The sequence below is a fragment of the Candidatus Vicinibacter affinis genome, assembly GCA_016714365.1.
Taxonomy (GTDB): Bacteria; Bacteroidota; Bacteroidia; order Chitinophagales; family Saprospiraceae; genus Vicinibacter; species Vicinibacter affinis.
Map to the genome: position 1 here is coordinate 1 of JADJNH010000008.1, position 55,972 is coordinate 55,972.

Sequence of the window (55,972 nt, forward strand, 5' to 3'; positions counted from 1 at the left end):
AATTAGCAAAACACAAAAAAAGATTTCCATCCACAAAGCTTAAGTTTTGTACCGAAGAATTAAAGATTAAACCAACGAGTTGATTTTATGCATTTGAATCAAACCTCAAGATGTTGTTATTCAGATTGCGTACAAGATACGTAGGAGAGCAAAGAGATCAATTTCTTAAAAAGTCAGATGATTTTTAAGCATTATTTTGAGCTTATGAGGGATATGATAAAAAAAGGAAGCCAAAATTCTGACACTTATAGAAAAAAAGATATAATAAATTGGATAAATGAATATTCATGTTCCGTTGAAAGGCCAATTATTAGTTGACCACTACAGCAAGTATTGGACTATATTATTGATAATGGGTTTATGCCAAATAAATGAGTATAAATATGGATTCCAAGGGTAAGTTGTTTTTTGCATTATGTAAACTGAAAGATGAAATTGCAAAAGTAGTTGAGTATAATCCAAGCAAAATAGATTATTTAAAAAATCTTGAATAGAGATGGGTGGCAATTTTTTCCCACCAAATTACATACCCTATAAGGTTTTGTTCAAAAAAAGTAAATAAGATTGATAAAGAAACAGGAAAGAATGTTGCCGTTGGGATTCCATCAATAATGGACGTTGTAAATCATGGGAAGCAAAAAGAACTAGGGGTCTGTTTATTTTCTGGTAGTTTTTGCTAAAATGAAATGTTACCGTGTGAATAATATTAATAAATTTAAAACAAAAATGATTAACACAGAAAAGCATTGCTATAAGAAGGTGAAAGGAAATAAATGATAAAAACTCTGAAACAAAAGAACACTCTTAGGTGATGTTCTTCTTGTGGAAAGTATGAGAAACACTTAGAGAATGTGGGTGGGAAAATAAAGACATTGTTTCACTTTCAAAAAATTATTATAACAATGCAATGGATATCAGTTAAAGACAGGCTCCCGGAAGTTGGGCAATATATTTTGATTTGTAACTCAAATGCAGATGAAGACAATATAGTATGTGAGGCTGTTTATCTTGACAATTTTTTTTATATTAGTCAGATAAATGAAAGAGCAGAGCTTGTCACACATTGGATGAAATTACCTGAACCGCCAAAAGATTAAAATAATGGACGAAAGAGATCAGAATGTAAGAGGTAATGAAACATTAAGTTTTAATTACGAAACCGGAATATATGAGGCAACTTGTAGGTTAAGAATAAATACCCATAGGGCCGGACCTGGAAGGTTGCAGCAAATGTACACTAACTTATCAACCGGAAAACCTATTGGAAGGATGTCGAAATAGACAATTTTCAAGATTAAAGTAAAGCCACAACTTGACCAAAACGTAAAAAAGTAAAGGTATAGATTAAAAAATGTCCAGTTTATTTCACATAAAACAAGACAAAAAAATGGCTACTAACTTTTGCGGTATATACGAGGTACGCCTTAACGAAATTTTAAATTATAAACAAATGCTTGTAGGCGTATCTTGTATATACTCTATTATAAGCTGATTAAATTTTTGAGCGATGGAATGGATAACAACCAAACAAATACAAAGTTCTGATGGTAAAACGGAAAGTATACGATGTGAACTATGGCTAAACTTTTGAGCCAACACAATGGAATAAAAAAAAAGTCGCCTGTTTTGGAAATATATTTCTATGATAAAAAGTAGAAGGTGGTTGGTGGATTGACAATGCAAAAACAAAATGGTATGTGCATCCACCGCAAAAGCAATGTGAAATAAAATTCACTTATTTTCAAAGACAACCAATTGAAAAGTTTTATTCAAGTGAAAAGAAAATACCATATAATGATTTCACATTGGATTTTTGCAAGAAGAAAGCAATAGAAATATTTACAAGTAAACTAAATGACATCGTTTTGCAGTGCGGTGGAAAAATTTAATTTGCTTATAACGTTTGCAGCTAACCGAAGGCAGGATTTACCACAAACCGAACCACGAACTGCCCTTAGCCCCTTTTCTTGAGTAACCTTGTACAAGAAAGTGGTTTATAATCCAACCTCTCCTGATTACCTAACCCAGGGTCAACACTTTTGCACAGTCACTATCGGTCTTTGTTGCTTATAACGGTCGGGTATATGCTAGGTTGGGGATTTCGGAGACGAAATTTTCAATCGAAGCACAATGACCCCAATCTTGCATATACTTGTTATAGCCAAGTGCTTTTATTAATTAAACAATTAAAATAAATAATATATGAACTCAACAGACAAAGCAAGTCAAATGATAATTGACTTACAGGATAAAAACGTAAAACTAAGAATTGGTCTTGGAAAACTATTGCAGATTTGCAAGAATACAAAAATGAATGAAGAATCAGAAAGTTGGAATCATTTTATGGGACTTGCTCAACAAATGATGGATGAAACAGACCCAAATGGTAAATGGAACGGTATTCGTCTTTAGCATTGGCTATAACTGCTACGGCTATGAGCAGTAGCGGATTTGAAACACAAAACTTTAAATAACAGATAATTATGATAGTAGAACAAATGTTGAATAACGCACCGAAACCGCTATTGCACATAGCCGATGTTAGTGGCAGTGCTTTGTTCAATGCGGACTGTATGGATATTTACCTCTTATTCCTGATAAATCGGTTCAACTTATTTTGGCAGATTTGCCTTATGGAACGACTGGATGCAAGTGGGACAGTATAATACCATTTGAGCCACTTTGGGAGCAATACGAAAGGATTATTAAAGACGATGGGGCAATAGTATTGTTTGGCTCACAACCATTTACAAGTGCATTAATAATGAGCAACCCAAAACTTTTTAAATATGAGTGGGTGTGGGAGAAAAGCAAAACTTCAAACTACGTTCATTGCAAATACCAACCATTAAAAGCACACGAAAATATTTTGGTATTTTTCTAAATATCCATCTGCTCAAAACTCCGCTAAAAAAAATATGATTTACAACCCACAATTTACAATGGCAGAACCATACAATAAAGGAAAGGTTAGTAATTCAAATGGTGTTTTGACAGGTGGAAGAAAAGAAAGGGTTGAAGTAAAAAGTTTGGATGGTAAGCGATACCCACGAAGCGTTCAGTATTTTAGAACTGCTGAATGTGAAAATCAAGTTCATCCTACTCAAAAGCCACTTGCTTTATTAAAGTTTTTGGTTGCTACTTACTCAAATGAAGGAGAAATAGTGTTAGATAATGTAATGGGTAGCGGAACTTGTCCACTTGCAGCTAAAGAGTTGAACCGTTCTTTTATTGGAATTGAAAAAGAGGTAAAATATTATGATTTGGCAGTTGCTCGTGTGTTCGGGTAGCATTGCCACTAACTACTTATATGCACACCTTTAGTAAACATATACAACGTATTTTGTCGGATATGAACATATTAAAAAATTAAATCACAATTAAATAAATAAAATGAGTACAATAACTTTAGAATGCAATGTTACCGAGTTTGACATAATTCCTAAAAAAGAAAACGATGAAAATGTTTTTGCAATAAACAATAACTGTTTGATTATAAATCTTATGGATTCAAGAAAAGATAAAATTTTAACACAAACTGAAATCTCAAAAGAAGATGCTGTCGAACTTGCAAAATTAATTTTTCTAAAATACAATAATTAAAATGAGTATATTTAAAAAATCATTAATGGAGTTAAATGTTCTAAGAACAGAAGAGGGGTATATTGATTTGCCAAAAGAAATAATTTATAGATCAGGGGATCATATAATTATAAACGATAAAGAGTATGTAATTGAAATAGTGAAATACCATGTATATAATGGTAAAATATTTCAAATAACTTATATTCCTTTAAAAGATAATGCAACAACAAAAATAAATTAAAACAAGTGAAAAGCGGTAATCGAAAAAAGCAAATAAATAGACTTAATAAATTCGTTGAAAAATACAACGAAAAGCTGTATGATGCATTTTGTGATAATCATAAAACAGGTAATTATATGGATTGGAAATCAATTAAAATACAAAAGATAATAGATTTTGCCACTAAGAAGTTAAAGCATAAAAATAATAACGGATATCAAACATACTGGACAATATTTTGCAGATGGATAAAATTTAATAAATTATCTTATTCGCCAAATTAAACAACCCACATCACACCTGTCAGTTTAGACCTGACAGGAAAACTATAAGACATGAGAATATCCGGCTTCTACGCTAACCTCCAGGGAGAGATCATTGAGATAGTGGACCAACCACTCACAAAGTATAACAAACACGTTTGGCCCACAAGAGAACTTGCTGAGGGCGCAATGGCACTGGCTGAGTGGCTAAGATATTACCAATTGGAATTCCCAGGAAAAACAACTGAGGAAATTCTCAAATCCGAAAAGTGGCCAGAATTTTCAAAGAAGCATTTGGACCTATTCATTAAATCTCTACCGTTATTTATCTAAAAATATTTTTGCACAACCCATTGATATTAAATAAATTCTTAATATTTTTGCAGACACTCTTGACTATGAAAGCACTTAAAGAAACACTTTTGGTATGGCTGATTTTTTAGCATTATATACCTAATTGTTGTTTTGATTGTATGAAAATAGCTTTGACAATTCCGGGATTCTCGGCACATGGTGGAATAAATGTTATTTTGGAATGGGCAAACAGACTGTCGGAGTTCCATGAAGTAACATTGATAACTTCTAAGTTGGGTAAACATCAATGGTATCCACTAGATAAGGCTGTTAAGGTCACAACTGACATTTATTTAAAAAAATATGATTGCCTGATAATTTGCAGCCCACATCATTCATTTTTACTGGAAAGCAAACATCTTCCTGAGAAGTGTTTTGTCTTTATGCAGATGTTGGAGGACAAATTTAAGCCTCAAGACATTGCTTGGCAAAGAGCGTGTAAAGCATTTTACAATGCTAAGTACCCGATGTTTTATATATCGGAATGGAATTATGAAGAAATCAAAAGATCAAACGACCAGGATGTTTATTTAGGAAATGGAGTGAACTTTGATTTATTCCCTTTGGAGACTCCCGAAAAAGAAAATGTGATACTTGTTGAAGGGTGAGAGCCAAGCAATCCTACAAAAGACGTGGATTACGTGGGGCAAGAGTGGCAAAGGAACTCAAAAAATTGTATGGCTGTAAAGTTCTTGTTTATTCTCAATTGCCTTGCAAAGAGTACATGGAAGTCCCTGACGAATATCATGTTAAACCAAATTTGGAAACATTGAACAGTCTTTATCGGAGGGCCAAGATTTTCATCAAGGCTACAAAATGTGACGCAAGAAGCACCGCACCACTTGAGGCAGCAACAAAGCAATGTGTTGTAGTTCGTGGAATTGACAGAGGGGATGATGATTTAGACGTAAGCAATTGTTACAAAACAGATTACAATTTTCAGCACGTTTTAAATTCGGCTAAGTTCGCTTGTGAAAATTACTTGCATGGAATTTTGAAGGCTCAGGAATTGCAAAGAAATATAGTACAATTCGACTGGCCCTATTACATGGGAATTGTAAATGAAGAAATAAGCAAATAATTTAAAATCAATAAAAAATGGAACAGAAAATTAATGAAATCGAATTGAACGGCATTAAATATGTGCCAAAAGACAGCATTTTAAAACCTGAATTTACAGGCGACATTAAAATAGTTGTATTACAGCGTGGATGGGTTTATATTGGTAGGTTTGAAAGAACCGGTAATGATTGTAAACTTCATAATTCATACTGCATCAGAACATGGGGAACTACAAAGGATTGCAAGAACTTGTTAACGGAGCGACCTCAGCGACTAAATTAGACAAGTGCGAAGGCGTTGTAGAATTTGATTGGCTTACAGTAGTTCATACAATTACCGTAAATAAAGAATCATGGAAGCAAATCGGATAAATATTAATTTCGAAGATTCACAAAATACATACGGGGACGGGGACGGTTACGGTTACGGTTACGGGGACGGTTACGGTTACGGGGACGGGAACGGGAACGGTTACGGTTACGGTTACGGTTACGGGGACGGTTACGGGGACGGGGACGGGGACGGTTACGGGGACGGTTACGGGGACGGGGACGGGTATTAAAAGAAAATATAAATGAAAACTTTAATTTTAGGTTGTGGTTCCCATGTGAACACCAAAGAAAAGGACCACATATACTGTGATTTAAGACCTTATCAGAACGTGGATGTTGTTCATGACCTTGATGTTTACCCTTGGCCATTTGAAGATAATTCAATTTTGAATATTTCAGCAGTCCACCTGGTAGAGCATTTAAAAAACGGATTATTGCCGTTCATGGATGAATGTTGGCGAATTCTCATGCCTGGGGGAGCATTGTATATTGAAACACCTTGTGCAGGGATGGACCCTGATTTGGAGTTTGCAGACCCCACTCATGTGAGATGTTACCGACCGCACACATTTACAAATTATTTTCTTAGGTCTGAAATTGGAAAGCTGAATTACACAACAAGAGCCTGGAATATACTTCATTTATCAGTTCCGGAATCAGGCCCAAATAAGAATTGCATCATTGTTCACTGTAACGCAATTAAATGATTGGAATAGTTGCCATAATATACCAGGAAGAATATTGGAAGGAAACTGAACTCCTTTTGGCTCAGACAAACGACCCAGTTTATTTGGTTGACCGGAAAGGAGTTGGTTCAATGAGTGAGGCGTACAACACCGGGTTCAAAGAGGCAATGAAGGATAAGGAGTATGAATGGATTTGGTTTGTCTCCAATGTGACTTTTAAAATTAAAGATTGGCAGAATATAAAAAACCTTGCCAATACTTTGACTGACTATGCAGCTATCAACCCGGTTTATAATTCTGACCATGCCCATTTAAGGCCCGGACATTCTGAATTTTCAGTTTACGATATTCCATTTGTGGAGTTTACGGCCCCATTGGTTCGTGCCAGTGTATTCAAAGAAAACCCACTTGATGAAATGTTGCCTTATTGGGGACAAGACTTAGACTGGTCTTACAGGGTGAAACAAAACGGATGGAAACTGGCAGCCTGTTCAGAAATGGTTTTGGGTCATAGCTATATAAGGGAATCAGAACCCAACAAGATTACAGAGCAGAGGAAAAAATTAAGATTCCAAACTGATGCCGGAACCCATAAGAGACTGATTGAGAAATATGGACAAGATTGGAGAAAGATTATTTGGCCAAAAAATTAAAATATGCAACTTGACAAAACAGGAAGGGAACATGAGGTTAACTTTTGGAAAGGATTTGTAAAAACTCAAAGATTCTTAACCCAATGGGTCCCGGAAATTAAGACCGAGGAATTAGATATGGGAGTTTACAGATTTCTGAGAGATATGGATAATCCAAAAGTCTTAGATGTCGGCTCCGGAGTGGTTTCAATTCTTAACGGAACGGTAAAAGACCTTGACGCAGCAGACCCACTGGCAGAAGATTATAAGCAGATATTTGACTACGAGGCTCACAGACTTATTCCACCGCTACCATTTGCCGGGGAAGAAGTTGGACAAAACTTTTTTGAGCAATACGATGTGGTTCACATGAGTAATGCCATTGATCATTCAGTTGATCCTCATGCTGTTTTTAAGAATTTGATTGATGCGACAAAGAACGGAGGGTTCATTATAATCCAGGGTTTTGAGAATGAGGCAATCTTTGAAAATTACGAGGGATTTCATCAATGGAATATCACCCAGGATGGGGTTCATATTTACGCTGCAAGGAAGAATGAAAGACCAAGACAGTTAATTGATGAAAGGATTGAGCCATTTTCTATTCACAAAAATAAATTTGAACACAAATCTTGGTTTGTATGGATAGCACAAAAAGTAGTATAGACACCTTATTGGTTGATTGTGATGGAGTTCTTACGGATGGGAAAATGTACATGGACCACACCGGAGAAAAACCATTTAAGGCGTTTAACTCAAAGGACATCAGAGCCATCAGGGAGATTGTGGCAATGGGAATCAGGGTTATAATTGTAACTGCAGATGATGGCAGCATCAATGCCAAATATGCCGAGAAGGTGGGAGCTGAATTGATTCAATCCAGGGACAAAGGAAAGTTGCCTTTTGAAAGTTTTGGTAAATTCTGGGTGGTATGTGATGATGTCTGGGACCTACCAATGGCACTAAAGGCAGACAAAGTATTTTGTCCTACGAATGTTGATGCAAGTATTTTAAGACTTAGCCCAACCATAATTCAAAAACAAGGAGGTGAGGGCGTTATCGCTGAGGTGGTAAGATGGATTTAGTTTATGTCTTGGGATCGGGTTCAAGATGGGGGGATAACGAGCTGAGATATTCCCTGAGATCGGTTGAGAAGTATTTAACCGGCTATGACAAAATTTTCCTTGTTGGAAATAAGCCGGATTGGGTCAAAAACGTGACGCATATTCCGAAGCAAGATATACCATGCAAAGAGTGTTCGATTAAGGAAAAGATTTTAGCAGCCTGTTACGATCATAGACTCAGTGAGGACTTTTTATTTTTGAATGATGATCATATTTTTTTACAAAAAACAGAAACATATGAAATAAAATCGTATTTTTACGGCACACTAAGCGAATGGATTAACCGAAGATCACCGAAGGAAAGGTATTTCAGATGCCTTTCAAACGCCAAGGCAGAATTAGAGCGTTTCGGGTTGCCCACTTACCATTTTGATATACACGTTCCGATTGTTTATAACAAAACCCGTTTCATTCAGGCAATGGATACCTACAACTGGAATCTTACTGAGGGAATGGTAATAAAATCACTCTATGGGAACACCTTTTTTGAAAACCCTGTAGAGTATTTGGACTGCAAGATAAACGAAGGAATAAATTTGGAGCAAATCGAAAACAGGGTGAAAGGTAGATTTTGCTTTTCATTTGGCGACAAGGGGTTGAATATGCACTTAAAATACTTCCTGAATAAGAATTTTTTAGACCCATCGAAATATGAATGAGTTTATATTTTTTGCAATCGGTTTATTTTCGGGAATATTATTAGCGTGGTTTAAGAGTTGGTTGAAGGAATTTCTTGAAAAGATGGACGAATACGACCCTTGGAATCAATACTAAAATTTTATAAAATGGCACAGAGCAGAGTTAAAAAAGAAAAGGAGAAAAAAGAAGTAAAAGCCCAAGTATGGCTAACGGCAACACAGCGTAAGAAATTTGATCGAAACGCAAAGAGGGCCGGAATGAGTTTGACTGATTATTTTGTGGAAAGATGTTGTTAAACGGGAATTGTGATTTGATTTTTTCATTTACTCCCTGGTGTTATCATGACTACATCAGGGGAGGTTTTAAAGATTGAAAATTTGGAGAAATGAAAACGGCAACATTAATTAAAAGGACATTTTTGTTTTTTATTGCCACAGCATTACTATTGTTGTGCGAGAGGGGTTATAAAAATTACGCAACAAATAAAGCCGTAAATGAATTTGTAGAGACTTCGTTAGAAGTAATGCTTTTACTCGGTTTGTTTTATGGTGAATTTTACCAATGGTTTGAAACCCACACCGACCCAATAATAAAGAAGGTGCAGGATTTTTTTAATCGAAGAAATAATGGGTTATGATTGACGATTATACAAGGAAGAAAGTGTATAAATTACAGGAAAGGGTACAGAAACTTGAATCTGAAAATGAAATGCTTAAAAGGAAAATTGTTGACATAATGCACATTTTAGCGATGTTTTATTTCATGAAAACGTTTCAAATGAAACAGTTGCAAGGTTATCAAATTTAAAATTTTTTGAGTAATGGATGATTTTACCAAAGTGTTTATATTTGTTATGTTGTGGCTTAGTTTGATATTAATTATTGAGTTTGTAGTTGATTACTATTATAAAAAAGACAAATGACAGCAATACTATTAGGCTTATCCGTTGCGGTAATCGTAATTTATGCAGGAATCCTTATTGCGGCATTTAGCGGAGAGGATGAGCCAAATTAACCAAATTGTTGAACCCACCGAAATGGTATTAAAACGTCTAAACCAATGGAAACAATAGTCACAATAATAGTTATATCACTGTTTGCGCTCATCTTGAACGCATTCAAAGTAAACAGCGATCAATCCTCAATGCAGAGGCAACTGGAATCACAACACCAACAAATACAAGCACTCAAAGCAAGATTGGCAGCATTAGAGCCAAAGGATGAGATAGACCAATTCATGGACAAAATCAATAAAATATAAAATGAACATATCAGGTAAAATCCACAAGATATTTCCAGAAGAAAGGAAATCGGATAAATTCACAATGAGAAACTTTGTCCTTGACACTGGCGCAAGGTATGGCAACTTAGTCATTTTCCAATTGACAAACGACAAGTGTGGCCTTGCCGACAAAGTAAAGCCAGGGGATAATGTTGATGTCTCATTCGACATTGTGGGCAATGAATCAAAGGATAGGTTCTTTGTTAACCTAAACGCATTTAAGATTGAAAGGAACTAATCAGAGCCTAAAAGTATTTTAAACAAAATGCGCCCTAACATTCAGAAAAGGATTGATGAAGTGGTTTAAAAAGAAAACTTATTAAATGGCCAAGGAAAATATAATCAAAAAGTCAGATTTAATACCTGATAATAAGAACTTCAATAAAGGTTCTGAATTGGGACAGGAATTAATAAAAAAGTCCATTTCAAAATTCGGGGCAGGTCGATCAATTCTAATAGATAAGAATAACCGAATCATTGCAGGGAACAAAACAACTGAAAATTTTGAAGGTGAAGACGTTTTAGTAATCGAAACAACTGGAGAAAAACTAATAGCTGTAAAGAGAACGGACATAGACTTGGATACTCCTGAAGGCAGAGAAATGGCACTTGCTGACAATGCAACGGCAAAAGAGAATATTGTTTTTGATGCGGAATTGATAGAGGCAGAGGTTGGTGAGGCTGTTTGTGAGGAGTGGGGTATAAAAACTGCCATAAAATTAGAAGCCCAAGAAGATGATTTTGATGTACCGGAAGGTGGAATAGAGACAGATATTGTACTTGGGGATTTATTTGAGATTGGAGAGCATAGGTTGCTTTGTGGGGATAGTACCAACCCTGACCATATAGAAACACTTATGTGTGGCGTTTATCCTGACTTGATACACACCGACCCTCCTTATGGCATGAATGCTGTAAGTAAAAGCGGAGTATTAAAGGCGAGCTACGGAACAGATATAATGGGTGACGACAACCCTGATATTGCTAAGGATGCGTTTACTCTTATTTATTCATTATACCCAAATTCAAAGCAGATTTGGTGGGGGGCTAATTACTATTGTTCTGTATTACCTGATAGCGAATGTTGGCTTGTATGGGATAAAAACAATGGCGAATCAGACCAAACAGACTGCGAGTTGGCATGGGCAAACTTTAGAAGCGTAGTAAGACAATTCACTCAAGCAAGTGAAAAAACAAACAGAGTTCATCCAACACAAAAGCCAGTAAGCCTTGTTTCATGGATAATGAAGCGGTTTAAATTATCAAGCAACACTATTGCTGATTATTTTGGTGGAAGCGGAACTACTATGGTTGCCGCAGAACAAATGGGGAAACAGTCTTTTTTAATGGAGCATGATCCAAAATACTGCCAAATTATAGTTGACCGAATGTTAAAACTCGACCCTGCGTTAATAATTAAAAAGAACGGAGAAATATATAATGCCGAAGCCAAGTAAGCAAATAATAATTGATTCAATCATTAAAGGGATTGAAAAGGGCAAAGACCGAGGCTCTTTGTTGTCCACTATTGGCAAAAAATGGCAATTGAGTCAAAGGACATTTGATAGGTATTTAAAAACAGCAAACGAACAGCATACAGAGGCCCAACAAGCCATCAAAAGTAAATTGGTTGATATTGATACCCAGGCTGCTATTGATGCCCGTAAAAAGGAGATAGTGGCCATTGAAGAAAGGAAGGAACTTTTATCTAATATAGCAACTGGTAAAATAAAGGTAAAAAGGCCTTTTGTTATTGGTGGCAAGATTATGGAATACCCGGAAGAGCCGAGCCATAATGATAGAATAAAAGCATTAAGCGAGTTAAACAAAATAGAGGGAAGTTATCAGCCACAAAAAATAGAGGCCGAAATATCTGGAAGTGTTAAAACAGTGATTCAATTATTTGAAGATCAGCCACCATTGATTGAATGAGATTAGTAAAATTCGACCTTACAGGTGACAAAGCAAATAAAAAACAAATTGAGTTCATCCGTGCCGTATTTGATAAGCGAAGGATTGAAACAACATATGCCTATGGTGGGGCGGTAAGGGGTGGAAAGACCTTTGTAATTTTGTACTGCCTACATTTGTTGGCCCGAAATTACCCAAATTCAAAATGGGTGGTTGTGAGAGAAGACCTTCCTGCACTTAAGACCACCACAATTCCAAGTTTTAATAAATTAATTGATGCATCGAAGTACGGCAAATGGAATTATTCAGTACCGATAACTTATACCTACAACAACGGAAGCCAAATAATTTTCAAACCTGAGAGTATTACCAATGATCGGGATTTGAATTCATTCCTGGGGTTGGAATGCAACGGTTTGTTCCTGGAACAGGCAGAAGAATTGAGCGAAAGCATGTATGATATGGCACTGCAAAGAGCAGGATCGCACTACATCGACCCGATGCCGAAGCCTTATATTTTCATGTCATTTAATCCGAGTCAGACATGGACAAAAGAAAAGATTTACATTCCATTCAGAGAAGGAGGTTTAAATACAAAGGTTTATTATCAAGAGGCATTGCCTTCTGATAATCCTCATGTCACAAAAGAACAATGGGAGTCCTGGGACATGTTGCCCGAAGAAATGAAGGCCCGAATGATCCAGGGAGACTGGACAGATTTTGGAGGAAAGAATCTTTGGTTGTATTCATTCAGACCATCCCATCATTTGCAGGAAAATTTGCAGTTTGATGATTACCATCCGATTTACGAGGCATATGATTTTAACTATTCTCCGACTACTTGCCTATTGTATCAAGTGATTAGGGATAAGCAAACAGAAGGCGGTGGGATATTTTTCTTGAAGGAATTTTCGGTTGAAGGTGGAACAGAAAGGCTATGTAATGAGGTGAACAGATTTTTTGATAATGAGTTAAAAGGCTACAAAGGATTTTCATATGTCACTGGTGACGTATCAGGAACCCAAAGAGATACCAGGGGGAATTCTACGGACTACGAAATCATTCAGCGAGTGAGAAGAATTCCATTATCCAGATTTATTGACACAAGGTCTATGAACCCCAAAATGGATTTCTCAAGAGACATCTGCAATATAGCATTCCATAATGATTTGGTCTTTGTAGATCGGAAAAAATGCCCTATCTTAGCGAAAGAATTGAGCCTTGCAAAACCCAATGAGAACGGGAGGGGATTGTTTAAAAATCGCAAGGCATACAAGATGGACAGTTTCGATGCGATGAGATACGGAATTCATGCCGTGTGTAGTTCGGACAGTGATGTAGTTCAATTGGCGAGGGTAGTGTACGGGAGAGAAAAGTAAACACCTAAACAATGAGATACCTAATTTTGCTTTTGTTATTTTCTTGCGTTAAAGAGGATAAATCAATTCAAGTACAGGAACCAATACAGGCACTAAATGCGGTGCAATGTGATTCTGTTTATTATTTACCTGTTTATTCGGGTAGAATGATGAAGATTTTACCCAGGACAATTGTACCTTGGAATTATAAAGGGCAAAGATATTGGTTTGCAAAGGGATATGCATTTTCTATTGTTGACCCATTTAATTATCAGCAAGACAGCCTAAAGGAAAGGGTTGTGTTCTCTGACACAGTAATGATAAGTTATTCTGATACCTTCTATATCTGTAAGAAGTATTTTAAATGAAAATAGTACCTGAGAACACCCTAAATAAAGTTACCGAGCAAGTAGCACCGATTAAGAAGCAGAAAAGATTATTGGGTAAAATTATCCCTATGCCTGGACACAGAGTATTTCAATTGGACATATCAACTGGACAAGTTACCGAAGCAGAGTATGAGAATGACATCGAAATAACTCTTGGTAGGGTAATCAAGAAGATAAAACATCGGCCATACTGCATTTATCAGTCTGCTTTGAACTTGGAGAATGCAAAAAAGAAATTCCTAAAAATTATTAAGAGTGAATTGGAGAAAACTGTTTAAGAAGAAAAGAAGTGATTTAAAGTTCATCGGGAACATGGAAGGGCATAACTTTTATGTAGTGTTCAATCCTTCCGAGTTGACTTATACAAGATACTTTACTTATGTCCAGGCGGTGCAATTATCAGGGTTCAAATTATTGAAAGAGCATTTGGATATTTGTTTGGACCTGATTGATCAAAGCATATCAGAGGGGAACATTGCGAGAATTGCACACATTACAGATGCAATCAGAGGGTATCAGAACTTGTATCTGTCAAATGATTTGATGAAGGAGGTTGTGAATTGTTTTATTTTGATTGATGATGAACCATTAACAGAATTCAGCACTTCGCACACACAAACCAAATTAGCATTGTACGACAATAATTTGGAAATACGCTTTTTTTTTATCAATTTTGCAATGGATTTGCTGCGGAACTTGGTGAGTTTACCCGAACATATTCAGCCAGAGGAATACTTGAATTCAAAAGCAGTGAAGCTGAAGGAGACGGCCTTTTGGAGGGTCTTGAACCTGAAAAGTGGATTGGCGCACTCTACGACAAAATAATAGAGATTACAGAAGAAGTTAATGAACAGACAATACGTTCAGCGAAAGTATTGGGCGTGTCTGATCAAACATTGGAGGGAATGACATTGGGGCGGTATTTGGAATCTTTGATTATTCATAAAAAATTACAGAATGGCCGACAGCATATACGACCTGATAGCAACGATCAAATTTCAGTATGAGAATGAAGGGGCAAAAGAAGCGGCCAATGATTTGAATAAAATTGATCAGGGAGCTGCAAAGGTTTCTGGCACTTTGGGAACAGTGGGAAACACTGCCGAGAAGTCAGCGCAAAAAACATCATCGGCATTTAAAGAGGTTGGTAACGAAATTCGGGCAACTCAGAATAAAATTACTAAGGGTCCGACTGTCACAGGTGACCCAATGAAGGGATACACCGAGGCGGTAAAGAAGTCTTTACTTTCTCTCGATGCGGTTTATGAAATCAATAACCAAAAATTAGCTGAGAAGGATAAGAAGTTTTCCATATTCCGGGCAGAATTGCAGAAACAAGGATTGGGACTTTCTGAAAGAGAGATAAAAACTTACTACGAAAATGTTTTAGGTATTACCGAGAAATACAATTCAGAGATAGCCAAAGCAGACCAGGGCAATTTAAGTACAAAGCAAAGAGCTGTCGAACAATTAAAAGTTGGAGTTACCCAAAGAGTGAGCCAAATAACCGGAATAGACCCCGGAACTATTGGAGAGATCGGAAGCAAGTTGACTGGTGGAGCTGTTGGGGCTACTGCATTGGCTGCCGGAATAGCATTGGCTACGGTTAAACTTGCTGAATTCGCTGAGGAAGAAGATAAGGCAATAACAAATTTTGCCTCAATTATCGGATCAGTGAGACTATCTGAGACGCTTGTAGACGAACTTGATACATTAGCGACTCAAACCAAATTCACTGGTGACGAGTTGCAAGATGCAGCATTCACTTTACTTAAGTTTGGAGTTGCAGCGGAAGACGTACCGGACAAGATCAAAAGCCTTGGGGATGTTGCAGCAGCTACAGGGGTATCATTAGGAACGTTGGCAGACATTACCGGAAGAATTGATTTTAGAGGGTTTGCCAATCCAAGGGAGTTAAAAGTATTGGAGCAACAAGGAATCCCCATCTTTGAAAGTTTGGCAGCGGTTACCGGCAAGACAGTTCAGGAACTTAGGAAGCTAAAGAAAGTAAGTGACACCGATGTGAAGGCTGCATTTGCTCAAATGAGCCAAGAAGGTGGAAAGTTTGCCGGAGTGTTGGAGCAGCAAAGTCAATCATTGACATCTTACAGGAAAAGGTTAAGTGATGCATTCACGAACATAAAAGAATCAATCGGCCAGGCGTTTCTTCCGGCTGCAAAAGTCATTTACTCAAATCTGATTCCGGCACTCAACAAAGTTACTGAGATATTAACTCCATTGGTTAAAGTGTTTGGAGTAAGTTTAAAGAATCAATTTGAAATTATATTTGGCGCAATCAGTACCGGATGGAATTTGATCAGCTCAATAGTTGGCAATTTTGCAGGATTTGTCAATGATGTAACGAAACTTTTTGGACTTGATTTCTCCAAAATAGATTTCTCTGCATTGTTTACCGAGTTTTTGGCTACAATCAATGCAATTTCAAATGTGATAGATGATTTTTTCAAAAATGTAGGGACCGGAGGCAAGATAGTTTTCAAAGAGATTGTGAGGGTTTTTGAAACGGCATTGGGTAAAGTATTCCAAAATATACCGGGGCTGCAGTCAGTGGGTAATAAGTTATTGGGTTTGGCATTTGTGAAGCAGAATGAAATTAACGAGCTGCAGAAACAAAAGATTGACCTTCAAAAGGAGTTCAACAAGGAATATCAAAAATACCTTGACATGACTCAGAAGGAAAACGCCCAGAAGTTAGAGGAAGAAGAAATAGATAACGATGCATTAGCCAGACAAGCGAAATTCAGAGAAGAAAGGGCAAAGGCATTGCAGGAAGTAAAACAGATAACGGCAGAATTGAGAAAGCAGTATGAGGATGTGCAGTTGGATGGATTGTTTGACCCTAAGAAGATAATTGACCAAAGGGATGTTATCAATACTCAGAGGGCATTAATAGATCAGGCCCAAAAGATAGCCAATGCGGTAAATACAGCAACTCAATTAAGCAAGAAGTACAAAATACAGATACCTTTCACGGTTGATGTAGATTCTTTCTTTTTGCAAAATGAAATCCAAAAAGGTTTAGAGACGTTGCCTGATGCGTTGGTCATTCCAGAGATTCCCATCCTAATGTCCGGGGCTGTTTCTTTGGATGTGAATTTGGATAGGCAGAAGACTTTGGCAATGTTGGAAAAGGAGATTTCTTTTTTCAAAGACTTGCCCGATGCTGTAAAGAACAAAACAGTTGATGTACTTGTCAGCCTTGGGGTAAAGATCACTCCCGAAAGTGCAGAAAAAGCAAAGGCTGAATTGGATAAAATTATCAAAGATGTTACTGCATTGACAGACCCGACTCAATCTGTTGAATTAGCCAAAGCAATACAAGAGGGATTAAGTGAGGGAATAAGTGAGGGAGAGATAGCGAGGGTGCTGTCTGAGAAGTTTAATTTTTCAGAGAAGCAGATTGCAGCTCTAATTAAACAGTTTAAAGAAAATGCAGAGGGATATTTTAAAGAGGAAGATTCGTTTCTTAAAAAAGCATTTGATGGGATATTTGGATTTAAAAAGGATGGCACAAGTTTTCTTGGCAAAGCAGAAGAGGCGTTACTCAAAGACGCATTAAACTCCGCAGCGACACAAATCAGCGCATTCACAGACACATACATCCAAGGAGAACTTGACAAGACAGATTTCTTAATCAGTCAAACTGAATCAAGGATTGATAAATTAAAAGAAATTGCAGATCAAGGCAATTCCGAACAGCTCCAAATTGAGGAAGATAGGTTGGCAGAGTTGACCAAAAGGCGTGAGGCATTTGCTCAAAAGCAAAAGCAGATCGCAGCGGTTGAGATTGCAACTTCTCAGGCAGTTGCAGCAGCCAAATCAATACAGGGTTTAACATCAGCATTTGCAGCCGGTGGCCCTGCCGGAATTGTTACTGGTATTGCCTACTCAGTTGCATTGGCTGCCTCCATTGCGTCAATAATTGCAGGGGTGTCGAATGCGTTTGGTTCTATCCCTGGGTATAAGACAGGAACGGAATACATCCAAGGACCTGGAACGGAAACAAGTGATAGTATTTTAGTGAGGACTTCCAAAGGTGAGAGGATTGTAGATGCATCGAATAACAAGAAAATCGGAGAAACAAAAAACAAAGACTTGCCGAGGTTAGTCGAGAAAGGAAAAGAAGTGGAACGGTTGGTTAAGAATAGCGATTATCGGGAGATCATCAAGACAGGGTTAAAGGAAAGGTTGAGCAATTCCGAAAAGTCAAGTAATTCAGAGAAATTCGGAATTTCCGAAAAGTTGACAAATAATGTCTTGACAAATATGGACAAGTCCAAAATAGACAAGTCAGAAAAGGTACAAGTCAGCAAGGAAACGAGATCGGATTACGTCCGAATTGAGTTGGGTGGTCAAAGTATGTTGATCAGAGAGGACAAACTGAGGACAGCACTATCCAACACCGAGACAATAAAAGAAAAGGTTGAGAATACAAGGGAATTGGTAAGGGCCAATATGACCCATTTTAAAACCGATTTCGCCACCACAAAGACTGAGAAGATAAGAGAATCATTAGTCCCCATACTGACACCTGAGCGGTCCACATTGTTAAGGGTAATTCCATCGGATACCGAGACAAGGCAGCGAGAAGATGTCAATATCAAACTGGAATCTTTAGGTAACAAAATAGAATCAGGACTTAAGGAAATGGGCAAAAGAATTGCAGACATTCAGGTCATGGTAGATTTTAACGAGGATGGCATGATTGCGACTCAGCGAAGGAGAGAAAAGGACAGGATCAGAACCCAAAACATTAAACTTTGAACAAGATATTTATCAATAGTGTAGATTTTACCGAGTGGGTTATCGGTCTTGACGAATTCACCGTAACAGTTGAGCGTTCCGATTCGGGAGGGGTGGACCAATCAACATCGAACACCATCAGGATTATACGTGAAGGCTATGAGATATTTAAGGCGTTTTTCTTTGGTGAAATTTGTACTGCCCAGGATAAGATTTTAGAAGCGACAATAAAACTGGATTGCTGTGATACCGTTTTCACCTATGATATTTATTTCAAAGGGTGTGCATTTATTGATTACGTTTGCGAGGCGAGGGTATCAATGATCCAACGGTCAGCAGAGAAAGACGCATTTGAGAAACTCATAGGTAGTCCATTTTGGGCAGACAAATACAGTTATGTAAATGATGCGATCAATGCCGGAATGGTTCACAAATTGTCTTATGTGAAGGATGATGGGAACCGGGTAGGTTTGGGAGTTTACCTACTTTTATGGCCATTGTTGACAATTGTTAAGGCTATAGTAGGCGCCCTTGCCTGGTTGAATATCGTTGATGATGATGTCCTTGATTCATTTGATAGATTGGAGAATGACGCAGTTGGAGCCGGGGAATACAGGCCATGCCCAAACCTTGCTTATATTTTCAGGTGGCACTGCAATAATCTTGGGCTGACTTTCCAAAGTTCAATTCTAAATTCTGAGCCTTACAACAACCTGGTTCTGTATATGGCCCAAAATAAGGGCGGTATAAACTATGACAAGTATAATACCGATCACTGGGACGCATGGAACGCAGCGAATTTGAACCCGGTTGAATTATTGGAATCTTTAAAGCCTGTATTCAATGCTGAATGGATTATATCAGATGGCGTTTTATATTTTGAAAGAAAGGACATTATCGACTCATTGAGGGTTAATTTATTCAACATCCAAGACTCAGAGAAGGATGGGGATATTATCGACATTGGGGATGTCACAAATAAAGAACCCAATTTTGCTTATTGGGATGGCCGATATAAAGTAGATGCATCAGACAGCCAAAGTTCTCAAAACGTTCCGATGTATTCCGACATTGTGGAGTGGAACCCAACAAACATCAAGGCCAGAAAAGGTAAAAAGGAAGTTGTCGCAAATTTTGCACCAGCCAAGTTCACCAATGACATTAACGCCAATGGGTTTATGAAATTAATTTGGTACACTGCAGAACTTTTAGACTCATTCAACAACACAAGTAGAATGACCCATTCACTTGTGACTGGTCAAGATATTTGTTCTGAATTAAAACTTTTGATTGTAGATGAAAAGGAAGTGATCACTATTGATGGTTATAAATTTGTTGGAGTAAAGAGGCGCAAAATAAAGGACGGTCCGAATGGTGATGTTTATGAATACAATTGGGAAATGTGGTTCGATAAAGACCTTCCGGATCAGGAATTATATAAACGATTCCACTACATAGATGATCCTGAGAATCAGAAGAGCAGACCGATAAACTATGAAAGTATCACAATAAAACCAAGTGATTTTTGTACCTTTACAGAGAAATTGAACACCTACAAATTAAACATTTCGATTTCGCACAAAGATTTTGGGCAGGGTATTCCGGAAAAGTATGAGATAGACTTTTCTGAACAAACCGTTAAGTTTGAAAACATAAAATTTAAGTGTAGTTAATGGCCCTATATGTTGACACCACACCCCAATCAAGACAGATCAGCCCAGGCGGTATGTTTCGGGCGTGTTCTATATTTACCAGTGATGAAGTAATCCCGAATTCGACAAAGATTCATGTTGATATTGCTTTGTTTTTGGATACCGGGGAGCCTACTATTCCGGTACTTGAACCAAGATGGGAGTGCGAATTCCCAACATCAAACGGCACAACCGTTGAAATGTCTTTTGTGGGTTTGGTTTCCAAATATAAAAACCTTCAAGTAAGATTAACAAGACAGATCAATACAACCTATTTGGTTGAATTTGAATTCTTGGCAATTGCAGATACCGGGGATTATTTGGTCGCTCACGAATGGGCATCTGATATACTTTTAAAGGAATCAGCCAATGGAGGTTCTAACAACATTTACAACAACGGAAGTAAAAATATATTCATCAGGTCCTCAGTGATCTTTGATGAAATAATCACAGCCGAGGCGTTAATACCATGTACAGCGACTAAGTGGAATTCTGATGGTGAATATGGACTTACTCATACTTTGTATGTCGATGGAACAGAAGTAAACGGCTATATCTACAACAAGGACCTAAGAGTAGTTTTATTCGGTGGACCAAATATGTACACCTCAAGATACTTTGCAGGAATAATGAAGGTGTCAGGGGCCAATACAAGCGACCCACATTATGAAGCAACCAAATTACAATATGGATTAATTGGGTCAACTATTGAAACAGCGGAATTCTTCACTCCGAATGTGATTGACTTTGATAAACTTCAAAACGGAAAAGGATTAATTGAATATGCCGGAACTTATACCGAGGGAGAATTCACCATCGACTCAACCTATTTTGAGCCTGGGCAGCAGTATGTTATTTTTTGGGTTTACAAACAGTTTGATACATGGTATTCCCGAAAATCTGAGGTAATAAGCCAGATCATACCGGGACCAGTTCCAATAAAACCGGATATCACTTGCTCAATTATTGTAGACAATAATGAGACTCATGCGACTTGTTGCGTAAGAAATGCAGCCCCTTGTGTGAATTATGAATTCAAATCTGTACTTGATTATTCAGACTACAATACTCAATTAGGAACAGCAGGACTACCAGGTACTTTTTTTGATTACTTTGTAAGGTGCGACATTAAGTACAACACCACAAACGACTATACGACAGCTAAGAACATAAGCGAGTTGAACCCGACTTATGTATATAATAACACCGGTGGCAGCACATGGACCAGAGGGGTGCAAATGATGATTCCGGATAGTTTTGCAGGAGGGTCTTTATATTTGTTTTTCGATTGGATATTTAATATAAACGGAAATACGGACCATTGCATATTTCCAATGACCATTCATGTGGTGGATTATGATGATGCCGACTTTACTTTATTTAGTCATTCATCTTTGCCTGATGGGTATTGTTATGAAGACGGCAAACAACTTGCTTTATCAATAGTGGAGCCATCAGTTGACCATGTGAATTTATATTATTTAACAGCAAACGGCAAGATTTTAGAAGATCAGTCACCTTTGATTTTACCAACTACCGGAGGCGGCAATTTTGGATTTACGGTTGATTATACTCAACTTGAAGAAAATCAGGAATACTGTATCAAATTGGTGGCATATAAAGATAACACAATAACAGGCACTTGTGCATGTGAGACAATGGAGTTCAATGCTGTTGCAGATTGTGGTGGAAAATTCGTCACATGGGAGTTTGATATTCCTGGATGGGCCAATGTAGACATGGACTTCATCAACATAACATATCTTGATGCGTTCGGAATTATAAAACAGTACATTGTCAATGGTTCCACAAGCGGAAATTTCCAAACCCCAATAAAAGGATGGTTTAGGTTTGAAGTTGTTAGGACGGACGGATGTCACTACACCACATCATTTGATAACGGAGACGGACTGATCAGAAAAGAAGTTCCATTCTCATTCGGTAAGTGCCAGGAGGAAAAAGTAGAATTTGAACTTTGCGATGCAGTTACAGAAGAAACGGAAACAACACCATGCACTAATTTTCCTCAAATATCAATTGCCTGTTCATCCTTGGGTGTTGCTATACCAACATGGTCAGGCGAAGGAACAACAACATCAAGCGTGAAACAATATTCTTTTGATGGTTCAACCTGGTCAACATATACAGCACCTTTGGCAAGTCAAAAGGTTTTCTTTAGGTGGACATTAACATACAACGTGGGTGCCACTGGATGCGGTGACAAGGTGGTTTATTCTCATGCTGATTGTACAATTTGCGAACAAGCATAATGGAAAGATATATTTTATACTCCCCCGGAACAGTTGCCTGTGTTGACATTGACGGCAAGGCAAGAGAAATATGTTTGCCGGTTCAGAACAGATGTGTTTTAACCCCAACGGATAACATACTTGCAGACTGTGATAATACTTATGCATGTTCAAAGCAATGTGTTAAATATCCTTATCGAGTACCTTTTCAAATTGGGGATAAGATCATGTTCCAATTAATGTTCAGGGATCAGTATAATGCAGACCCAAAAGAACCGGTTGCAGGATGGGAGGATTTTGTTATTGCGACATTGCGAAAGATTGACGGGACAGAGATTACCGATATGGCTCAGTTTGCCTCAAGGTATTTTGTTTGCCACAATGGAGATAATTCATACCAGGTTATTGAGATTGATACCGGGATAGAAGGTTTTCCGGAATGTTTTGAGTTGGATTTTGTCGCTAAAAATGATTTAAACGAAACAACGGAAAGCGTCTGCACTCAGCAATTTTATGTACCTGATGAATGCCATGATATAATTTACTTTGAAGGAGTTTACTCAAAGAAAGATTGTGTTGGTAATTACTATGCAAAACCTACGTGTGTAGATGGGTTTAAGTTTATCAATAAATTAGGAATTGAAGCGAAGATAGTTGAACAGTTTCCGGAAGTTGAAAGGACATCAGGAAGGAACGGAAAATTATTGAGCAGCACCACACGAATGAATTATAAAATCATTCCTACAAAATTGATTCCGCAATTCATGGTGAACTATTTGAGCAAAATTATTTTTCAAGGAAGACAAATAAAAATTAACAATGAGACCGTAAAAATTAGTAACTTTGCAATGAACCCCGTAAGTGATTACAAAGGACTTTATAGATTAGAAATTACTTACAGCATAGAGTGTGCAACAGAGTGCTAAAACACTCAAATGATTCTAATAAAAAACAGAGCCGGTCTTGTGATTCCGATTAAACCGGATGTTTACGAAAGGAACAAAGAGAAATACGCAAAAGATGGTTGGAAAATTGCTGAACCAATGAGCGTCAAGAAACTTGGGAACAGACCAGTTGAAGTTAAAAAGAAGGACTAATCTAAGAGAGTGCAGCAGAGTTTTTTTAACTTTAAAAACTTTGTAAAGCATGAAATGTGCATCTTTAACTTGTGCCGGATCTTCAGTTGTGATCCCACAGAGATACTTAAACGATTGTGACGCTAACGAGATACAATCAGCGTGTTACACTGGACTTGCAATTGCACGTTGTGATTGGGTCCCAACTGATGTAACAGACACCGCAGAAATCGAAGCAGCAGTACTTGCAGGAAAGATAAAACTTTTACCAAAGGGTAAAATCGTTTTAGAGACTCCTTCTGATGTTGTTGAGGAAGATTACTCAGGATGTTTTGACCGTGTTGTAGTTAGAACCGAAAGGTTGGTAAATTACGAAACATGGTTGTTCAAAGCCGATCACAGTGATGAAGATTACTGGACTGAGGTTTGCGAGTTGTTCCAAAATCAGCGAGTGACTTTGATCTTAATCAAATCTGATGGTTACTTTACACTTGGAAACGAGTGGGCCGACTTCGTAAAAGGCGGTTACATTGGAACGGACCCAGATCATGCTCTTGGACTTGAAGCATCTTTGACTCAGAACTTCTCAGTTGACAGAGGGGATGCAAAAGGAAAAGCAAGATGGAAAGCTCAATTCCAATTAAATTACAATTGCGTATTACAGCATGTTACCGTTCCTGGTTTTGTTGACGCATTGGCAGACAGCGAAAGCGCATCATAATTAAAACTCAAAATTTAGCCGGGGCATAGTGATATGTCCCGGTATATTTTATGATTAAAGCGGAAGATGTACTAAGAGATTTTAATGATCTTGGCAAAGGTTATACTATGACCTTTGACCAGGAAAGGTATCTAAATAAATTTGATACCGAAAAATCAAAAATACCTGTAAAACATCAAGTTTATCTACAGGCAATCAACCACAACCAAAGGTTAAGCAAGATTGATTTATTGTCGAAGAAAAGACCTGGTGAACCTGAACACATCAAGGATTACCGGAATGAAAATATTCGACAAATTACTATTGAACCTATTCGTAAATTTTCAGTAGAATGTACTAATGTTTGGGTAGGCGGTGGATTTGAATTGAGGGATGTTCCAGAATATGTTTCGGAATGGTTGAAGTCAAGGCCATTTATGAACGATGGGATGAAACTTAGTTTGGATCAATGGGCCACAGAGGTTGTTTTGCCTTATTCATTTGTAGACCCAAATGGATTACTTTTTGCCGTTCCTGTTTTGGATGAAACCAAAAAAATAGGAAGGGTAGATAGTTATTTAATTCCATTCAACAAGGTAGTTTATAAACCTGAGTACATTGCATTTGAAGCCGGAAAAAGAGGCGAAGATGCATTCTATTATGCTGCCGACCTTGATAATTGGTATTCATTAGAACCATACAGAGAAGGTAATCAATTAAAATACCGTCTTGATGTAATTTATGTGCATGGTTTAAAAATGATGCCGTTCACCATGATGCCTGGGGTTATTTCAAGCAATCCAAAAGGTGAAAAATACAAAGAGTCTTATTTACAATCAGCGTATTCTCATGCTGATGAAGCATTATGTGCATACTCGGATGATCAGGCGGTGAGAGTTAAAGCAGCGCACCCAATACTTGTGATAGGGGATGTGGTTTGTTCTGCTCCTGGATGTATCAAAGGACAGGTTAAAACAGATGATGGTTGGGTAGAGTGTGAAAAGTGCAGCGGAACAGGACACCTTAGAAGTCCAGGACCAATGGAATATTGGAACAATACAAGAACTATTGTGGATGATAAGGCACAAAATAACCCTACTTATCTAAACCCTGATACTGCCGTTTTGGAATTTGTTTCTAAAACATGGGCCTATCACTTTGAATTAATGAAGAAATCTTTGGGAATTGATGCCCTGATTGATTTGAATGAGTCAGGCGAAGCGATGTTGCACAGGTTGGAACATCTTAAGACTCAGATTAGGGTCTGTCTTATAGGACTTGCAAATACAATGCAGGACCATTTATATATCGTAACCAAGTATTTCTACAACGGTGCCACAAACGAAGAATACCCAACTTATAATATTCCTTTAAGCATTGAGATAAAGAATCCTGAGATTATAAAGGAAAAAATTAAGACCTCTATCGGGGTTGAGAGGGTTACCAATGTGATTGATTATTATAATTTGGTTTACGCCAATGATCCGGTGATGAAAAAGCTCATGGCATTCATTGCCCGAAAATACCCACTGGCAACATATTCTAATGATGAGATAATCAAATTAAACTCTTTGCAATTGTATTCTGATTCAGAAGTAAAGCGGTCTTTTGCGGTCCTTGATGTTGCTTTAGAGGTTACTGAAGACAAAGACATTTCTGCAATGACCGACAAGATGTTATTTGATTTGATCAACCCTGTACTTTTAGCAAAATATCCAGATGCAATAATATTGGATGGACTTAATTGATATAATCCGAAAGCAATCGGAAAGCACTGAACTATTCTTAACTGATTTTGATCTCAAGAACCTGGAATCGGATTTTGAGATTTTTGACATTTTAAAGAAAGTGGTCAGGAAGATGTCAGTTAAAAGAGGGCGATTAGTTTACGATTACGAAACTCTTTTAGAGATAAATAAACTCCAAAAAAAGGTTGTTGAGTTACTATCAAAAGGGGAGTATTCAAAAAACATAATTGCACTTACTCAGAATTTTGCGAATATAGAGGATTTATCTTTGCAGTTCACAGCACTTTTGAACGATGTCGATTCTTATGATTTTTTGAAAAAACAAATTTCACCAATAAAGAAAGGATTTATTGAGGACATTTCTTCAAGCCTCGCAAGTCCTGATAGTATCAAGATCAATATAACCGGTGGAATAAGGAAAATCTTATTGAGGTCTGCAACATTTGGAAATACGGTTGATGAAGCAGAAGACCTTTTAAGGACTTATGTTTTGGCAGATGCAAAGAAAGGCGGTTTACTTACAAGATACGCCAGACAGATTGCACATGATTCTTTATTTCAATTTCAGGGATCAGTAGAGCAGAAGATCGGGGAGGAAATCGGAGTGAATGCATACTCTTATGTAGGTCCGCTTAAAACAACTTCAAGACCGCAATGTAAACGGTGGATAAACACATTCAAAGGAGTGATACCATTCGACAAATTGCAGGATGAAATTGAGTGGGCAAAAAACAACGGATCGGGATTGGGTGACCTAAGACTTACTGTGAATAATTTTGCACAAATCAGAGGCGGTCACAACTGCATTCACAGGGCAATTCCATTTGTGAATAATCCAAAAACGAAAAGTAAACTTGATAAAATTCAGGACAAAAGACAAAAAGTTTTAGACGAAGCAAACAGAGTTGCAAAGGACAGATTAAAAGAAAGGTCGCAAAAAATGTATGAAACATATTTTAAAAATTAATATATTTGCATTATGAACGAGTTGTTAAAAAGTCTCGGAATTGAGAACCCGAAAGATTTTATTCAGAAAATGACCATCAAGGATTTTAACAAAATAAAATCTGAATTAAAATCACAATCAAACACCTATTTAATAATTGACGGAATGACCCAGATGCGTGAGCGTCTTTCGCCATTTGAAATTTTAAACCGATGCCTTTCTGAGAATGGCAAGAGAAGGTATTTACTTCAAGGAATAGACTTTACAATTGAACCAAAATCAGAAGTCACTAAGATGGCCGCTCCCGAAGTAAAAGAGATGGCCGCTCCCGAAAAGAAAAAGAGAAACATTATTAAAACACAATAGATGGAGAAGATTAAAAAGTTTTTATCAGCAATCGGGTTTTCCGGTTCAATCACTGAGGACACTACCGAGGAAGAATTAAATGAAATGGCCCAAACTTATTTGGATGATCGGGCTGCAATTGCAACCAGTGGCGAAGGGGTGAAGAAAAAAATAGACGAGGCAAGGAAGGAAGGGCAAATAGTTGCACAAAAACAAATCAAAAAGAAGTGGAACAAAGAACTTGGTTTGGGAATGACTGCAGCTGAGGCCGAAGAAATGGAAATGGAAGAATTTTTGGGTAAAGCAAAAGAATTCGTGACTTCCGAAATTGACACGATCAAGAAAAATGCACCTGAAGAATACAAATCAAAAGTTGATGAACTTCAAAAAAAGTACAATGACCTGGTTGAAAAACACGGTTCCACAAAATCAGAATATGAGAATAAACTGAAAGAAGCGGAGCAGCGTTTTGAAATGAAAGAGAAGGAGAGAAAAACCGATTTAATTATCGGGAAGGCTCTTGGAGAAAAGAAATATATCGACCATGATGTTGCCAATGATTATTTCAGAGCTGCATTATCCAGAGATCAGGTGACGGTTGATGAAAACGGTTCAATCAAAAAAGCAGACGGTTCTTTTGTGATGAAAGAAGATGGAATCACACCAATCAAAACCCTTGCAGAATACCGTGATTTAAGACTTGCCAAATTAGTTGTCAACGGTGGCGCACCGGAAGGACAGCAGCAACAACAAGCAACCGGAGGTGCTGACGAAATGAAACAACGCCAGGAATCTCATAAGAGAATGTTAGAAAAAAATCCTGCATTAGCAGAAGCGTAAACACCCTTTTTTCATTTTGATGAGTTTAGGAATGTCCGGAGAAATTCGGGCATTTTTTTTTTGCATGAAAATATTATATAAATAATTAATGTCGTATATTTGCACTCAACACCTGGTGCAGCTCTGCACTCGAAAAAACACACTGGCGGTCTGACGCTAAATTCAGTAAATCTTTTTTCACCCTAAATATTAATAAAATGGCATCTGCATCAATAGATGGTTCATTAAGTAAATGTTGTTCCACATTGTTTTTGCAATTGGACGCACCGAATGGGCCTGCAAATCAAGTAAAAAACGAAGTCGCAAGACAGACCTTTATGAATGCTCTGAGGTCAGGCAGTAATACTGCCGGGCATGGTGAGTTGTTCAATACAATCAGAGGACATTGGGGAAAGCAAGACCCATATTCAGGCTCAAACGCTACGGTTAAAGCATGGGTAAACGTTCCGAATTGCATCGAAGCTACTGACATTGTATCTTCTTTGTGTGCATCTGGTGACGAACCGGCAGAAAGGAGAAAACAAATTGACGTAAAAATCGAAGATGGAGCAGAAAGAAAAGGACAATTCAGTCCTGATCTCATGGACTCTATCTGTAGAGAATCAGGAAATGAAATCCTTGCAGGGGAACTTGCAGGAGCTGCCTTAAACATTCTTAAGGAAAGAAACAAAAGAATGATGGTGAAAGCAGAAACACTTGCAGGAAATTATGCAAACGGTACTGATTCAAGGACCACACGAAGGACTGCTAAGATTTTAAATAATACTGGTGGACTTTCTGCTCAACCTTTTGGATTTACAACTATCACAAGAGAATTTGACCGTCAAAATATTATCGGTCAACCTATTTTGGTTGGAGGTTACAAATTACAGGATTACATGATCGCTACCAATGTAGCAGGATTTGGAGCGCAATCAGTAAACGCAAACAATGTAAATTATACTCTTGGCATAGAGTGGTATTTCGATCCTTCTGTTAATCCGGTATTGAATGACGCTAAATCTACAAGCGCAAAAGATTACGCATTAGCATGGGCGCCTGGTGCTATCCAATACATCGAGCATTACGATTTCTTCCAATATGCACATCAAGGAGCAGATTCAAGAAGAATAGTGCTTTCCATCGGTGGCGAAGATTTTGACTTCTTTGTAAAATGGGATGATTGTAATTCCGTGTACAAGTGGATTTTGAGAAAGAGATTCGATCTATTCTACTATCCAGATTCTCTTTACACTACTTGTGGTGCTGAGTGGAATCAAAAATTACTATTTGAACTCGGTTGTGGTGCATTGGACTGCACTTATGACGACAGCGAGTCTTAAGAATAACTTCTCTGTTCACTCTCTTAGGTTAGGGGGCCGGGGGATGCCCTGGTCCCTTTCCTTTTTAAATTAGTCAATGCCAACAAGAAAATATACTACTGGAATAACATTGTCAACAGGAGGGGATGCAAAGATTCGTTTCCAAATGTTTTCAAACACAGCGTCAAATGTTTTGACCTGGACTGTTAATTCTGGGGTTTTGCCTTCTGCAAATCAAGATGCTTATATCATAGTTTGCATGAATGGGCAAGAGTTATTACCAAGTCAATATACTATTACAGCGGACACCGCACCAAATGAATCTGAGATTGAAATAGATTCAGACAGCTATGTAGAGGGTGCAAATTGTACAGTAAGAGCATTTTATTTATGAGGATATTATTCTTTTTTTTAATTCCATTTTTTGCATTTGGGCAGTATCAAAACAGCCCGAATAAAATCGTTTTAGGAAATCAAACCACCGGAAAAGGATTGATTTATTACGGCAGTGGCGCACCGGCTTATACGCCAATAAACAATAAGAATTCATATCACTATGTAGACACCACAACTGATGTGTTTTGGTATTGGGATTTCACTTCGATGTTATGGGATACCGTGACTGTTTCCGGAGGTGGTGGCGGTGGAACAGATTCACAGGTTATAGATACGTTTACCTACTCAAGTGATACATTAAAATTATCCATGTCCGGGGATGGGCAAATGTATAAGTATATAATTATCCCTGGGAGTTCAGATGATCAAAATATAGATACCTTCTCGGTTGTATCAGATACGATAAGATTGAGTTTACAGAGTGACGGCCAAAAGTACAAGTATATTAATTTACTTCCGTATAAGGATAATACTGATACTCAGACAATTTACTGGAATAGTGGAACAGGAAATCTGACCATATTTGGAGGGAATACAATTTCTTTGGATGGTAGATATTTAACCACCGAGGCAGACGCAAGTATCACCAATGAGTTGCAAACTATTGATACATTTTCAATTGTTTCCGATTCAATCCGGCTTTCATTAACTCAGGACGGGCAAAAATATAAAGCATTATCATTATCCAGTTACCTTGATAACACAGACAGCCAATCCATAGATACCTTTTCAATTTCTTCAAATACATTACGCCTTAGTATTACAGGTGATGGACAGGCATATAAAACTGTAAACCTTTCTTCCTACCTGGACAATACTGATAGTCAGGCCATAGATACTTTTAGTTTTAGCTCGGACACTTTGCGAATATCTGTCTCTGGTGACGGTCAAAAATATAAAACCGTTTATATGCCGAGCGTTGCGGACACCGATGATCAGAATTTAAGTTTCGGAACTAAAACTGGCGTAACGATTCCGCTAAATATATCCGATGGTGCAGCGGTGAATTTGGATCAGGGAACAAACATTGAGATCACCAGGGATGCATCAAATTATATTACTTTCAAAGGAACTACGACAATTGATACATCGACTTATGCCAGTGACACCCTTAAATTGAGTCTTACAAATGATGGACAAGCAACCAAGAAAATATACATTCCTCAAACGGTTGACACTGACGACCAGACCCTTTCCAGGTCATTTGATACCATATTCATCAGCCAGGGGAATTATGTAATCCTTCCGGTGGATATCAATACGGATTTCCAAACTTTCGACACGGCTCAAATCAGCTCAGATACTTTGAGGTTGAGTTTAGAAAACGATATGGTCCCGGTTTATAAATTCAACTTAAAGCCGTATTTGGATAATACCGATGCTCAAGTAGTGGACACTTTCAATTACACTTTGGATACGTTAAGACTGAGTATTTTCGGAGACGGCCAGAAGTATAAAACTATTTATTTACCCAACGTTTCGGACACTGATGATCAATATGTAGACACTTTTGACATATCAGCAAACAGCTTAAGGGTGAGTTTACAAGGAGACGGACAAGCGTTGAAGACTGTTTCTCTTGCTTCGTATCTTGACAATACGGACTCCCAAGTAATAGATACATTTAACTACTCTTTGGATACTCTAAGATTAAGTATTTCAGGGGACGCTCAAAAGTATAAGACAATCTATTTGCCAAATATAACCGATACAGATGATCAGTATGTGGACACGTTGGATATTTCGGGGAATAATTTAAGAATCAGTTTACAAGGTGACAATCAGGCGTTGAAGACCGTTTCACTTTCGCCTTATCTCGATAATACCGATTCCCAAACCATTGATACGATGGATGTGTATGGAGGTGTCTTTTTAAGGACATCACTTTCCGGGGATGGACAGGCTGCAAAATTGGTTGACCTCACCAACTTTTATAATATAATTACGGTCCAAACAAAGTCAGGAAATATACTTCCATTAAGATCAAGTACAGCCGTTACTGACTTAAGCGTAACAGAAGGAGATAATATCACATTGACCAAGAACGGCACATATCAATTTACTATTGATTCAAGGCCAACAATAGATACATTCTCCTACTCATCCGACACATTGAGGGTTTCGATCAATGGAGATCAACAAAAATATAAAACTGTTTACATCCCTGCCGGAGCAGATGATCAAACATTGAGTATTTCCGCAGGGAAAGGAACGGTAAGCATTTCCGAAGGCAACAGCATTCAATTAGCAGACTCGAGCGCAACAAACGAAGGTACTTTAGGAGTAAGTGCCGGAGCAGCCAACACCTCGGTAATTACATCTAACACAAGCGGAGCCAATGGGGTTACTGTGCAGGCATCAGGAATTATTTCGATATCGGAGTCCACATCTTCCAACGGTGGAACAATTACACTTACTGCTGTTGAATCGGATGGCTCAAGCACCAATGAATTACAGACACTTTCCATATCAGGAGGGAAGGGTTCGATTACATTGTCTGCAGGAGGTGGAACGGTAACATTAAACGATTCCAGTTCGACAAACGAAATCCAAACCATCGACACTTTTGATATCAATTCCAATAATTTACTACTCTCAATTTCTTCCGATGGTCAAGCTCTCAAGACGGTTTCTCTTAGTCCTTATTTGGACAATACAGACGCTCAGCAGATTGATACATTTTCTTATTCGCTGGATACAATAAGGTTATCAATTGCCGGAGACGCACAGAAATATAAAACCATTTATGTGCCATCAATTTCTGATACAGATGATCAGAGCCTTTCTTTCGGAACAAAGTCAGGAGTTACTATCCCTTTGAATATTCAAGACGGCTCAGGGGTTAATTTTGACGAGGGTACAAATATAGAAATAACAAGGGATGCCAGTAATTACATAACATTCAAAGGCAAAACAACCTTAGACACCGTTTCGGTAGTTACAGACACAGCCAGAATATCCCTCACCAATGATGGCCAAGTTTATAAAACAATTCCGCTTTCCGAATACAGGCAGAAGGTTGATACATTTTCATTTTCTTCTGATACGATCCGGATTTCATTATCTGGGGACCAGGAAAGATATAAGGCTATTTACCTACCAAATGTTACAGATACCGATGATCAATATATTGACACATTTCGGGTTAACTCCGGCAATGTTGAATTAAGTCTTAATGGAGACGGCCGGGCAGTAAGTACCGTGGCTGTGACATCCATTGCCCCGGTGCAGGCAGTTAGTGCCGGAACAGGTATTTCGGTCAGTGGCACAAGCACCATCACCGTTACCAACACCGGGGACCTTAGCAATACCAATGAAATTCAGACAATAGACACTTTTGAAATTAATTCAAACACACTAAGAGCCAGTTTATCAAGTGACGGCCAGGCGTTTAAAACAGTTTCTTTGGCTGCTTATCTTGACAATACGGATTCTCAGGTGGTGGACACTTTTAATTATTCATCCGATACCTTGAGATTGAGTATTTCAGGTGATGGGCAAAAATATAAAACCATCTACCTTCCGAATGTAGCGGACACGGATGATCAAACACTTTCGATTACTGCCGGAAAAGGCACAATTTCGATATCAGAAGGAAACTCAATTCAGTTGGCAGATTCCTCAGCAACAAATGAGGCCTGGACCATTGACGGAGATGATGCAGACACCGAGGTTATTTCAAATCAAACAGTAAAATTCGAGGGGGCAGGAATTATAACCACCGATTATGTCCCGGCATCAGATAAGATAATTATTACCGGAACGGAGGTTGACGGATCAATAACCAATGAGATTCAAACCATTGATACCTTAACTCATTCAAGTGATACCCTAAGAATCAGTTTAAGTAGTGACGGCCAAAGATATAAAGCGGTCTATGTTCCGACAGGTGCAGACGACCAAACCATTGATACTTTCCAATTATCCGGAAACACTTTAAGATTAAGCCTTGAAGCAGACGGACAAGCATATAAGACCGTTGACTTAAGCAAGTATGTTGATACAACATTTGCGGTCAATGGAACAAGGATTTCAAATGATACTCTTTATTGGGGGTCGCAAAGTTCAAGCACTGACAATGGAAGTACATTAATCCATGACACATATATCTGGCAGGGTGGCAATGATATAACTTTCTTTAATAACAGTGACGGACCAGATAAGCCTTCATTGTATTTGTCAGCTGTAAATGATGTATGGATTGGTGCAAATTCCACAAGTACAGCAGGGACAGCAGGAGCAGCAGGCAAACCAAGTGTTTATTTAAGATACGGAAGCTCTGGTGCATATTCATTTGGTGTAAATAACGCATCAAATTTGAATGCATTGGGAGCCGGGGCGGTTAATTTTGGAACAAATGGTTCAGCAAGTGGGGCGAGTTCTAAAAATTTTAGTGATGATGGTGTTGCAAGTTCTACCCACTCAATAAATATGGGTCGAAGTGGCGAGGCAAAAACTGATTCTTACGCATGGAACTCAGGGGCCTTCGGTTCTGCAGCTAATTTCGCAGCCTTCAATACCGGCTATGATGGAGATGCAACCAATTATTATTCTGTAAACACCGCAAGGGTGGGTCTTGCGTCTGGTTATTCATCGGTTAATATGGGCCAATCAGGTGTTTCAAGTGGAGCCGATGCCAAGAATTTTGGAAATGGAGGACAAGCATCAGGAGATCATGCAATAGGATTTTCCAAATTTAATGTGACATCCGGAAATTATGGAATGAACGGTTCTTATTATACCGAATCTCATGCCTACGGACAATCAAGATGGGGTTATTTCGGTACAGACCACAATTCTCAAAGTGCCTCCGGGTGGGTGGCAGATAATATACTTTTCGCAATTGACAACGGAAAAGAGGACACTGTAAGAAGTTCAGCATTAACTGCAACAGCGAGGGGATGGTTTCAGCTTCGAGATATAGGAACAACTCAATCCAACATTTCAAGCGCATCACAAGCCCCTAAAGCAGCCTTGGAGGTTGTATCTACTGTTTCAGGATTTATTCCACCAGGGGGAACACTTACCCAAAGGAATACAATCTGGAATGAGGGATCACAGACGGGAAACTTTACAGCCACCTACACAAAGGGTTGGCAGTCAATTTCGGGGTCCAACATCATGGACCAAAATGGCCTTCAATTTCAAGTTATGAACGAATATGGGGGGACATCATTGTACGCATTGAGATACAATGGTTCGGGATATTATTGGCATCAAATATATTAAAATGAAATTAAAATTATTATTTGTATTTTTATTTATTGGCTGTTCACTTTATGGACAGAGAACCAAAATGAAATATTCAGAAATTACTGACACATTAAAATTTAATTCAAAAACTGCAACAGGTATTTATACAACAGGAGGCAGCGCAGATTCAAATAAATTACTTCATGCCGGAGTAATAAATTCTTTCGGAAAAGATACAGCATTTTTTTATCCTGAAAACTATGGTGCAATTGTTAATGACACTTTGGATGATCGGTCAGCGATACAATCCGCAATTGATGCAGCCTGTAATAAAGGAGGTGGGATAGTTTGGTTAGCGAAAGGAGAATACAGATTAAAATCTTCGGCATCAAGAGGGATATATCAATCAAGTTTGCACGTTTGTTCCAACGTGACATTAATGGGTCAGGGTTTTCAATGTGTAATTAAAACAACATTAACCACATCAGGAACTCATGTAATATCATTACAGCATGCAGGAAGTAATATCGTATTAAGGGATTTTCAAATAAAATCCGATTCATCCTATGCAACGGCAGGAATATTTTCAGAATATGGAGTCACGAATTTAACTATATCAAGGGTCAAAATTGATCGTGGTACTTGTTGGGGAATCAATTTAAAAGATTGCTCAAAAGGACTTATTGAGAATTGCGACATCCAAAACGGAGGGGCATGTCATGGAATAGAAGTTGGAAATTCAAACGGATATGTTGTGAGGAATTGTGAATTTTATTCCAACGTTACAAAGACATATCACCCATCAAGAGGGAACGGTATTGAATTTTATAATGATGATACAAGAGAGCCGAAATCTTACGGTAATCTAATTGAAGGCAATCACGTACACCATATTGGCGGTGGTATATCTATCTGGGGTGACTCGCTCACTTCAGTAATTGGAAATACAATTCACATGATTTCTGGTCATGGATTAGTTGTTACTACTTGGAAGGGGGCAGATACAATTCTAAATGTTGGAATTAAAATAATTGGTAACACAATCAAGGGAACAGGATATATTAATAATTCCTCAGTAGGAATGCTTATTGAAGCAACCAATAGAGATATATTAGTAGCTAACAATATGTTGGATTCCATCATATCACTTGATGCTGGTTATGGTGGAGGTGTTGGTATTCACAACTCAGCCGATGGAACAATCTTAGAAGGCAATATAGTACAACACGCATACATCAACGGAATTTCAAATGATGCAAATTATTGTGTCATTAATAATAATCGAGTATTTAATTGCTCAGTATTGACAGATAATGCATATCGAGGCATTTCAAATTCAGGAGATTGGTGTACGATTGTGGGCAATGTAGTTCATGATACAAGGTCCAATTCGAGAATGGATTTTTGCATTTATGTACCCGGAGATAATAATACAATAGTAGGAAATAATACAGCCGGAGGAAGTAACGGAAACATTTATGTCTCTGGAACTGGAAACATTCAAGGGAACAATAAAGAATAAGCTCATGAGTTTAAAACAAATCACAGATAGCCTCTTTGGAATGGAGGCCATGATAGGATGGTTAAGTTCGGGATTTTTGCTCATTGTGAATCTTGCCGTAAATTCAAAAGTGATTGATGGAATTACAGCATGGGCAGGAGCAGCATTTGCAATTGGCACTGGTTTTTTTGCAATGCTCAGAATGTATGAGTCCTGGAAAGAGGCAAAAGCAAAAAGAAAAATTGTTGAACATCAATTGGATGAAGAACATCAGTCGGATGATGAACACATTGGAATATGAGTAAATTATATTAATTTTGCATTACTATGATTGAGAAATACACCTGTATTGAATTTCCCTATTTTAAAATTATAGGAGACTGTAATGATGAAGGGTCGAGCGGTTTATTTCTCAATGGAATTCCGGGGATAACTCTTAAGAGAGCATCAGCAATTGCAGACGAAAATTATCTTTCCGGATTAGAATTAATTCGGGCAGACGAAAAGGAAAGTGTCGAGACTGTAATCAGGGATATTTTAATGGAAATATCGGACACCATAAACACCGGATTGATTCACTCAAGCAAGGATAAGAAAATAGTGTATCATGAAGATGCTGAATATGTGGCACCAGGAACAACCGGAATAAAAATAGTTTCAAATAATACTGATCCTTATTCCTCTACTTTGATTCATTACTTGGAGTTTTACTCTAAAACAGCCGGTGGAAATATCACTTATACCATAAAAGACGGAGAAGACACCACAACGATCACCCAGGCACTTTTAAAAGGGTACAATAAGATTCAAATAGATTACACCTGTCGAAATAATTTGGTTTATATAACCGCTGATTTTGGTGCTGAGGAATTGATCAAGGACAGTTTATCTTCATGCAAGTGTTACAATACTTGTGCAATAGTAAGTCCGGTGGATGGCAGCTATGAGGATGTTGATGATAATGTTTTGGGTTATCAGATTTCTTGCATTTGTGATGACGTGCCGTTAATTTGTCGATTTGCCGAGTACATAAAGAATGCGGTCAGATTCCAATTAGGAATCAAATTAATGACACGGTTGCTTGTTTCTGACAATGCCGTTCCAGTGGTTTACAAAGGCCAGGACCAGGCAAAATACTTGCTTAAATTGTGGTCCGGTGGAATTGATACGGTGACGGGCAAAATGATTCCTGGTGAATACTTTTTAGAGATCAAAAAAATAAGTAAAATGATTCGTAATTTTCTAAAATCAAACAGTTCGGTTTGTTTTGGTTGCGAGTCAAATTTTAAAATCGTTTCAAATTTACCCTAATGGCTTGTTGTACAGGAGGACCAAGGATCGGAGGGGCCGGACTGGTCACACAATCTAAAGGAAAGACAAGAGAACAGATACTTGAGGAATTGCGCCAAGCGCAGCAGCCTATCGAAGTGGACGGAGGTTATATTATTAAGATAGTTGGAACTTAAAGTCTTTGTAAACAAATTGGAAACTGCTGACGACTGTTTGAAGTCTGATGGCACTATCGAATTGGCATCTTTACAGCTGCTAAAAAAATCCATATTGGACAGAGTGTTCAATAAGGATGGTGGCGTTGCTACAGATGGAACACCATTAGGAGAATATAAATCTGTGAGTTACTTGGAGCGGAGAAATGTTAATAAGAATTTTACCAACATACTAAAAAATCTATACTACAACGGTGATATGTTTAATTCAATTGTCACCGGATTAAAAGGGGATCAGTTAGGACTTGGATTTAACAATAAAGATATAGCTGAGATTGCAAGACACCAGGAGAATTCAGAAAATCAGGTTGATAGAGATATATTTTATCCTACCATTGATGAAATTGAGTTGGTGCGAGAAGATTTAAGGCAGAACATTATCAATAAAATAAGGGAATGCTTCAAGACTTAAAGAACATAATCGACATCAAAGCACCATTCTTCAAGTTACTGACTGAATGGGGTCCAATTGATGCACACAAATCAATTTATGCATACTATATTAAGGATGTAACTGATTCTAATATTGATGTAGAGGAATTGGCCTGTGACTGTTTTGCAATTCGCAAAAAGAAAACAACGGTAATATATTTCCAGTACGATTCCAATTTGGAAATCGACAATTTGGAGAAACTTATTTTATATAACATTTGCGCCTTAAGTGGTGTACCCAAAAAAATATCACATGATACCGAAAAGATTTACAAGGAGTTAACCAAGCAAGATTTAAGGGATTGCGATTTAAAATTAATGGCTATCACTTTTGATTTTGTGGATGAAATACAGATTTGCGATTGTGAAATAGAAATATGTGTGAACTATGATATTTGATTGGATGAATTATATTACTATCCTGGCCTTATCCATTGTGTGTGTGGGTCTTGGTGTGGCAATGGATGATTGGATGAAGCCGGGAAAAATATTTAGTTTCTTGAGGTTTTGGACCTTTTGGGTTACAAAAGGAGATATGTTATTTTACAATGCCTTAAAAAATAACGATGTAGATTATGAGACTTGGGCCAATGGTATCAATGATGTGTATTGGAGACACGCCAAGAAAAGTTTCTTAATGATGGGTATGTTGTGCGTTTCATGTATCACTTATCGGATTGTTTTGTTGGCTGTTTTATTGCATACTTTTTATGTTTCTGAATGCGATTGGGTACTTAAAAATTACTTGATCGAAGGAGGGAAGACATTAATATTTTCAACGGGTTTAAGTTATTACATTCTTAGATTATTGCCATGAGTACAGTTTGTAAGTCACCATTTTTTGTAGGCTGTTTCGGACATTGTGATGTCCTTGACACCTCATTGAATGCGTTACAAACTGGGGATCATTTAATAAAATTCCAAAAGAAAGGACAAAATTTAAGCGTTCCAATTCCTTTAGAAAGTGGAGACGACATAGTAATTCCAAACGGATTATTTTCAGAAGATGGCCGTACTTTTTTCATGATTAAAAATCCTGATGAAAGTTGGTTATCAGTGGAACATGAGGGAAAAATTTACAACAAATTTTATATTGATATTAGTATCTTTGCAGAGGACTGTGAAGAGAACAGCGAAGGAGTCCCTTGTGATGCAACCCTAAATTTACAAGACTATATTTTTTGTGAACCTTCGGGTTGTGAAATATTTTCAAAGGTACTTGGTAATTATTATGATGTTACCGTACCGATCAGTGAACACAAAATTACAGCACCCTATATGGCTGTATTATATAAGGAGAGTGGAGAAGAAGTTTCGGTTGTTGTTGAGCGTCTTGGGACGTCAATGAGAATCGTATCTAATATTAATCTTTTAGATCACACCTTAATTATAAAATAATGGCAGCTAAAGAATTTTATCATGACATAGACCTCGTCAAAGTCTCGCAAATTATAAACGGAAGGGTTTATAATAGAACAACGGCAGAGAGAACAACTCTTGCAGGAACATTATCGACAACCCACAAGGGTTTGTTTGTCTGGGATACAGACCTTTCCAGTCTCTGGATATGGAACGGATCAGCATTTGTTAGCCCTGGGGCAGTAGCCGGAGCAATGACATTTAAGGGTGTTGTTGCTTACAACGCATCAGAACCCGGCTCACCTGCTACCGGAGATTACTATGTTTTCTCCACCGCAGGAACAAATACATGGGAGTCTTCCGATGTAGTTCAGATTGGAGACTCTGTTGTATGGGATGGCACAAACTGGAAATTTATTCAGGGCAATGTATTGGCAGCAAGCGAAACTGTTGCAGGAGTTATTGAAATTGCAACAACTGGCGAAACTAATACTGGTACAGATGATGTAAGGGCGGTTACTCCGTTAAAATTAGCAGGGTATGCAACCACTAAGGCTTTTGCTAAAACATACTACGCTGGCTCATTGTCATTGGTGGCGAATACTCCTTTGACAGTTTCACATTCACTTGCTTTGCAAAACAGGAATGCTTGTGTTGTTATGGTTTGGGATTCCACACATTCGGCTATAAGTGTTGATGTTGATTCGGTTGATGTGAATTCATTGACCATCACCTCGGCAGTAGCTTTGACTGGTGCGCAAATTTGTATAGTCGGATTTTAAGAATGGCTGACAAACTTCAAAACCCTTTAGATATAGTTGAATTAGCCGCTTCTCCGGGTTCACCGGGGAGCGGCTATAAGCGTATTTATGCTAAATCAGATGGACAGATTTATGCAAAAGATTCAAGCGGAAATGAAGTTTTATATACCACATCAGAATTTGACATCGTATATATAATTGATGGTGGCGGTTCAGTAATTACAACAGGGGTTAAGGGAGGATTATTTATTTCATTCCCATACAAAATAATTGAATGGACATTAGCCAGTATTGACCCTGCAACAACAAGCGGTTCAATAGTTTTGGACATCTGGACCGACACCCAGGCTAATTTTCCACCAACTGTAGGAGACACCATTACGGCAGCTGCCAAGCCTACAATCACGACATCGACTAAAGGGCAAAGTTCAACATTGACAGGGTGGACAGTTTCGCAAACGGCAGGGCGTTGGGTTTATTTTAATGTCGATTCTGTAACGAGTTTAAAAATGGTAGCGATAACTTTAAAATGTATTAGAACTTAAAAATATGGCAAGATATAGAATTTATAACGGTGCTATGCCGACAACGGCAAAGTTCGTGGCTGTTACAACGGGAACAGCTATTAAGACTTTACTGCAATTAAAACCATTCAATCAATGTAAGATTGTAGCGTGGGGTATTTCATTTGATGGGTCAGCGGCAGCCACACCAATTCCGGTGGAATTGTTAGAAACGGGAACTGTTTTTGCAACGGTCACGGCATCAGTAGATGCAGGTTGTGTAAAATTAAGCGGCTCAGATCAAGCGGTGGCATCGGTTGCAGGGTTAACAATGGGAACGGCAGCGACTGGATATACAGCTTCGGCAGAGGGAACTATCACAACTACAAGGCTATTCGATGCTCAATTAGTTGCCCCTACAAATCAATATATTTATCAATTCCCATTAGGACAAGAACCTGTTTTAGTTATTGGCAACGCTTGTAGAATTAGAACACATGCGGCGGCGGCGGTTAATGCGATAGCCTGGATCGAAATAGAAATCTAAAAATAAAAAATAATGAACGGACAAGCAACTTGCAAGGTGACTGAATTTGTATCAGGGAACATCTTTATAAGGCCAAACGCACTACTGCCAAAAGGATACATTACACATGGCCATAAGCATAAATTTGACCACACTACAATAGTTTTCCAGGGTTCGGTACGTGTGAAATTAACCGATGAAGACGGGAATGTAGTCGAAAAGGATTTTGTAGCCCCTTCTCATTTTTTAACAAAGGCCAATATTGAACACGAAATAACGGCTTTAGAAGATGATACTACTTATTGGTGCGTATTCTCTTTAAGAAATGCAGAAGGAGAAGTGGTTCAAGAATTTGACGGATGGCACGAATATTAAAATTTTAAGATATGTATAACGCAGAAATTATAGATAAAAAAATTGAAAACGGCAGACTTTCTGTCACAGTTTTATTTGAAAATGAAAAAGGGGAAAAGTTTAATGACACTTTTGAAACTACTCAATATCAGGACACTTCATGGATAGGTAAGCAAATCAAAAGAAAATTGAGCCATATCAATTCATTGCCAAATGTTTCTGAAAAAATAGAAGTTGGGCCGTTTAATGAAATTGTTATAGCTAAAACAGATAAAGAAATTTATTTAGAAAAGTCGGCACTCTATATAAAATATATGAGTGTTGCAAGAATGGGCCTTATTCAAAGCGATAGGAAAATTATATTAGACTTAAGGGATTGGCTAAGGGGTAATTTTAAAGATGAATATATACATTTGTTTTAATGGCATCACAAGGTCCAAATAGTGCGGGAACATTTGCTAATGATGGTGGGTCTGGTGGGTCATATACATGGTCAAATCTATCATTTGCGTCTACTTCAAATAATCAGTACGCAACTTGCACGGTTAATGCTTCCGGGGTTACTTATTTTTTAAAATGTACAAATTTTGGTTTTGCAATTCCTGGAGGTTCTACAATAGATGGAATATATGTTGGCGTTGAATGTTGGTCAGATAATTCGGGTGCTTCAGATTTATATGTGCAACTTGTTAAAGGTGGAACGATATCAGGGGATAATAAAGCATATTTCCCTGATATTACAATAGAATCGGTTGTGCCATACGGGGGCATATCTGATCTATGGGGATTATCTTTTACGGTTGCAGATATTAACAGCTCAACATTTGGCATAGCGTGGGCAGGACAAAACACCTCAATGAAATCAGGGGTTAATTATTATATAGATCATGTAACAATTACAGTTTATTACACAGGCGGAGGCGGCGGCGGCGTAGTTAGTAAAATATTCAAAACAAGACAAGCAATTAACCGAGCATCAACATATTAAAAAATGGCGAGACATGGTAGGAGCTTTCCAATAGGAAGAAGAGTAAAGACAGGATTCTGGATGTCAATTTATTTATCAGTATCTCAAAGTATAGCTAAAGCATGGGGATTTATAATAGGATAGGAGAAACAGGATATGCGTATCCGTAAAATATAACAAACACCTTAAAATATGAACACCTTAAAAAAAGTAATTGTAATTCTTGGGAACGTTTTAAATTTTATCGGCAAGGTTCCTGCCTTTTTACTCCCTTCCAGTTTGAAGGGTTACAGAACAGAGTTATTTAACATTTTGGCGGTTGCGGTTGTGGCATTGGAGCAATTCGATATCACAGGATTAGCAGACGCTATATGTGGACTGATTAATTGTGATGCAGACGCAATTAAAGGCATTTATGTCTTATTGATTGCAGCCATTAACATTAGCCTGAGGCGCAAAACAGACACCGCACCTCACACCAATTGATATTCTTTTTTCATGGGTTGGTTTTGTTTTGCCGGGGGTGGTTCCCCGGCTTTTAAAGATTTTACCGAGGCACACCAGTCACGGAATTACCCGACGAGTGGAGGGTTAAAATCCTCCATTTTTTAATCTAAAAGAATGAATACAAGCCAAAAGTTATATCATTTATTTGGTGATCCTTTCACCGCTGAATTTCAAAAAAAATACTTGCACGTTTGGGATGTTCCAACAAAATTAGAAGTGGGGATAATTCCTAAAAAGATTTATTGTCACGCCTCATTTGCGCCAGTTTTAGAAAAGTTTTTCAAGCTACTTATTGAAAGACAGCTCACGGACCATATCAAGACCTGGGACGGATGTTACAACCTTAGACCCATAAGAGGCTATGAAAAGCATTTTGATGCGCTTTATAAGGTCGGGAATCTTAATGATGCAATGAAGTACCTATCATGCCATTCGTGGGGTTCTGCGATAGATATCAATGCAGCCTGGAACCAATTAGGGAAAACATCAACTCAAAATGCTGAATTGGTGAAAGCCGGGAAAGAGGCTGGCATGATTTGGGGAGGTGATTTTAAGCGTGTTGATGCACAACATTTTGAAATGAAACTTTAATTTCATGACAATAAGAAAAAAGGATGCGGAGTTAATCGAGAATTTAATAGTTGAGCATCTTGAATTGATGCCGACTGTTCCCAATCGGACATTGGCGAGGATACTTTGTGAAAAATACCCTGAAACATTTTACAGCATTGAACAAGCCAGGACGTGTGTAAGGGCAAGGCGAGGTAAAAATGCATCGAGGCATAGAGAGGCAAGGCTAAGAGCCGGAAAGAAAATATACACCCAACTAATTGAACATTACCCTGAGCCTGAATTACACGAATTAGACCCATATCAGATTCCTAAAGGAAACACGAATATCGGGGTTATATCAGATCTGCATTTTCCAAAACAATGTAACGAAACGATTGATTTTGCCTTAAATGATTACGCACGAATTGGGGTTGATACTATAATTCTGAATGGTGATATTTTAGACAACCCGACATTCGGGAAATTTCCAGTTGATCCGAACTACCGATCAAAGGTCGGGCATTGGTTCGATCAGACGGAATACTTTTTAGAATCACTTCGGGAGGCGTTCCCGAATGCCTTAATACTATATGTCGAAGGCAATCATGATTCTTGGTATCGAAGATGGTTATGGCAACAAGCCAAGAACGTGGCAGCTGATCCTTATTTCTCATTGGAGGATAGGCTGCATCTCATAGATTATGGAATAAAATTCATTCCCGAAATCCAATTAATACAGTGCCATGATTACTTTATATTTCATGGTCATCAACACGCTAAAGGTGGGCAATTGGACACGGTTGCAAAAAGAATGGTCGCAAAGCTAAATTCAAACTGTATCATAGGACATATGCACTATGCTTCATCTTTTGCCCTTACTAATATAACAGGGGCAAATTGCGCCACTGTCCATGTATTAGGTGCAGCATCAACCAATAAGCCTTCATACATGCCATTTGGAGGCAAGTCCAGAAAAGGCTATCTGTATATGACCGCTAAAGATGGAGTTTGTGAAGTGTCTAACATCTGGAACGATAACGGAAGAAAGAGGGAGATCACAATATGAGCAAACCCAAAAGGAAGCGATTAACAAAGAATAGTCCGGTGAGGGTGTCACTGTCATTAAGAAAGTGGCAGTTAGACGCATTGGGAGGGCCTGAAAAGGTAAGGGAATATCTATATAACTACATTAATGCAGTCACTTATATAAACCACACTACCAATAATTAGCCACATTTAAACATACCCGATCAGGTATGATTTCTCATTCATCAAGTCAGAATGTACCCGATAAGGTGCAATATCTGATGCAAAATGAACATCACAATGTGCAATATATTATTTTATATCAATCATTTATATATTATAATATAAAAAATGTGAAGAATTGACAAAAATAATTGTCTAAAAATTTGGATAATGTGCAATATTGAACATATATTTGTACCATACTTATAAAGAAATGCAAGATAATAACAAACCAGACATAGCAAAAGAAATGGGGCTACTTACTTTAGTAGAGGCAGCAAAATATTTAGGAGTGTCAGAAGGCCACTTCAGACAACATATTTCGCCTAAACTCATAGGTGTAACCCCAGGCAAAACAAAGTATTTCACAAAAAAAGAGTTGATTAAATGGTTAGGCGCAAGAATTACAAAAGTAGCACAACAGGCGATAGTTTAACACGTAATTAACTGAACTTTAACTTATTATAAATTTATACTATACGAGAACGCTCGTATAGGGTGGCATCTTTTTGCCTAAAAGAAACAGAACAAGCGAGGCCGTGAGTGATGGTTTTATCATTCAAATCTACCTGAGGATGCGCCCGGTTGACAATATGGTTAGCCGGGTCCTTTTCGGATAGCAAAATGTCTTCATGATTCCTTGAAAGCAAGGAGGTTTTGATTTTCTATTAAAATGGTAAAGTTAGCCGGGTGAGATTCCCGGCATTTTTAAAACTCAATCAACTCATTTAAAATGAATAATCTTTTCAACCAAAAAGCAAATTTCCCAGAGGTAAAGATCGAAGGCGAAAATCAGGTAGTTTCTGCCAGGGACTTATATAATTTCTTGGAAGTATCTGAGGCATTTAGTGAATGGTTTGCGAGAATGAAAGGGTATGGATTCACGCAAAACGTTGATTATCAAAGTTTATCGGGAAAATCCGAAAAACTCGGAGGCCGACCATCAACGGATTATGCCTTAACTATTGAAACGGCCAAAGAGATCGCCATGATCCAGAGAACAGAGATAGGTAAAAAGGTCCGGGAATATTTCATCGAATGCGAAAGGCAACTGAAAATAAAAAAGATTTCTGATAGGATTTTGACCCCGGATGTCCTGATCAATTTGGCTACACAACTTAAGGGTGAAATGGCAAAAAACGAGGAACTGACCGAACAATTACAAATGTCCGAATCAGTAATCAAGGCCCAGGCTCCAAAAGTAAAATATGTGGATGAAGTATTGGCAGTGCCGAATACTTGGACCACAACCACAATTGCAAAGGAATTGGGTATGACAGCCCAACACCTAAATAAAATCCTTTGTGATCTTAAGATTCAATTTCCGCATGAAAAGCATTATGTCCTTTATGCCAAATATCAAAATAAAGACTTCACAAGGACCAGGACTGCCACCTTCATAGATGGCTCAGGAGTGACAAGATCAAGCCTCCTGATGTCTTGGACCGAGAAAGGAAGGATGTTCATTCATCAGACCATCCAAGAAATCAGAAATGACAGCTCTATTCCTCAAGAATCAAAATCTTAATCATGTTAATTGAACTCACATCTTCAGAAGCAATTACACTTCGTTTGGCCATCCATCATTCCATCATGGTAAACAATGAAATGCTCGACCTGTGCCTTGACTCAAGCGATTATCGCAAACACGAAATCGAAAAGTTGAGAACAATTCAAAACAAATTAAACGGTCTACCTGACTAAAAGATAGAGAGTGTGCCAGTAAACGTATTGGCCTTTTGATTTTCGGTTATACCACATGCTTCATGCCGGGTGGTCCTAAGCTGCCCGGCAAATTTAAAAAAAATGAGAATTGAAAACGATTTATTTATAAAGTGGTCCGTTGACGGCACACTTAGAGATATAGAATTTATTCATGAGTTGGGTTTTACTGCCCGAATTAAGATTGCCCCAGGCCGTTTTTCACAAATTAAAACTTTCACAATTATATGACAACTGCAACAATCTCCGAGCCTATTAAATTAAGAAAACCCGATGCCCCTCTTGACCACTATCACCACATTGAACAACTCCAAGTTGGAGAATGGTTTTACTCAGTTTGGTTTGTGTTTTCTTATACCATTGAAGAATGGGAGGATGATTTACCCGATGGAAGGTCAAGAGTTTGCCAGGTTTACGATTTTCCAAAAGAAGAAATTAAAATCAGAGCATTAATGGGATGTCATGAAGCTGAGGAAGAATTAAAACCAATGAAAGAAATTGACCAGGACAAATACCTTGAACTCATTGATGCAATTTATTCAGAATTAGACAACAATACAGAATTCTACATATGAGAAATCACGCAAAACTCAAAACAAATCCGGCTCCAATCATTCGATTTTACCTAAGCAAAATTCAATCTAAAAAGATTGATAAATGCGAATGGGAATTAATGGACAAGACCCGAATGAGGGAGATATTTGAAAATGCCATACCGGTTATAAAGGCATCAAACAAACCGGAAGACGCTGAACTGGTCCCAATTATTGAAGAAAAATTAAAACTACTAATATGACTAAGACTAAAACTCGGAATCTGATTTCTGCGACATGGGCCAAAAATCCCAAAATGTGGAATTGCCTTTTTGAACTCTCCGTTGTGAGGGGTCGACTAACGCTCGATGAATTTGAGCAAGTTGGCAACAAAACAAGGACAAAATCCCAGGAAGGACTGGGAAACATTAAAGTCTGCAGAATGAAATTCAAAGGCTCATTAAATTAAAAATCAAATCATGATAACGTACGAAGAGTTTTTAAAAGCAGTCGAAACTGTAAAAAAATACAAAGAGCAATGTGAAAACCACATTAAAGACGTTTGCGAAAAATCAAAAGGCATTGATAAGCTTTTGAAAATTGATAAAAATACAAGAATCTGGGATTTAGATTGCTCAACAAGACTTCTCAACTCATTGAGTGGTTATTTTAGATACACTAAAGGACTTGATCCAGTTGACCTTAAAGTGTTAGATTTTTCAAAAATATCAATGACTGAGATTTCAAAAATGCATCATTTTGGAAAAGGAACCTTAAAAGAGCTAAAAGAAATATGCTATTTGGCCGAAGTAGAGATGCAGCCATAAATTAAAATCAAATCAACTAAAAATGAAAACGCATTGGAAAAAATTAACCAATCCAAATTACATCGGGGCATACTCAATGCCGGAAGGCAAGGACTTGACTGTAGAAATTACGGACGTAAAAAGAGAAGTGGTGAAGGGTGAAGGGGGCAAGACAGATGAATGCACTGTCCTTTACTTAAAGGACTCAAAGCCAATGATCCTGAACGTCACCAATTCAAAGATGATTAGCAAGGTTCACAATACACCTTTCATTGAAGAATGGATCGGCAAGAAAATAACCCTGTATGTTTCTACCACTTCGTTAAAGGGTGAAAAGGTGGAGTGTCTGAGGGTTCGTGACATTCTGCCAACTGAGAAGAAAAAGCCCGAATTGACTCCTGGCCATACAAAATGGGCCGGAGCAAAGAAAGCAATCCAGGAAGGCAATTACACAGTGGACAAACTCAAGGAGGTATTTTTTATTTCACCTGAAAATGAAGAGGTTTTAAATGAAAAGGTTTAAGATTCGATGTTCTGCTATTGGTCAGATAATGAAAAACGGAACTGATAAAAAATCAATGGGGGAGGTTACCAGGAAGAAAGTTCAGGGGTGGATAAAAGAACAATTGTATGGAAGAACTGAAGAGATAGATAGTAAATTTTTAAGAAAAGGAATAGCCGTTGAACAGGCTGCAATTGATTACGTTTCGGATGTTTTGGAATACGGTTTTCTTTTAAAGAATGAAGAAAATCTGAGCAATGAATTTTTAACAGGAACGCCTGACATAATTCTCAATAATCTGATTCTTGATATTAAGTCTTCATGGAATTGTTTCACATTCCCATTATTTGAAGATGAAATAAAAAATCAAGATTACGTCTGGCAGGGCCAGGGGTACATGGCCTTAACCGGTGCGGAAACATTCAGGGTTATCTATGTCTTAATGGACACTCCAGAGGATGAGATTTTCAGAGAGGCCAGTTCTTTTTGTTGGAAAAACGACATTGAACTAAATGACGAAATTCTAAAGGAGTTCACCGAAAAAGCGACCTACAAAAACATTCCGCACGAACTCAGAACAAAAACATTTGAGTTCAAAAGGGATGAAGAAAAGATCAATTCAATCTATAAAAGGGTTGAAGAGTGCCGGGAATACATTCACAAATTAGGGTTTTAATATGCAATTCGTTTTAAACAACCAAACAGCAAAAGACAACTTTAAACAATGGGTTAATAACCTATTTATGAAGTATGCAGACACTGCCAAGAACTTCTATATTGATATAAAAGAGGGGAGCGAAATCAGGTCTGTAGAGCAAAATAAATACTATTGGTCGGTAGTGGTAGAAATTGCCCAGGCAATTATAAAGGAAACAGAAGGGCGTCAATTATCCAACGAGCTTACACATGAGAACCTAAAATATAATTTTGGAACTCAGGTCTTCAGTGAAGAAACATACTGGACTTGGATATATAATTCCAAAGTGATTACCGTTGACGAATTTAACTCTTTGCCATACATGGAGCGCAACAAATGCTTAAGAGTATTTATGATGCCATCCACGGCAAAAATGACCAAGAAGCAATTTAATCAATATGTCCAACTCATACAGGAATGGGCTGCATTTTTAGGGTACGAAATACCGGAACCAAAACAAAACTAAAAACTCAAAATAATGAACAAGTTAACATTTTTAGAAAGTAAAATAACAAAGGTGGTCCGGGAGACTATCGAAGGAACTAAGCCAAGAAAAGAGAAAAAATCACATCGTGGGATTAGGGTAGATTCAATAGTGATCGCAGCCGGATCAAGCAGGATAATAGTTAATCATGAACAGGACAATGAACAATGCCGAAAGTTTGAAGCATTCCCAACGGCCTCAAAATGGCTACAGGAGTATAAGAGGCTTTCTTTAATGCAATTGACATCAGAAAATTAGGATATGGCAGTCTGTGAGAGGCACGGATTATTTTATTCAGATTCCCAAATATGTGGCCAATGTTGGAGGGAGGACCAATCTGTTAGGACCAAGGAGCGCAAAGCAGAGAGGGTATTTAAAGGAAAAAGGTTCTCCAAGCCAACAACACAGAAGGGTATTGACAGACTTAAATTAAAAAGCAAATTGCAGTCTGCATGGTCGGCTTATATGAAAAAAGTTTATCGAGAAATGGGTATTCAACACTGTTTCATTACCGGCAAAACCACAACCCAAAAAGGTCTATTCTCATTGCACGTTTCGCACTATTACCCAAAGGGCCAAGTGTGGCAATTGTGGTGCGACCCATGTAATTCAGGTCTATCTGTGTACGATCAAAACATAAACAAACCTGAGAACGCAACCGCAATGCGAAGCAAGTTGGTTGAAATTTGGGGTAAGGAAAAAATGGAAGAATTAGACGCAAAAGAGAAATATTACCGAGAGAGAATTCAACAAGGTTTGGACACGAAACACCCGACAGATATTTGGATAATTGGAATGATTGAATTATTAAAACAAAAGTAAAACTCTTGGGAGGAGTTATAAAACCCAATATAAAAAAATGAATATTTTTGAAACAGAACCAATGGTGAAGGATATTAACCAAGTTCACACAACCACAGATTATTTTCTATTCAAATCAATAGAAGGTAATAGAAACAAAAACCTGCTCCATATTAACAGGTTGAAAAAATCAATGTCCGAAAATTATTTATTCACGATAATAATAGTGAATGAAAAGTATGAGATTATTGACGGGCAACACAGATTTGATGTGATTCAAGAATTAAAACTTCCATTAAATTATGTAGTATGTAAAGGGTATGGATTAAATGAGGTCCACATTTTAAACCAAAACTCAAAAACATGGAATGCGGATGATTATTTAGACGGATATTGCCGCTTGAAGTATCCACATTATTTAAAATACGCAGAGTTTAAAGAAAAATATGGCTTTGGGCACGTAGAATGTATGACTATTTTAAGCGGTTATACTTCACACAGAGGTGGTGACAGGGCAAAGACTTTTCATGAAGGAGCGTTTAAAATAAAAGATTATGGCAAGGCTTGTGAAATTGCGGAAAAAATTGAAATAATTGGCCAATATTACTTAGGGCATAAAAGAAGAAGTTTTGTTTTCTCCATGCTTGTATTGTTTAAGAGTAAAAATTTTGAATTTACAGAGTTAATCCAGAAGTTAAAACTACAGCCAACAGCAATGGTCGACTGCACGAATGTTCAACGGTACATTATGCTTATTGAGGAAATTTATAATTATAGAAGACGTGAAAAGGTTAATCTTAGATACTAAAATTATGGCAGTATGTCAGTCGGCTTGTTAGTCGACTGGCATCACTACTGATTTATGGTTAATGGCAATGATCAAATTATTAAAATCAAAATGAACATCGAGAAAGAAATACAAGAAATTAAAGGAGCGCAAAGCGAAATCGGGGCAATGATTAAAATTCTACTTAAGAAATTTTGCCCTGAATCGGACCTTTTGACGCCAAAGGAAATTACCAAAATGACTGGTTGGTCAAGGTCCAAAATAAACAGAATTGCCAAAGAAAGCGACATAATTGACAGGTCAATCAGGGGCACACATCGGAAGTACAGACGCTCGGAAATACTCAAATTAATTTAAAATTTAACTCAAAACTCAAATGACAAAATCCCCTGCATTTTTATTTTATCCTGGTGATTGGTTAGGCGGCACACTTGGAATGACTCTTGAAGAAAAAGGGGCATATATGGAGCTTCTGATATTGCAATTTAACAGAGGTCATATGACCTCACATATGATTGGTCAAGTGATTGGTCAAAATTGGGTCAACATAAAATGCAAATTTTCAATTGATAGTGATGGATTGTTTTATAATAAACGATTGGACATTGAGAAAGAAAAGCGCAAAATGTATGTGGAGTCGAGAAATAACAACAGATCAGGAGAAAATCAACATACTAAAAAAATAAAAAAACAAGCTCATAAGACCAAAGATATCAAAGGTCATATGACCTCACATATGGAAAATGAAAATGAAAATGAAAATATAAATGAATATGGAATTGAAAATAAAAATCAATTATCGAAAATCAAAAATTTTCAAATTCCAGAAATTTCAGAGTTGGTCGAATACTTTGAGTTGAGACATTCAACCGAAATCGAAGCAGCCAAGTTTTATAATTTCTACCAATCTAAAAACTGGATGGTGGGCAAATCAAAAATGAAAGACTGGAGGGCTGCAGCTAACGGATGGGTTTTGCGGAATAAGACAGATTTTAAAAACGGAGGACAAAAACTGGACAGAACAGACCAAAACAAAATGACCACAATTGCAGCATTGCACAAATTAAATCAAAAAATAGAATCGAATGAAGTTTGAACTTTGGAACGCTGAACCATTTTTGCGAGATATCCCAAAAGGGAACCGAGCAGAAGAAATTTTAAAGATTGTTCACAAATACTTGGATTATCGAAACATCGAACAGAGCGAAGGGCAAAAGATTGTCCTGGTTGAATTCATTTTAGAAGAAATAAAAAACTTGCCATTTTTAAAATCCTATGCAATTCGTTGGGCATTAAACCAGTTCACAGATTCCACAAACCACAATGTTAGTGCCGCCGTTGTGATGGCAATGATCAAGAAGGGATATTCGCACGAGGTTCACAAAGAAACTTTGAAAAAATGGGAACTTGAGGACCAAAAAAACAGACTTGCACCGCTAACTGAGGCGCAAAAAGAAGAATTAAACGCTAAAGCAAGGGCAGACGCATGGGCGGTATGCGTTGACCAGGTTGCGAACTCCAATGTTGACTTTGAAAACCCGAATTGGAGAAATGCGTCTTACTATCTGTCTAAAGAATTAGCCTACACGCTCACAGATGAGTTGAGGCGTGATTTTAACGCCTTAGCCATAGAAACTATCAAGAAAGAATTAAAAGCCGTCACAATTGATCTAAATGCGTCAAAAGATGAACGCTCAAGGGCAACTATTTTGTTTTCGGACATTATCAGTAACAATTTTGAAGACAAAGACCTTCAATCCAAAATTGATTCATTGAGGCGAAAAATGATTGTTAGGAATTATATTGAAACAAATTGTATATAATCTAAAAATAAAAAAAATGAAAAAACATTTAATGCTTGACATTGAAACTATGGGAAATCAAAGCTATTCTGCCATATTAAGTATAGCTGCCGTATATTTTGATATTAATACTGGTGAAACTTATGATGAGTTTTATAAATGTATTGATTTAAAATCTTGCTTAGATAAAGGGTTAGTTATTAATGCTGACACATTGGTTTGGTGGTTTGGGCAAAATGAGAGCGCAAAAAAGAGATAACCAAATCTGATAAATACAGCTTAGGAGAAGTATTAGATGACTTTTCTGAATTTTGCACAAAAGATTGTGAGATATGGGCAAGATCTCCAAGGTTTGATTGCGGCATTTTACAAAATGCGCATGACAGATTAGATATGCCAATCCTTTGGGATTTTAGAAAAGAAAGATGTGTCAGGACATTAGTCAGCTTTAATGAAAAAATAAAGGACTCTGTTTTAAGAAAAGGCGACGATCATAATCCATTACATGATTGCAAAAATCAAATTAAATATACTGTTGAGTGCTATAGGTCAATAACTGAATAACAATTTTGTTAGTTTATATTTATTTTATTATGAAAAAGAAACCAAAGGTTAAGCCAAAGCCTAAAACTAAAATGTAATTTAGGAGTAAGTGACGGATTTTATGTCCGTCACTTTAAAAAAAACAAGAAAAAGAAAAATTACATATTTGTCTAATATCAGGTGGGAAAGATAGCCAAGCAACCGCCATATTTTTAAAAAACCATGGGATTAAATCAACACATATATTTTGTGATACAGGCTGGGAAGATGAAACTACTTACGAGTTTTTAAAAGAGTTTGAGGAGAAATTAGGAAGTGAAATTATTACCTTAAAAGGTGAAAGAGCTTTTGTTGAATTAGCAAAACACAAAAAAAGATTTCCATCCACAAAAGCTAAGTTTTGTACCGAAGAATTAAAGATTAAACCAACTATTGATTTTATACTAAATCAAACTCAAGATGTTGTTATCTATCAAGGCATAAGATGGGAGGAGAGCAAAAATAGATCAACTTTTGAAAAGTCAGATGATTTCTTTAAGCATTATTTTGAGCCATATGGATATGATAAAAAAGGGAAGCCTAAATTATATACTTATCGGAAAAAAGATATAATAATGTGGCTTAAAGAATATCAATGCTCGGTTGAAAGGCCAATTATTAGTTGGAGTACACAGCAAGTATTTGACTACATTATTGATAATGGGTTTATGCCAAATAAATTATATAAATATGGATTCACAAGGGTAGGCTGTTTCCCTTGCATTATGTGTACTAAAGATGAAATTGCAAAAGTAGTTGAGTATAATCCAAGCAAAATAGATTATTTAAAAAATCTTGAAATAGAGATGGGTGGTAATTTTTTCCCACCAAATTACATACCTATAAGGTTTTGTTCAAAAAAAGTAAATAAGATTGATAAAGAAACAGGAAAGAATGTTGCCGTTGGGATTCCATCAATAATGGACGTTGTAAATTATGTGAAGCAAAAGAACTATGGGTCTGGTTTATTTTCTGGTAGTTTTTGCCAAAATGAAATGTTACCGTGTGAATAATATTAATAAATTTTAAAACAAAAAATGATTAACACAGAAAGCATTGCCATAAGAAGGCTAAAGGAAATAAATGATAAAAACTCTGAAACAAAAGAATACTCTTTAGGTGATGTTCTTCTTGTGGGAAAGTATGAGGAAACACTTAGAGAATGTGGGTGGGAAAATAAAGACATTGTTTCACTTTCAAAAAATTATTATAACAATGCAATGGATATCAGTTAAAGACAGGCTCCCGGAAGTTGGGCAATATATTTTGATTTGTAACTCAAATGCAGATGAAGACAATATAGTATGTGAGGCTGTTTATCTTGACAATTTTTTTTATATTAGTCAGATAAATGAAAGGGCAGAGCTTGTCACACACTGGGGTCCACTACCTGAACCGCCAAAAGATTAAAACAATGGACAAAATAGATCAGAATGTAAGAGGTAATGAAACATTAAGTTTTAATTACGAAACCGGAATATATGAGGCAACTTGTAGGTTAAGAATAAATACCCATAGGGCCGGACCTGGAAGGTTGCAGCAAATGTACACTAACTTATCAACCGGAAAAACCTATTGGAAGGATGTCGAAATAGACAATTTTCAAGATTAAAGTAAAGCCACAACTTGACCAAAACGTAAAAAAGTAAAGGTATAGATTAAAAAATGTCCAGTTTATTTCACATAAAACAAGACAAAAAAATGGCTACTAACTTTTTGCGTATATACGAGGTACGCCTTAACGAAATTTTAAATTATAAACAAATGCTTGTAGGCGTATCTTGTATATACTCTATTATAAGCTGATTAAATTTTTGAGCGATGGAATGGATAACAACCAAACAAATACAAAGTTCTGATGGTAAAACGGAAAGTATACGATGTGAACTATGGCTAAACTTTGAGCCAACACAATGGAATAAAAAAACAAAGTCGCCTGTTTTGGAAATATATTTC

74 protein-coding genes and 1 pseudogene (1 of these 75 cut by a window edge) are annotated in these 55,972 nt (G+C 37.4%); all 75 read left to right on the plus strand.

Annotated elements, in window-relative coordinates:
- The first annotated feature begins 902 nt into the window (after positions 1-902).
- Positions 903-1,097, plus strand: a complete 195-nt coding sequence (locus tag IPJ53_17920; GenBank protein MBK7800972.1) for a DUF551 domain-containing protein — start codon at positions 903-905, stop codon at positions 1,095-1,097.
- A 4-nt stretch (positions 1,098-1,101) separates the two neighbouring features.
- A complete protein-coding gene (locus tag IPJ53_17925) occupies positions 1,102-1,281 on the plus strand; it encodes a hypothetical protein (protein MBK7800973.1) in 180 nt (59 codons plus the stop codon).
- A 921-nt stretch (positions 1,282-2,202) separates the two neighbouring features.
- Complete coding sequence (locus tag IPJ53_17930; GenBank protein ID MBK7800974.1) at positions 2,203-2,412, plus strand: hypothetical protein; 210 nt, start codon at positions 2,203-2,205, stop codon at positions 2,410-2,412.
- An 86-nt stretch (positions 2,413-2,498) separates the two neighbouring features.
- Positions 2,499-3,290: pseudogene (locus IPJ53_17935) on the plus strand (site-specific DNA-methyltransferase).
- A gap of 103 nt (positions 3,291-3,393) precedes the next feature.
- Positions 3,394-3,603 (plus strand): hypothetical protein, encoded by a 210-nt coding sequence (locus IPJ53_17940; protein MBK7800975.1) that lies wholly within the window; start codon positions 3,394-3,396, stop codon positions 3,601-3,603.
- A 1-nt stretch (position 3,604) separates the two neighbouring features.
- The gene (locus IPJ53_17945) at positions 3,605-3,826 is read left to right on the plus strand and encodes a hypothetical protein (GenBank protein MBK7800976.1); all 222 of its coding nucleotides are present in this window, start codon (positions 3,605-3,607) and stop codon (positions 3,824-3,826) included.
- Between the two features lie 314 nt (positions 3,827-4,140).
- Positions 4,141-4,401, plus strand: coding sequence for a hypothetical protein (locus tag IPJ53_17950; protein MBK7800977.1), 261 nt, complete (start codon positions 4,141-4,143; stop codon positions 4,399-4,401).
- A 140-nt stretch (positions 4,402-4,541) separates the two neighbouring features.
- The gene (locus IPJ53_17955; GenBank protein ID MBK7800978.1) at positions 4,542-5,030 is read left to right on the plus strand and encodes a hypothetical protein; all 489 of its coding nucleotides are present in this window, start codon (positions 4,542-4,544) and stop codon (positions 5,028-5,030) included.
- Positions 5,031-5,074: 44 nt separating this feature from the next.
- Positions 5,075-5,503 carry a hypothetical protein gene (locus tag IPJ53_17960; GenBank protein MBK7800979.1) on the plus strand — a complete coding sequence of 143 codons (429 nt, stop codon included), beginning with the start codon at positions 5,075-5,077 and terminating at the stop codon, positions 5,501-5,503.
- Positions 5,504-5,520: 17 nt separating this feature from the next.
- Positions 5,521-5,766 (plus strand): hypothetical protein, encoded by a 246-nt coding sequence (locus IPJ53_17965; GenBank protein MBK7800980.1) that lies wholly within the window; start codon positions 5,521-5,523, stop codon positions 5,764-5,766.
- A 292-nt stretch (positions 5,767-6,058) separates the two neighbouring features.
- On the plus strand, positions 6,059-6,523 hold the full coding sequence (locus tag IPJ53_17970) for a methyltransferase domain-containing protein (protein MBK7800981.1): 465 nt from the start codon (positions 6,059-6,061) through the stop codon (positions 6,521-6,523).
- Positions 6,520-7,155 carry a hypothetical protein gene (locus IPJ53_17975; GenBank protein ID MBK7800982.1) on the plus strand — a complete coding sequence of 212 codons (636 nt, stop codon included), beginning with the start codon at positions 6,520-6,522 and terminating at the stop codon, positions 7,153-7,155. Before IPJ53_17970 ends, IPJ53_17975 begins: the two co-directional genes overlap by 4 nt.
- Before the next feature lie 3 nt (positions 7,156-7,158).
- On the plus strand, positions 7,159-7,800 hold the full coding sequence (locus tag IPJ53_17980) for a hypothetical protein (GenBank protein MBK7800983.1): 642 nt from the start codon (positions 7,159-7,161) through the stop codon (positions 7,798-7,800).
- Complete coding sequence (locus tag IPJ53_17985; GenBank protein MBK7800984.1) at positions 7,776-8,219, plus strand: hypothetical protein; 444 nt, start codon at positions 7,776-7,778, stop codon at positions 8,217-8,219. Before IPJ53_17980 ends, IPJ53_17985 begins: the two co-directional genes overlap by 25 nt.
- A complete protein-coding gene (locus IPJ53_17990; GenBank protein ID MBK7800985.1) occupies positions 8,210-8,917 on the plus strand; it encodes a hypothetical protein in 708 nt (235 codons plus the stop codon). Before IPJ53_17985 ends, IPJ53_17990 begins: the two co-directional genes overlap by 10 nt.
- 126 nt (positions 8,918-9,043) lie before the next feature.
- Positions 9,044-9,193, plus strand: a complete 150-nt coding sequence (locus tag IPJ53_17995) for a hypothetical protein (GenBank protein MBK7800986.1) — start codon at positions 9,044-9,046, stop codon at positions 9,191-9,193.
- A 763-nt stretch (positions 9,194-9,956) separates the two neighbouring features.
- Positions 9,957-10,157, plus strand: a complete 201-nt coding sequence (locus IPJ53_18000; protein ID MBK7800987.1) for a hypothetical protein — start codon at positions 9,957-9,959, stop codon at positions 10,155-10,157.
- A gap of 1 nt (position 10,158) precedes the next feature.
- Positions 10,159-10,416: a DUF3127 domain-containing protein gene (locus tag IPJ53_18005; GenBank protein ID MBK7800988.1), complete on the plus strand. Its 258-nt coding sequence runs from the start codon at positions 10,159-10,161 to the stop codon at positions 10,414-10,416.
- 85 nt (positions 10,417-10,501) lie between these two features.
- The gene (locus tag IPJ53_18010; protein MBK7800989.1) at positions 10,502-11,635 is read left to right on the plus strand and encodes a hypothetical protein; all 1,134 of its coding nucleotides are present in this window, start codon (positions 10,502-10,504) and stop codon (positions 11,633-11,635) included.
- Positions 11,619-12,110, plus strand: coding sequence for a hypothetical protein (locus tag IPJ53_18015; protein MBK7800990.1), 492 nt, complete (start codon positions 11,619-11,621; stop codon positions 12,108-12,110). The genes IPJ53_18010 and IPJ53_18015 overlap by 17 nt, the downstream gene beginning before the upstream one ends.
- The gene (locus tag IPJ53_18020; GenBank protein MBK7800991.1) at positions 12,107-13,468 is read left to right on the plus strand and encodes a hypothetical protein; all 1,362 of its coding nucleotides are present in this window, start codon (positions 12,107-12,109) and stop codon (positions 13,466-13,468) included. The genes IPJ53_18015 and IPJ53_18020 overlap by 4 nt, the downstream gene beginning before the upstream one ends.
- An 11-nt stretch (positions 13,469-13,479) precedes the next feature.
- On the plus strand, positions 13,480-13,815 hold the full coding sequence (locus IPJ53_18025; GenBank protein ID MBK7800992.1) for a hypothetical protein: 336 nt from the start codon (positions 13,480-13,482) through the stop codon (positions 13,813-13,815).
- Positions 13,812-14,114 (plus strand): hypothetical protein, encoded by a 303-nt coding sequence (locus IPJ53_18030; GenBank protein MBK7800993.1) that lies wholly within the window; start codon positions 13,812-13,814, stop codon positions 14,112-14,114. The genes IPJ53_18025 and IPJ53_18030 overlap by 4 nt, the downstream gene beginning before the upstream one ends.
- The gene (locus IPJ53_18035; GenBank protein ID MBK7800994.1) at positions 14,092-14,661 is read left to right on the plus strand and encodes a hypothetical protein; all 570 of its coding nucleotides are present in this window, start codon (positions 14,092-14,094) and stop codon (positions 14,659-14,661) included. The genes IPJ53_18030 and IPJ53_18035 overlap by 23 nt, the downstream gene beginning before the upstream one ends.
- Positions 14,662-14,793: 132 nt before the next feature.
- Entirely contained in the window at positions 14,794-18,621 is a 3,828-nt protein-coding gene (locus IPJ53_18040; GenBank protein ID MBK7800995.1) for a hypothetical protein, read from the plus strand.
- Positions 18,618-20,273 carry a hypothetical protein gene (locus tag IPJ53_18045; protein ID MBK7800996.1) on the plus strand — a complete coding sequence of 552 codons (1,656 nt, stop codon included), beginning with the start codon at positions 18,618-18,620 and terminating at the stop codon, positions 20,271-20,273. Before IPJ53_18040 ends, IPJ53_18045 begins: the two co-directional genes overlap by 4 nt.
- Positions 20,273-22,561: a hypothetical protein gene (locus IPJ53_18050; GenBank protein MBK7800997.1), complete on the plus strand. Its 2,289-nt coding sequence runs from the start codon at positions 20,273-20,275 to the stop codon at positions 22,559-22,561. The genes IPJ53_18045 and IPJ53_18050 overlap by 1 nt, the downstream gene beginning before the upstream one ends.
- Positions 22,561-23,466 carry a hypothetical protein gene (locus tag IPJ53_18055; GenBank protein MBK7800998.1) on the plus strand — a complete coding sequence of 302 codons (906 nt, stop codon included), beginning with the start codon at positions 22,561-22,563 and terminating at the stop codon, positions 23,464-23,466. The genes IPJ53_18050 and IPJ53_18055 overlap by 1 nt, the downstream gene beginning before the upstream one ends.
- Positions 23,467-23,475: 9 nt before the next feature.
- Complete coding sequence (locus tag IPJ53_18060; protein MBK7800999.1) at positions 23,476-23,637, plus strand: hypothetical protein; 162 nt, start codon at positions 23,476-23,478, stop codon at positions 23,635-23,637.
- 49 nt (positions 23,638-23,686) lie between these two features.
- Positions 23,687-24,337 (plus strand): hypothetical protein, encoded by a 651-nt coding sequence (locus IPJ53_18065; GenBank protein MBK7801000.1) that lies wholly within the window; start codon positions 23,687-23,689, stop codon positions 24,335-24,337.
- A gap of 50 nt (positions 24,338-24,387) precedes the next feature.
- Positions 24,388-26,064: a hypothetical protein gene (locus IPJ53_18070; GenBank protein MBK7801001.1), complete on the plus strand. Its 1,677-nt coding sequence runs from the start codon at positions 24,388-24,390 to the stop codon at positions 26,062-26,064.
- Positions 26,051-27,031, plus strand: coding sequence for a hypothetical protein (locus tag IPJ53_18075; GenBank protein MBK7801002.1), 981 nt, complete (start codon positions 26,051-26,053; stop codon positions 27,029-27,031). Before IPJ53_18070 ends, IPJ53_18075 begins: the two co-directional genes overlap by 14 nt.
- Positions 27,032-27,043: 12 nt before the next feature.
- Entirely contained in the window at positions 27,044-27,376 is a 333-nt protein-coding gene (locus IPJ53_18080; GenBank protein MBK7801003.1) for a hypothetical protein, read from the plus strand.
- Positions 27,377-28,195, plus strand: a complete 819-nt coding sequence (locus IPJ53_18085) for a hypothetical protein (GenBank protein MBK7801004.1) — start codon at positions 27,377-27,379, stop codon at positions 28,193-28,195. It begins immediately after the preceding gene.
- Between the two features lie 197 nt (positions 28,196-28,392).
- Positions 28,393-29,517 (plus strand): hypothetical protein, encoded by a 1,125-nt coding sequence (locus IPJ53_18090; GenBank protein ID MBK7801005.1) that lies wholly within the window; start codon positions 28,393-28,395, stop codon positions 29,515-29,517.
- Between the two features lie 76 nt (positions 29,518-29,593).
- On the plus strand, positions 29,594-29,890 hold the full coding sequence (locus IPJ53_18095) for a hypothetical protein (GenBank protein MBK7801006.1): 297 nt from the start codon (positions 29,594-29,596) through the stop codon (positions 29,888-29,890).
- Positions 29,887-35,121: a hypothetical protein gene (locus IPJ53_18100; GenBank protein ID MBK7801007.1), complete on the plus strand. Its 5,235-nt coding sequence runs from the start codon at positions 29,887-29,889 to the stop codon at positions 35,119-35,121. The genes IPJ53_18095 and IPJ53_18100 overlap by 4 nt, the downstream gene beginning before the upstream one ends.
- A 1-nt stretch (position 35,122) precedes the next feature.
- Entirely contained in the window at positions 35,123-36,607 is a 1,485-nt protein-coding gene (locus tag IPJ53_18105; GenBank protein ID MBK7801008.1) for a right-handed parallel beta-helix repeat-containing protein, read from the plus strand.
- A 4-nt stretch (positions 36,608-36,611) separates the two neighbouring features.
- Entirely contained in the window at positions 36,612-36,887 is a 276-nt protein-coding gene (locus tag IPJ53_18110; protein ID MBK7801009.1) for a hypothetical protein, read from the plus strand.
- A gap of 26 nt (positions 36,888-36,913) precedes the next feature.
- Positions 36,914-37,897 carry a hypothetical protein gene (locus IPJ53_18115; GenBank protein MBK7801010.1) on the plus strand — a complete coding sequence of 328 codons (984 nt, stop codon included), beginning with the start codon at positions 36,914-36,916 and terminating at the stop codon, positions 37,895-37,897.
- A complete protein-coding gene (locus IPJ53_18120; protein MBK7801011.1) occupies positions 37,897-38,052 on the plus strand; it encodes a hypothetical protein in 156 nt (51 codons plus the stop codon). The genes IPJ53_18115 and IPJ53_18120 overlap by 1 nt, the downstream gene beginning before the upstream one ends.
- The gene (locus IPJ53_18125) at positions 38,042-38,503 is read left to right on the plus strand and encodes a hypothetical protein (protein MBK7801012.1); all 462 of its coding nucleotides are present in this window, start codon (positions 38,042-38,044) and stop codon (positions 38,501-38,503) included. The genes IPJ53_18120 and IPJ53_18125 overlap by 11 nt, the downstream gene beginning before the upstream one ends.
- Entirely contained in the window at positions 38,488-38,922 is a 435-nt protein-coding gene (locus IPJ53_18130; GenBank protein MBK7801013.1) for a hypothetical protein, read from the plus strand. The genes IPJ53_18125 and IPJ53_18130 overlap by 16 nt, the downstream gene beginning before the upstream one ends.
- Before the next feature lie 4 nt (positions 38,923-38,926).
- Positions 38,927-39,340: a hypothetical protein gene (locus tag IPJ53_18135; protein ID MBK7801014.1), complete on the plus strand. Its 414-nt coding sequence runs from the start codon at positions 38,927-38,929 to the stop codon at positions 39,338-39,340.
- Positions 39,337-39,921, plus strand: coding sequence for a hypothetical protein (locus tag IPJ53_18140; GenBank protein MBK7801015.1), 585 nt, complete (start codon positions 39,337-39,339; stop codon positions 39,919-39,921). Before IPJ53_18135 ends, IPJ53_18140 begins: the two co-directional genes overlap by 4 nt.
- A complete protein-coding gene (locus IPJ53_18145; protein ID MBK7801016.1) occupies positions 39,921-40,664 on the plus strand; it encodes a hypothetical protein in 744 nt (247 codons plus the stop codon). Before IPJ53_18140 ends, IPJ53_18145 begins: the two co-directional genes overlap by 1 nt.
- 2 nt (positions 40,665-40,666) lie before the next feature.
- Complete coding sequence (locus tag IPJ53_18150; GenBank protein MBK7801017.1) at positions 40,667-41,188, plus strand: hypothetical protein; 522 nt, start codon at positions 40,667-40,669, stop codon at positions 41,186-41,188.
- A gap of 34 nt (positions 41,189-41,222) precedes the next feature.
- Entirely contained in the window at positions 41,223-41,693 is a 471-nt protein-coding gene (locus IPJ53_18155; GenBank protein MBK7801018.1) for a hypothetical protein, read from the plus strand.
- Between the two features lie 12 nt (positions 41,694-41,705).
- On the plus strand, positions 41,706-42,047 hold the full coding sequence (locus tag IPJ53_18160; protein MBK7801019.1) for a hypothetical protein: 342 nt from the start codon (positions 41,706-41,708) through the stop codon (positions 42,045-42,047).
- A gap of 11 nt (positions 42,048-42,058) precedes the next feature.
- Positions 42,059-42,448, plus strand: coding sequence for a hypothetical protein (locus tag IPJ53_18165; GenBank protein MBK7801020.1), 390 nt, complete (start codon positions 42,059-42,061; stop codon positions 42,446-42,448).
- A complete protein-coding gene (locus IPJ53_18170) occupies positions 42,448-43,014 on the plus strand; it encodes a hypothetical protein (protein MBK7801021.1) in 567 nt (188 codons plus the stop codon). The genes IPJ53_18165 and IPJ53_18170 overlap by 1 nt, the downstream gene beginning before the upstream one ends.
- A 171-nt stretch (positions 43,015-43,185) precedes the next feature.
- Positions 43,186-43,479: a hypothetical protein gene (locus IPJ53_18175; GenBank protein MBK7801022.1), complete on the plus strand. Its 294-nt coding sequence runs from the start codon at positions 43,186-43,188 to the stop codon at positions 43,477-43,479.
- 135 nt (positions 43,480-43,614) lie between these two features.
- Positions 43,615-44,091 carry a M15 family metallopeptidase gene (locus IPJ53_18180; protein ID MBK7801023.1) on the plus strand — a complete coding sequence of 159 codons (477 nt, stop codon included), beginning with the start codon at positions 43,615-43,617 and terminating at the stop codon, positions 44,089-44,091.
- Between the two features lie 4 nt (positions 44,092-44,095).
- Positions 44,096-45,118, plus strand: coding sequence for a metallophosphoesterase family protein (locus tag IPJ53_18185; protein ID MBK7801024.1), 1,023 nt, complete (start codon positions 44,096-44,098; stop codon positions 45,116-45,118).
- A gap of 396 nt (positions 45,119-45,514) precedes the next feature.
- Positions 45,515-45,736 carry a helix-turn-helix domain-containing protein gene (locus IPJ53_18190; GenBank protein ID MBK7801025.1) on the plus strand — a complete coding sequence of 74 codons (222 nt, stop codon included), beginning with the start codon at positions 45,515-45,517 and terminating at the stop codon, positions 45,734-45,736.
- Positions 45,737-46,033: 297 nt separating this feature from the next.
- Complete coding sequence (locus tag IPJ53_18195) at positions 46,034-46,828, plus strand: antA/AntB antirepressor family protein (GenBank protein MBK7801026.1); 795 nt, start codon at positions 46,034-46,036, stop codon at positions 46,826-46,828.
- A gap of 2 nt (positions 46,829-46,830) precedes the next feature.
- Positions 46,831-47,004 (plus strand): hypothetical protein, encoded by a 174-nt coding sequence (locus tag IPJ53_18200; GenBank protein MBK7801027.1) that lies wholly within the window; start codon positions 46,831-46,833, stop codon positions 47,002-47,004.
- A gap of 245 nt (positions 47,005-47,249) precedes the next feature.
- Positions 47,250-47,597, plus strand: a complete 348-nt coding sequence (locus IPJ53_18205) for a hypothetical protein (GenBank protein ID MBK7801028.1) — start codon at positions 47,250-47,252, stop codon at positions 47,595-47,597.
- Complete coding sequence (locus tag IPJ53_18210; protein MBK7801029.1) at positions 47,594-47,818, plus strand: hypothetical protein; 225 nt, start codon at positions 47,594-47,596, stop codon at positions 47,816-47,818. Before IPJ53_18205 ends, IPJ53_18210 begins: the two co-directional genes overlap by 4 nt.
- 216 nt (positions 47,819-48,034) lie before the next feature.
- Positions 48,035-48,382, plus strand: a complete 348-nt coding sequence (locus IPJ53_18215) for a hypothetical protein (GenBank protein MBK7801030.1) — start codon at positions 48,035-48,037, stop codon at positions 48,380-48,382.
- Positions 48,383-48,404: 22 nt separating this feature from the next.
- Positions 48,405-48,884, plus strand: coding sequence for a hypothetical protein (locus IPJ53_18220; GenBank protein ID MBK7801031.1), 480 nt, complete (start codon positions 48,405-48,407; stop codon positions 48,882-48,884).
- Positions 48,871-49,539 carry a hypothetical protein gene (locus tag IPJ53_18225; GenBank protein ID MBK7801032.1) on the plus strand — a complete coding sequence of 223 codons (669 nt, stop codon included), beginning with the start codon at positions 48,871-48,873 and terminating at the stop codon, positions 49,537-49,539. The genes IPJ53_18220 and IPJ53_18225 overlap by 14 nt, the downstream gene beginning before the upstream one ends.
- Before the next feature lie 67 nt (positions 49,540-49,606).
- On the plus strand, positions 49,607-50,026 hold the full coding sequence (locus tag IPJ53_18230) for a hypothetical protein (GenBank protein ID MBK7801033.1): 420 nt from the start codon (positions 49,607-49,609) through the stop codon (positions 50,024-50,026).
- A gap of 12 nt (positions 50,027-50,038) precedes the next feature.
- The gene (locus IPJ53_18235) at positions 50,039-50,302 is read left to right on the plus strand and encodes a hypothetical protein (protein MBK7801034.1); all 264 of its coding nucleotides are present in this window, start codon (positions 50,039-50,041) and stop codon (positions 50,300-50,302) included.
- Between the two features lie 3 nt (positions 50,303-50,305).
- A complete protein-coding gene (locus IPJ53_18240; GenBank protein MBK7801035.1) occupies positions 50,306-50,866 on the plus strand; it encodes a hypothetical protein in 561 nt (186 codons plus the stop codon).
- Between the two features lie 37 nt (positions 50,867-50,903).
- On the plus strand, positions 50,904-51,653 hold the full coding sequence (locus IPJ53_18245) for a hypothetical protein (GenBank protein MBK7801036.1): 750 nt from the start codon (positions 50,904-50,906) through the stop codon (positions 51,651-51,653).
- 355 nt (positions 51,654-52,008) lie between these two features.
- Complete coding sequence (locus IPJ53_18250) at positions 52,009-52,728, plus strand: hypothetical protein (GenBank protein MBK7801037.1); 720 nt, start codon at positions 52,009-52,011, stop codon at positions 52,726-52,728.
- Positions 52,718-53,455 (plus strand): hypothetical protein, encoded by a 738-nt coding sequence (locus IPJ53_18255; GenBank protein MBK7801038.1) that lies wholly within the window; start codon positions 52,718-52,720, stop codon positions 53,453-53,455. The genes IPJ53_18250 and IPJ53_18255 overlap by 11 nt, the downstream gene beginning before the upstream one ends.
- Before the next feature lie 16 nt (positions 53,456-53,471).
- Positions 53,472-53,693: a 3'-5' exoribonuclease gene (locus tag IPJ53_18260; GenBank protein ID MBK7801039.1), complete on the plus strand. Its 222-nt coding sequence runs from the start codon at positions 53,472-53,474 to the stop codon at positions 53,691-53,693.
- Positions 53,690-53,998 carry a 3'-5' exoribonuclease gene (locus IPJ53_18265; protein ID MBK7801040.1) on the plus strand — a complete coding sequence of 103 codons (309 nt, stop codon included), beginning with the start codon at positions 53,690-53,692 and terminating at the stop codon, positions 53,996-53,998. The genes IPJ53_18260 and IPJ53_18265 overlap by 4 nt, the downstream gene beginning before the upstream one ends.
- A gap of 143 nt (positions 53,999-54,141) precedes the next feature.
- Positions 54,142-55,029: a phosphoadenosine phosphosulfate reductase family protein gene (locus IPJ53_18270; protein ID MBK7801041.1), complete on the plus strand. Its 888-nt coding sequence runs from the start codon at positions 54,142-54,144 to the stop codon at positions 55,027-55,029.
- A gap of 24 nt (positions 55,030-55,053) precedes the next feature.
- The gene (locus IPJ53_18275; protein ID MBK7801042.1) at positions 55,054-55,251 is read left to right on the plus strand and encodes a hypothetical protein; all 198 of its coding nucleotides are present in this window, start codon (positions 55,054-55,056) and stop codon (positions 55,249-55,251) included.
- Positions 55,232-55,426 carry a DUF551 domain-containing protein gene (locus IPJ53_18280; protein ID MBK7801043.1) on the plus strand — a complete coding sequence of 65 codons (195 nt, stop codon included), beginning with the start codon at positions 55,232-55,234 and terminating at the stop codon, positions 55,424-55,426. The genes IPJ53_18275 and IPJ53_18280 overlap by 20 nt, the downstream gene beginning before the upstream one ends.
- Before the next feature lie 4 nt (positions 55,427-55,430).
- Entirely contained in the window at positions 55,431-55,628 is a 198-nt protein-coding gene (locus IPJ53_18285) for a hypothetical protein (GenBank protein ID MBK7801044.1), read from the plus strand.
- Between the two features lie 209 nt (positions 55,629-55,837).
- A protein-coding gene (locus IPJ53_18290; GenBank protein MBK7801045.1) for a hypothetical protein crosses the window boundary here: on the plus strand, positions 55,838-55,972 show its beginning. It continues 210 nt past the right edge of the window; only the first 135 of its 345 coding nucleotides appear in the window; it begins with the start codon at positions 55,838-55,840; the stop codon falls past the right edge of the window.

What these genes read in the sequence shown, in the direction of transcription:
- IPJ53_17920 (MBK7800972.1), top strand. Translation starts at nt 903, where the DNA reads ATGCAATGGATATCAGTTAAAGACAGGCTCCCGGAAGTTGGGCAATAT.
- IPJ53_17925 (MBK7800973.1), top strand. Translation starts at nt 1,102, where the DNA reads ATGGACGAAAGAGATCAGAATGTAAGAGGTAATGAAACATTAAGTTTT.
- IPJ53_17930 (MBK7800974.1), top strand. Translation starts at nt 2,203, where the DNA reads ATGAACTCAACAGACAAAGCAAGTCAAATGATAATTGACTTACAGGAT.
- IPJ53_17940 (MBK7800975.1), top strand. Translation starts at nt 3,394, where the DNA reads ATGAGTACAATAACTTTAGAATGCAATGTTACCGAGTTTGACATAATT.
- IPJ53_17945 (MBK7800976.1), top strand. Translation starts at nt 3,605, where the DNA reads ATGAGTATATTTAAAAAATCATTAATGGAGTTAAATGTTCTAAGAACA.
- IPJ53_17950 (MBK7800977.1), top strand. Translation starts at nt 4,141, where the DNA reads ATGAGAATATCCGGCTTCTACGCTAACCTCCAGGGAGAGATCATTGAG.
- IPJ53_17955 (MBK7800978.1), top strand. Translation starts at nt 4,542, where the DNA reads ATGAAAATAGCTTTGACAATTCCGGGATTCTCGGCACATGGTGGAATA.
- IPJ53_17965 (MBK7800980.1), top strand. Translation starts at nt 5,521, where the DNA reads ATGGAACAGAAAATTAATGAAATCGAATTGAACGGCATTAAATATGTG.
- IPJ53_17970 (MBK7800981.1), top strand. Translation starts at nt 6,059, where the DNA reads ATGAAAACTTTAATTTTAGGTTGTGGTTCCCATGTGAACACCAAAGAA.
- IPJ53_17975 (MBK7800982.1), top strand. Translation starts at nt 6,520, where the DNA reads ATGATTGGAATAGTTGCCATAATATACCAGGAAGAATATTGGAAGGAA.
- IPJ53_17980 (MBK7800983.1), top strand. Translation starts at nt 7,159, where the DNA reads ATGCAACTTGACAAAACAGGAAGGGAACATGAGGTTAACTTTTGGAAA.
- IPJ53_17985 (MBK7800984.1), top strand. Translation starts at nt 7,776, where the DNA reads ATGGATAGCACAAAAAGTAGTATAGACACCTTATTGGTTGATTGTGAT.
- IPJ53_17990 (MBK7800985.1), top strand. Translation starts at nt 8,210, where the DNA reads ATGGATTTAGTTTATGTCTTGGGATCGGGTTCAAGATGGGGGGATAAC.
- IPJ53_17995 (MBK7800986.1), top strand. Translation starts at nt 9,044, where the DNA reads ATGGCACAGAGCAGAGTTAAAAAAGAAAAGGAGAAAAAAGAAGTAAAA.
- IPJ53_18000 (MBK7800987.1), top strand. Translation starts at nt 9,957, where the DNA reads ATGGAAACAATAGTCACAATAATAGTTATATCACTGTTTGCGCTCATC.
- IPJ53_18005 (MBK7800988.1), top strand. Translation starts at nt 10,159, where the DNA reads ATGAACATATCAGGTAAAATCCACAAGATATTTCCAGAAGAAAGGAAA.
- IPJ53_18010 (MBK7800989.1), top strand. Translation starts at nt 10,502, where the DNA reads ATGGCCAAGGAAAATATAATCAAAAAGTCAGATTTAATACCTGATAAT.
- IPJ53_18015 (MBK7800990.1), top strand. Translation starts at nt 11,619, where the DNA reads ATGCCGAAGCCAAGTAAGCAAATAATAATTGATTCAATCATTAAAGGG.
- IPJ53_18020 (MBK7800991.1), top strand. Translation starts at nt 12,107, where the DNA reads ATGAGATTAGTAAAATTCGACCTTACAGGTGACAAAGCAAATAAAAAA.
- IPJ53_18025 (MBK7800992.1), top strand. Translation starts at nt 13,480, where the DNA reads ATGAGATACCTAATTTTGCTTTTGTTATTTTCTTGCGTTAAAGAGGAT.
- IPJ53_18030 (MBK7800993.1), top strand. Translation starts at nt 13,812, where the DNA reads ATGAAAATAGTACCTGAGAACACCCTAAATAAAGTTACCGAGCAAGTA.
- IPJ53_18040 (MBK7800995.1), top strand. Translation starts at nt 14,794, where the DNA reads ATGGCCGACAGCATATACGACCTGATAGCAACGATCAAATTTCAGTAT.
- IPJ53_18050 (MBK7800997.1), top strand. Translation starts at nt 20,273, where the DNA reads ATGGCCCTATATGTTGACACCACACCCCAATCAAGACAGATCAGCCCA.
- IPJ53_18055 (MBK7800998.1), top strand. Translation starts at nt 22,561, where the DNA reads ATGGAAAGATATATTTTATACTCCCCCGGAACAGTTGCCTGTGTTGAC.
- IPJ53_18060 (MBK7800999.1), top strand. Translation starts at nt 23,476, where the DNA reads ATGATTCTAATAAAAAACAGAGCCGGTCTTGTGATTCCGATTAAACCG.
- IPJ53_18065 (MBK7801000.1), top strand. Translation starts at nt 23,687, where the DNA reads ATGAAATGTGCATCTTTAACTTGTGCCGGATCTTCAGTTGTGATCCCA.
- IPJ53_18070 (MBK7801001.1), top strand. Translation starts at nt 24,388, where the DNA reads ATGATTAAAGCGGAAGATGTACTAAGAGATTTTAATGATCTTGGCAAA.
- IPJ53_18075 (MBK7801002.1), top strand. Translation starts at nt 26,051, where the DNA reads ATGGACTTAATTGATATAATCCGAAAGCAATCGGAAAGCACTGAACTA.
- IPJ53_18080 (MBK7801003.1), top strand. Translation starts at nt 27,044, where the DNA reads ATGAACGAGTTGTTAAAAAGTCTCGGAATTGAGAACCCGAAAGATTTT.
- IPJ53_18085 (MBK7801004.1), top strand. Translation starts at nt 27,377, where the DNA reads ATGGAGAAGATTAAAAAGTTTTTATCAGCAATCGGGTTTTCCGGTTCA.
- IPJ53_18090 (MBK7801005.1), top strand. Translation starts at nt 28,393, where the DNA reads ATGGCATCTGCATCAATAGATGGTTCATTAAGTAAATGTTGTTCCACA.
- IPJ53_18095 (MBK7801006.1), top strand. Translation starts at nt 29,594, where the DNA reads ATGCCAACAAGAAAATATACTACTGGAATAACATTGTCAACAGGAGGG.
- IPJ53_18100 (MBK7801007.1), top strand. Translation starts at nt 29,887, where the DNA reads ATGAGGATATTATTCTTTTTTTTAATTCCATTTTTTGCATTTGGGCAG.
- IPJ53_18105 (MBK7801008.1), top strand. Translation starts at nt 35,123, where the DNA reads ATGAAATTAAAATTATTATTTGTATTTTTATTTATTGGCTGTTCACTT.
- IPJ53_18110 (MBK7801009.1), top strand. Translation starts at nt 36,612, where the DNA reads ATGAGTTTAAAACAAATCACAGATAGCCTCTTTGGAATGGAGGCCATG.
- IPJ53_18115 (MBK7801010.1), top strand. Translation starts at nt 36,914, where the DNA reads ATGATTGAGAAATACACCTGTATTGAATTTCCCTATTTTAAAATTATA.
- IPJ53_18120 (MBK7801011.1), top strand. Translation starts at nt 37,897, where the DNA reads ATGGCTTGTTGTACAGGAGGACCAAGGATCGGAGGGGCCGGACTGGTC.
- IPJ53_18130 (MBK7801013.1), top strand. Translation starts at nt 38,488, where the DNA reads ATGCTTCAAGACTTAAAGAACATAATCGACATCAAAGCACCATTCTTC.
- IPJ53_18135 (MBK7801014.1), top strand. Translation starts at nt 38,927, where the DNA reads ATGAATTATATTACTATCCTGGCCTTATCCATTGTGTGTGTGGGTCTT.
- IPJ53_18140 (MBK7801015.1), top strand. Translation starts at nt 39,337, where the DNA reads ATGAGTACAGTTTGTAAGTCACCATTTTTTGTAGGCTGTTTCGGACAT.
- IPJ53_18145 (MBK7801016.1), top strand. Translation starts at nt 39,921, where the DNA reads ATGGCAGCTAAAGAATTTTATCATGACATAGACCTCGTCAAAGTCTCG.
- IPJ53_18150 (MBK7801017.1), top strand. Translation starts at nt 40,667, where the DNA reads ATGGCTGACAAACTTCAAAACCCTTTAGATATAGTTGAATTAGCCGCT.
- IPJ53_18155 (MBK7801018.1), top strand. Translation starts at nt 41,223, where the DNA reads ATGCCGACAACGGCAAAGTTCGTGGCTGTTACAACGGGAACAGCTATT.
- IPJ53_18160 (MBK7801019.1), top strand. Translation starts at nt 41,706, where the DNA reads ATGAACGGACAAGCAACTTGCAAGGTGACTGAATTTGTATCAGGGAAC.
- IPJ53_18165 (MBK7801020.1), top strand. Translation starts at nt 42,059, where the DNA reads ATGTATAACGCAGAAATTATAGATAAAAAAATTGAAAACGGCAGACTT.
- IPJ53_18170 (MBK7801021.1), top strand. Translation starts at nt 42,448, where the DNA reads ATGGCATCACAAGGTCCAAATAGTGCGGGAACATTTGCTAATGATGGT.
- IPJ53_18175 (MBK7801022.1), top strand. Translation starts at nt 43,186, where the DNA reads ATGAACACCTTAAAAAAAGTAATTGTAATTCTTGGGAACGTTTTAAAT.
- IPJ53_18180 (MBK7801023.1), top strand. Translation starts at nt 43,615, where the DNA reads ATGAATACAAGCCAAAAGTTATATCATTTATTTGGTGATCCTTTCACC.
- IPJ53_18185 (MBK7801024.1), top strand. Translation starts at nt 44,096, where the DNA reads ATGACAATAAGAAAAAAGGATGCGGAGTTAATCGAGAATTTAATAGTT.
- IPJ53_18190 (MBK7801025.1), top strand. Translation starts at nt 45,515, where the DNA reads ATGCAAGATAATAACAAACCAGACATAGCAAAAGAAATGGGGCTACTT.
- IPJ53_18195 (MBK7801026.1), top strand. Translation starts at nt 46,034, where the DNA reads ATGAATAATCTTTTCAACCAAAAAGCAAATTTCCCAGAGGTAAAGATC.
- IPJ53_18200 (MBK7801027.1), top strand. Translation starts at nt 46,831, where the DNA reads ATGTTAATTGAACTCACATCTTCAGAAGCAATTACACTTCGTTTGGCC.
- IPJ53_18205 (MBK7801028.1), top strand. Translation starts at nt 47,250, where the DNA reads ATGACAACTGCAACAATCTCCGAGCCTATTAAATTAAGAAAACCCGAT.
- IPJ53_18210 (MBK7801029.1), top strand. Translation starts at nt 47,594, where the DNA reads ATGAGAAATCACGCAAAACTCAAAACAAATCCGGCTCCAATCATTCGA.
- IPJ53_18215 (MBK7801030.1), top strand. Translation starts at nt 48,035, where the DNA reads ATGATAACGTACGAAGAGTTTTTAAAAGCAGTCGAAACTGTAAAAAAA.
- IPJ53_18220 (MBK7801031.1), top strand. Translation starts at nt 48,405, where the DNA reads ATGAAAACGCATTGGAAAAAATTAACCAATCCAAATTACATCGGGGCA.
- IPJ53_18225 (MBK7801032.1), top strand. Translation starts at nt 48,871, where the DNA reads ATGAAAAGGTTTAAGATTCGATGTTCTGCTATTGGTCAGATAATGAAA.
- IPJ53_18230 (MBK7801033.1), top strand. Translation starts at nt 49,607, where the DNA reads ATGAAGTATGCAGACACTGCCAAGAACTTCTATATTGATATAAAAGAG.
- IPJ53_18235 (MBK7801034.1), top strand. Translation starts at nt 50,039, where the DNA reads ATGAACAAGTTAACATTTTTAGAAAGTAAAATAACAAAGGTGGTCCGG.
- IPJ53_18240 (MBK7801035.1), top strand. Translation starts at nt 50,306, where the DNA reads ATGGCAGTCTGTGAGAGGCACGGATTATTTTATTCAGATTCCCAAATA.
- IPJ53_18245 (MBK7801036.1), top strand. Translation starts at nt 50,904, where the DNA reads ATGAATATTTTTGAAACAGAACCAATGGTGAAGGATATTAACCAAGTT.
- IPJ53_18250 (MBK7801037.1), top strand. Translation starts at nt 52,009, where the DNA reads ATGACAAAATCCCCTGCATTTTTATTTTATCCTGGTGATTGGTTAGGC.
- IPJ53_18255 (MBK7801038.1), top strand. Translation starts at nt 52,718, where the DNA reads ATGAAGTTTGAACTTTGGAACGCTGAACCATTTTTGCGAGATATCCCA.
- IPJ53_18260 (MBK7801039.1), top strand. Translation starts at nt 53,472, where the DNA reads ATGAAAAAACATTTAATGCTTGACATTGAAACTATGGGAAATCAAAGC.
- IPJ53_18275 (MBK7801042.1), top strand. Translation starts at nt 55,054, where the DNA reads ATGATTAACACAGAAAGCATTGCCATAAGAAGGCTAAAGGAAATAAAT.
- IPJ53_18280 (MBK7801043.1), top strand. Translation starts at nt 55,232, where the DNA reads ATGCAATGGATATCAGTTAAAGACAGGCTCCCGGAAGTTGGGCAATAT.
- IPJ53_18285 (MBK7801044.1), top strand. Translation starts at nt 55,431, where the DNA reads ATGGACAAAATAGATCAGAATGTAAGAGGTAATGAAACATTAAGTTTT.